Consider the following 56,706-nt stretch of genomic DNA (forward strand, 5'->3'; position numbering starts at 1 on the left):
GCGCAATCCTGATATTTTCCGTATCATTCGGGTTTACGGCGCGTTTCTCCTCTACATCCTTTCCTCCTGCACGCCAAGTCCTTTCTACTGAAATCGAACCAACATACGACAATATCCTCGGAAGCAGTCCCGATTTCATCGTTTCACTAGCCGCAACATAATAAATATTCAACTTTGGATTCCACAAATAGCCAACATTCTTAATATTATCCTGTCTTCCGGAAAGGCTGGCATTGAATACATGGAACATGGCAACAACGTCTGCAAAATAGGTTTGGTGATTGGAAATGAACAATACATTTTTGTCCGGAAGTGAAGCAATGATTTCAGAACCGTCAATCTGCAATTCATTAAAACCTCGGTAACGACGGTGTGTGATGGCACCAAAAATACGTATCAACCACTTTTTGATGAACAGTATATGACCAAAAGGATTTCTTTTAAATAATCCCATAATTTCAATTTTATTATTCCCAATGTTTCGGGTGGCAAATCTACAAAATCTTAACCTTTATAAAACCATTTTCAATGTTTCTTTCAACTCGCTCAGCATCATGGCTGTGGCACCCCAAATAAAATGCTCATTGACTTGAAAACCAGGAACATCAATAGTATCGGCATAAGAAGTCTTAATCGGATTTGTTTTCAGGATTCCATCATCCAAAAAATCGGCTAACGGAAATTCCAACATTCCGGCCACTTCATCTTCCTGCAGTACAAACTCCAATTCCTCGTGGCTATAACCCAAAAACGGATACACCATATAATTGCTTGGCGGAATATAGACTTCAGTAAACGCACGGATGACGTTTATGGAATTGGGATGAACCCCAATTTCTTCATGGGTTTCCCTAAGTGCCGTTTGTTTCAAATCAAAATCTTCCAATTCAACTTTTCCTCCCGGAAATGCAATCTGTGAAGAATGCACTCCATTATAGGAAGTCCGAAGGATTAAAGCCAAATGGGTTTGAAATTTCTTGGGATAAAAAAGCATCATGACTGCTGCTTTTTTTGGTGTTATTTTGGTAAAATCGGTATTACGAATCAATTCTTCCCTGTTGGGCGGAACCATTTTCGCATGGGCATGCGTTGCCGGTAGCTCAACATTTAGTATTTTTGGCGCATATTTTAAAAACTCATTAAAGTGCATAACGTAGGGTTTGAAATATAAAGTTACCTCAAAAAAACAACGCATTCAAATTTTTACCAAACTAAAATGTACAGCAAAAAGGAAGCATTATTTATAAAAAAAGAATTCTGGGTTGCATTTGCATCGGTTTACCCAAGGAAATGGCTGTTGTATGATACCAAAATAAAGGATGTCACCTTTAAGTTTTATGTCGACAATAAAAAGGCACAGGTCATGCTCGACATTGAGCCGAAAGACGAAGAGTTGCGTAAAATATATTTTGAAAAAATGGAATCACTGAAGAACATCTTACTCGAGGAGTTTCTTCCTGAAGCTATTTTTGAGCGTAATTTTTATCTTGAAAATGGCAAAGTAATTAGTAGGATTTGGGTCGAAAAATTAGGTGTCAGCCTGAATAATAAAAATACCTGGGGCGAAATTTTTTCTTTTTTCAATCAGGAAATGACGAAGTTTGAATTGTTCTTTTATGAATACGAAGACTATATTAAGGATTTGGAAACCAACACTTAACGTAGGATTACATCTTTTATCACTTCCTTTCCTAATTCTTCATTAATCATCTTGATGATTTTCTGTTTACCATAACTCAGCTCTTCGCGAAGTACTGCTGAAGTCAACGAAACATATAGTGTCGTTCCTTTCAATACGACTTCTTTCGTATAACTGTTAACGCCGTTACCCATAAGCGATTTCCAGGCTTCCTGAACATCAATTTTATCCATGCCGGATTGGAGATTATTTTTTTCGATAAACTCCTTTAAAACATCACTGATGGAACTTTCGTTGCTTGTTCGTTTTGCCATTACTTAAATGAAAAAGGTTTGAATTTTTTATAGGTATATTCTAAGTTTTCTTTGTTTTTTAAGACTAAAGCCGAGTCTTGAATTGAAATGACTTCCTCTTTCCATTTCCCATACATTGTATTGTATTCGATAAAAAAGGAGTTCTTATCCTCAATGACTTTTATGTTTTCCCTGATTCCATTTGTCCTAAATTTTCCATCGAACTGTGGCATTACTTTTTGACGGAACCCTGCATTATCCTTCAATTCAAAATAATCAACCGTTTCGTTTACCTTGTAATCTTTTTTCTCGCCATTTGCCAGTCTAACCTGCTGAATTTCCCAATAACCATTAAGCTTTTTGATATCTTCCTTTGAAACATTCGAGTGACAGGAAATCAGCGTCAGGACAAAAAATAAGATTCCGATTTTTTTCATTTTTGATTTTGAATTTACCTATCGCAAATTTAATTTTAAAATCTACAAAGCGCTAGAAAATGTAAATTAAAATTTAAGCGTTAAACTATTTTATATCTTTAAAGTCCAAAGGCAAATTCTATACTAATGAGAAAAATATACTTCCTCCCAATTCTTTTACTTTTCCTTTCTTCCTGTAGCTCTGATTCCTCTTCAAATCCTGAAGAAATGTATTTTCCGCCCAATGACGGAAGTGCAACCTGGGAAACAAAATCCATTTCAGATTTAGGCTGGAATCAAAATGCCGTTCAGCCATTGCTGGATTATTTGGCATTAAAGCATTCCAAATCATTCATCATTTTGGTAAACGGAAGGATTGTAATGGAAAATTATTTCAACGGACATTCAGTAACATCGCCTTGGTATTGGGCAAGTGCCGGAAAAACACTGACTTCTACTGTAACCGGAATTGCGCAGCAGGAAGGTTTGGTAAACATCAACAATAAGGTTTCAGATTATATCGGAACCGGCTGGACGAATGAAACCCTGGCTCAGGAAAATTTGATTAACTGCAAACACCTGCTTTCGATGACATCGGGAATTGATGATTATGTAAATGGGGTTTACAGCGATGATGTTACGCCGTCAAGCCTGAATTACAAAGCTGATGCAGGAACACGCTGGGCTTACAGCAATGTATATGTAAAACTGCAGGATGTTGTAGCTTCTGCTTCGGGGCAAAGTTGGAGCAGTTATTTTAATGCAAAGCTGAGAGATCCATTAGGCATGACCGGAAGCTGGATTCAATCGGGGAACAATGTTGTTTATTGGAGCACAACCCGAAGCATGGCGCGTTTTGGATTGATGGCATTGAACAAAGGAAAATGGAATGGGAATGTTATTGTAAACGAAACTTATTTTAATGCGGCTTCTACGACTTCTCAAAATATCAATCTCGCTTATGGCTACCTTTGGTGGTTGAATGGAAAGGCTAGTTACCACATGCCTCAGGTGCAATTGGAATTTCCGGGAAGCATTATACCAACAGGTCCAAATGACATGTTTATGGCATTGGGCAAAAATGACCAGAAAATTTATGTGGTGCCCAGTAAAAAAATGGTGGTCATCAGAATGGGCGATGCTGCTGACAGTGAAAATTTAGCCCTTTCGGATTTTGACGAATCGCTTTGGGAAAAAATTTCAGCTTTGTATCAGTAATTATTTCTTCTTATCGGTATTAAGCAGTCTGATCAATCCGTAAACAAATAACAAAAAGGCAATCAATCGCAATCCCATAAAGATATTCGGGAGTGGTTTTTGGATGAAGTAGCTCAGTACCGCAATACCAAAACTTATGAGTATTAATTTTAGTGGTGATGATTCTTTAAAGAAAGAAGTAATTTTGTTCATGCTGTATCTTATTTAAAAAACGAATCTACGAATTCAAACTTATTAAAAACCTGCAAATCTTCAATGCCTTCTCCTACTCCGATATATTTCACCGGAATCTGGAATTGATCCGAAATACCAATTACAACACCACCTTTTGCTGTTCCGTCCAATTTAGTCACTGCAAGGCATGTAACTTCTGTTGCTGCAGTGAATTGTTTAGCCTGCTCAAAAGCATTCTGTCCTGTAGAACCATCCAAAACCAGCATTACATCGTGTGGTGCGTCTTCAAGCACTTTCTGCATTACCCTTTTTACTTTGGTTAATTCGTTCATCAGGTTTACTTTATTGTGCAGACGACCAGCTGTATCGATAATTACAACATCGGCATTTTGGGTAACCGCACTCTGCAAGGTATCAAATGCTACCGAAGCGGGATCGCTTCCCATTTGTTGTTTTACCAAAGGAACTCCAACCCTGTCAGCCCAAATCTGAAGTTGGTCAATCGCTGCTGCACGAAACGTATCTGCAGCACCAAGCACCACTTTATAGCCTGACTTTTTGAATTGGTTTGCCAGTTTACCAATGGTAGTTGTCTTTCCAACTCCGTTGACACCAACAACCATGATTACATAAGGTTTCTTATTGGCCGGAATTACGAATTCGGTTTCTTCTCCCGATTTTGTTTCCGAAAGCAAACCTGCGATTTCCTCACGAAGGATTTTGTTGAGTTCTTCGGTTCCCATATACTTGTCGTTGGCAACTCGCTCTTCGATTCGCTCGATAATTTTAAGGGTCGTATTTACGCCAACATCTGAAGAAACCAAAACTTCTTCCAGGTTATCTAAAACCTCGTCATCGACTTTAGATTTTCCGGCAACGGCTTTGGTTAGTTTGGATAAAAAGGAAGTACTTGATTTTTCAAGGCCTTTATCTAGGGTCTCTTTCTTTTCAGAAGAGAATATTCTTTTAAAAAAACTCATTGTTTAGTGAAAAAAGTTGAGCAAATATAAAAATAAAAAAGCTACTTCCGAATGAAAGTAGCTTAGATATATAGAGTTTGTTTGAATTATTTCTTTTTCAAGAAAGTATCTACTTCTTCTGGAGTCATAATGCTTTCAACGAAAGTATATGCACCTGTTTTTGGAGACTTAACCATTTTAATAGCTTTGGTTAATCTTTTTGAAGCTGTTTGTAACGTTGCAACGGTTTTCTTTGCCATGATTTATATCTTTAAACCCTTTCGGAATTATTTAATCTCTTTGTGAACAGTCATTCTCTTCAAGATTGGATTAAATTTTTTAATCTCTAATCTGTCTGGAGTATTTTTTTTGTTTTTGTTTGTAATGTAACGAGAAGTTCCTGGAAGTCCAGTTCCTTTGTGCTCTGTACACTCTAAAATAACCTGTATTCTATTACCTTTCTTTGCCATCTGACTTTATTTTTTTATGGTTTGGGATTATCCAATAAATCCTTTAGCTTTTGCATCTTTCAATACGGCAGCCAAACCTTTTTTATTGATTGTTTTAATTGTAGAAGCAGCTACTCTTAAAGTAACCCATCTGTCTTCTTCAGCAAGATAGAAACGTTTTTTAACTAAGTTAACAGAAAATTTTCTCTTAGTTTTGTTCATAGCGTGGGAAACGTTATTTCCTACCATCGCTTTTTTTCCTGTAAGGTCACAAACTCTTGACATTATGCTTATCTTTTATCGTTATTCAATTCGAGGGTGCAAACTTAGGAAAAATAAATCATTGAGCAAAAAAAATATTGCAGTTTTTTTTCTTTTTTTTTATTTGCTTTTTTCCGATAGTGAAGATTGCTTTTTTTGAACAAGTTTATCAACACCTTTCAGCTTAGGGCATTTTTTAAAATTTCCTTCTGCAGCATTTCCAATGCTTTATTTGCCGTTCTGTCAATCACTTTTTCACGCGGTTGTCCAAAATTAAACTCTTCCACTATAACTTCTTTTGGCGTAATCAATGCGATAAAAACGGTTCCGACTTCAGCATCAGTGTCTCCTTTGTTAGGTCCGGCATTTCCAGTTGTGGCAATTGCGTAATCGGTTTTCATTAATTTTTGTATTCCCAACGCCATTGCTTCCGCCACTTCTGCACTAACAACCGAATGCTTTTTAATAACCTCAGCATCAATGCCAAGCACCGAAATTTTGGTATCGGTAGCATAACTCACTACACTTCCCCTAAAATAATTTGAAGCTCCAGCAACCGAAGTCAGCATTTGCGCAATTTTACCTCCGGTACAGCTTTCGGCTGTGGAAATGGTTTTGCCTTGTTGCTGCAATAATTTCCCAATAACCACCTCAATCGTTTCCTCTTCATCAAAACCTACAATGATATCGCCAATGATTTTGCTCAGTGACAGCACATTTTCGGCAATCGCTTTTTTGAGCATTTCCTCATTTTCACCTCGGGCTGTTAAACGCAGGCGCACTCTTCCAGGATTGGGCAGATAAGCCAATTTGATGAATTCAGGTAAATTGTTTTCCCAGGTTTCAATTCGTTCTGCGACCATGCTTTCGCCCTGGCCATAAGTTAAAATGGTTTTGTGGACAATGTAGGGACGCTTGTATTCCTTTACAACTTTGGGAATGATTACATTGTCAACAATATATTTCATTTCAAAGGGAACTCCGGGCAATGAAATGTAAACGGTATTTTCTTTTTTCATCCACATACCTGGTGCGGTTCCAACTTTGTTGAAAAGCACTTCGCATTTGGATGGAACCAAAGCCTGGTCTTTATTCAGTTGCGTGATAGGACGTTTGTAAAAACCCTCAATCATTTCGGTTACGTGAGACAAAACATCCTGATTCACAACCAAAACGTCGTCAAAGTAATCGCAAAAGGTTTTCTTGGTGATATCATCTTTTGTTGGTCCGAGTCCGCCTGTAATGATGACCAGATCGATCTTGTTTTGTAATGATGAAAATGTATTTAGAATGTGTTGCTTGTCGTCTGAAATGGAAAGCATTTCGAGGGTTTGGACTCCAATCCTGTCCAAGGCTTTTGCGATATAACCCGAATTGGTATCCACAATTTGCCCGATTAGGATTTCGTCTCCGATTGTGACTATTGTCGCCTTCATTAAGTAGAATTTATTGTTTACAAGAAGAATATGGCTAACTAATTAGCCCCGGTTGAAGCGGTACCTTGTAAAGCGGAAAACGGGAATTACCATTACTGATAATTCCCGAACCTATCGCTTCTTATTTTATAAATCGAAATCTTTTTTGATTTCCTTTATTGCTTTGTCAACCTGGCTTTGAATGCTTTCAAAAGTGGCGTTGATTTCCTTGCGTTTTCCTTCTCTTTTTGTCCAGGCTTCCACTTCAAGTATTTCCTGATGTGCAACCGTCATTCCCAATAAATCCAATGTTGGTTTGATTTTGTGGGCATAAGCATAGGCTCTTTTATGATCCTTTTCTTTGATTCCTTCATCAATTTCCTTCATGTCGTCCGGGACTTCGGTTACAAACAAGTTGATGATTTGCATTACGAACTCTTCATCGTTGTCTGAAAGCGCGTAAACTTTTGCTAAGTTGTAGTTTATTGCCATTATTTTATGTGTAATCTTAATAGTTGTTTATTTTCTATAAATCCTTCCAGAACATCATTTGGGCTGACTTTTGCAACACCTTCGGGCGTTCCTGTAAAGATTATATCTCCTTTTTTGAGGGTGAAATATTGCGAAACATAGGAGACAATTTCGTCTATCTTCCACAACATATGGCTTGTATTTCCTTTTTGGGCAGTTGTTCCGTTTTTTTGCAATTCAAAAGTAATATTTTCAACTGAAATAAAATCTTTTTTTGGCAGAAATTCGCTAATGACTGCCGAGCCGTCAAATGCCTTGGCTTTTTCCCAAGGAAGCCCTTTTTCTTTCAGTTTGGCTTGAACATCCCTTGCCGTAAAATCGATTCCCAATCCTACTTCATCGTAGTATTTATGGGCAAATTTGGTGTCAATATATTTTCCGACCTTGCAGATTTTAACCAAAACCTCAATTTCATGATGCACGTCATTACTGAATTCGGGAATGGTAAAAGGCGTTTTCTTTGGCAGGATTGCCGTATCGGGTTTCATGAAAATCACAGGTTCGTCAGGACGCTCATTATTGAGTTCTTCAATATGATTGACATAATTTCTTCCGATGCAGATTATTTTCATAATTAAGAGAATAGAAGCAAGAAGCAAGAAGCAAGACATTCTTCAGAAATTATCTTTACTCTTTCTTCTTTGCTCTTTGTTCTAATTAAATTTATTGTTCAGTTTCCTCAATTTGATTCCGGTTAAGACTTTTTTGGTATACAAAGGAAAATCGGCGTTTTGGATCCATCCAAAATAACCCGGTTCCTTTTCAAGGACTTCATCAACCAAAGCTCCTTTGTGTTTCCCGAAAGTAAAAATCTCCTGTCCTTCCGGATTCAAGGCAATGAAACCTGCAAAGTCAACCGATTTTTTCCGTGTTGTGAATTCGGAAAGCGTTTTCATATCGTTTTCCAAATCGGTGTAGCGGTCTAATTGCGCTTTAAGGATTTCATAGGTTGCCATGGTATCTGCTTCGGCGCTGTGGGCGTTTTCCAGGCTTTCGTTACAATAGAATTTATAAGCTGCGCTTAAGGTCCTTTCCTCCTTTTTATGGAAAATCGTCTGCACATCAACCGAAACCCTGTTCTTCATGTCAAAGTCAACCTCAGCACGCAATAATTCTTCGGCCAAAAGCGGAATGTCAAAGCGATCCGAATTAAATCCGGCCAAATCAGAATCCTTAATCATTGTATGGATTTGTGAAGCCAAATCCTTAAACGTTGGTTCGTTGGCCACTTTTTCATTGGTAATGCCATGGACTGCTGTAGCAAATGCCGGAATCGGAATTGTTGGATTCACCAGCCAGGTTTTGCTTTCCTTATTGCCGTTGGGAAATACCTTGAAAATAGCAATTTCCACGATTCTGTCTTTAGCAACATCGATACCGGTGGTTTCCAAATCGAAAAAGCAAATAGGACGTGTGAGTTTTAATTCCATTTTAAAAAATTGAGTTGACAAATATAAAATATTGAAATTACCTTTAATCGATTACATTGTTTTTTTTATCTAAAAAATCCCGATTTTCGAAATCGGGATTGAATTGCAATACTATAGCTATAAATCTATTTTACATTTCCAAAACGGTTGATGATAAAATCCATTTTTTTGTTTAAATCATCAAACAAATGATTGGGCGCTTTGATGATGATTTCAAAATCATTCCCAGCAGTCTGCTTATCCGAAATTGCCTGCACATTTGAGTTTTGTACCTCTTCCAGTAAAAAATCCGTAGAAACCTCAAGTGCCATGGCCAGTTTCCGTATAAATTCGTGCTTGATGCTTTTGCCCTGTTCCCAATTTCCGATGGTCACCTGGCTTACTCCTACTAAGTGTGCCAATTCTTCCTGGGATAATTTCTTTTTCTCTCTGAAATAACGAATTTTAGTTCCGGTTGTCATTTGATTAGATTATTAAAAGATGAGTTAGTGGTTTTGTATACTAATAACGTGATAATCAAATTTTTATTGTGTAAAAAGTCTTGTTATTTTAACATTTGGCATTTATTGTTAACAGACGAGCTAAAGCCAGTACCCAACGTGCACTGGACGTTCTCCTCTTAATGTCAAATGTGTAAAAACTCTTGTTATTTTTTGGATTCAAAACAAAGTTTTTGAAGATTAGAAGAAATGTGATTAAGATTAAAAGATTGCTTGTTGGATTAACCTAATTTGAGTGGCAACTTTACTCTATAATTTTAAACAGGCTCCTCTATGCAAAGCTCTACGTAACCTTAACATTTTTCATCATGGAATCAATTTCAAAAAGTAGAGCAAAAACAAAACTCAAATCGGCATTTATTGCATTGCTGTTATGCCCAATGATGGCATTTCCGCAATCGGACGCAGTGAACATCATCAGAGGAGGCGAATTATTATTTGGAGGTTTAATTACCATTTTTAGTGCATCCAAACAGAAAAATTCGAACAGCATTTATATCGAAACGGTCTGCATCAAAAACAAACTGGAAGAAAAAATCACGTTTATCATTTCACGCCAAACCGAAGATGGTGACGAAATCAGGAAAGAGCTGGTAATTCCAAAAGACGGAAAGGAATATTTCTATGAACTGCCAAAAGGTGTTTACATCTATGAAGTACGTTTAGCAAACGATGAGATTTTTAAGAAGGGCGAATACCGTTTTGCAGAAAAGTCGACGCTCATTGTAGAAGGAGAAATAATAAAAACTCCGGTAGCTGTAGAAGCAGAAAATTAATCTCCAACCCAATAAAAAAACCCTGACGATTAGCCAGGGTTTTCTATTTTAATATTCTCTATTTGCATCAAATGCTTCCAGATAATCTGCGACGCGTTTTACAAAGCTTCCACCCAAAGCTCCATCTACAACTCTATGGTCATAAGAGTGTGAAAGGAACATCTTCTGACGGATTCCGATAAAATCACCTTCAGGAGTTTCAATCACAGCCGGCACTTTTCTGATGGCACCAAGTGCCAGGATTCCCACCTGTGGCTGATTGATGATTGGCGTTCCAAACACCGAACCGAAAGTTCCAACATTTGTCACTGTATACGTTCCGCCTTGTGTATCGTCTGGTTTTAGTTTTCCTGCCTTAGCACGGTTTCCTAAATCGTTAACGGCTTTTGCCATTCCAACCAAATTCAGTTGATCGGCATTTTTTATTACCGGAACAATAAGGTTTCCGTTTGGCAGGGCTGCTGCCATTCCAAGATTGATGTTTTTACGTTTGATGATAAACTCACCATCAACAGATATGTTCATCCCAGGGAAATCCTTCAACGCTTTGGCTACAGCTTCCATAAAGATTGGCGTAAACGTTAGTTTTTCACCTTCGCGTTTTTCGAATGCATTCTTAACGCGGTCTCTCCATTTTACGATATTCGTTACATCCACTTCAATGAAAGACTGTACGTGAGCCGAAGTCTGTACCGAAGCGACCATATAACCTGAAATCAGTTTACGCATACGGTCCATTTCTACAATCTCGTCTCCGCCATTTACTGAAACCGGAACAGCCTGAGCTGATGGAGTAGCAGGAGCTGGTGCAGCTTGAGTTGCAACCGGAGCAGCAACTTCAGGTTGGCTTCCTCTATTTTTGATATAATTTAAAATGTCTTCTTTGGTAACCCTACCATCTTTTCCAGAACCTGCAATGGTTTCCAATTCGGCTACAGAAATTCCTTCTGCAGTTGCGATGTTTTTAACTAAAGGAGAATAAAATTTGTCTGATGATTTGAAATCTGCCGGAGCAACAGCTTCTTTTGCGGCTTCAACCGTTTTTGTTACTTCAGAAACAGCAAATGGTGCAGCAGCCGTTTGCTTCGCCTGTTCGCTATCGCTCGAGTCCGCAACCGGGCTTGGTGCAGCGCTTCCGCCTTCGGTTTCAATAATAGCAATGGTCTGCCCTACTTTTACCACATCGTTTACCTGGAATAAAATTTCGGTTAAGGTTCCTGAAACTTCGCTTGGAACTTCGCTGTCTACCTTATCGGTAGCGATTTCCAGAACGGCTTCATCGGCATCAATTTTTTCGCCTACGCTTTTTAACCAATTTGTAATCGTTGCTTCCGCAACGCTTTCACCCATTTTAGGTAATTTCAATTCAAACTTTGCCATATCTGTAAACTAAAGTTGTGTTTTTCAATTTGACTGCAAAATTAATAAAAGAAAAAGCGATTATCCTGTTTTTCTATAAATTAATTACTTCGCCTCTATCGTTACTACTGTTGCTTCCAATAATAAAATTGCTTTGCATTGGTAACAGTTTAAAAGTAAACGACTTGTTTTTATGGGTTTCGAAAAAGGATATTGCTTCCTTAAGGTCTAGATAGTTGGCATCTAAAATTATCTCGGCATTTTTCCTGTTCGAAAACGTTTGCGAAAATACTATTTTTCCGTTTTCCGAAATCGTTCTTTCGACGTTTTTTTGAAGTTTGGCTTCCAATTTTTCCCTTGTCGTTTCATTATCAGAAACTAAGATATACTGAGATGGTGGTGTTTTTGCTTTTGGCTTGCCCTGAAAAAGCTTGACAACCGAAAAATAAAAAGCACCCAATCGCGCCATTAGGTTAAAAAACAACGACTGCTTAAAATGCTTGCTGTAGAAAAAGTTCAGGAAATCCCTGAAATGCTTCATGTACGTGGCATCTTTCACGGTGCTTTCTCCTTTATAATGAATGACTGTAGTTTCGGGGAAATAATAATTTTGCTTTTGCAACAATAACGTACGATAGGACAAATCTATATCATCGGCGTACATAAAGCAGTTTTCATCAAAACCTTCCAACTGATTGTACAATTCGCGTTTCATAACCATAAAGGCACCCACGAGAATATCAACTTTTCCGGTTTGATTTTCACCCAGATGCTGGGCGTAATATTTATTGAACAGTGCCGATTTCGGGAAGAATTTGTACAAACCAAAAATCTTGGTAAAGGCAACCCAAGGTGTTGGGATTCCGCGTTTGCTTTCGGGTAAAAAGTTTCCGGTTCCATCGATTAATTTACAACCAACAATCCCTAAATCGCTTTTACTTTTGGCGAAAGCCAGAACCTTTTCAAAGGTATCTTCGGCAACTACCGTATCGGGGTTTAAAATGCAGATATATTCTCCTTTGGCTTCCCTTACCGCAATGTTATTCCCTTTTGGGAAACCCGAGTTTTCGGTATTTTCAATCAGTTTGATATGAGGAAAACGCTGTTTCATCATCGCGCAGCTGTCATCAGAAGAATTGTTATCGATGACAATGATTTCGGCTTCGATATTCTGAATGGCTTTTTGTGCACTCAAAACACAGAGCTCCAAAAAGTAGCGCACATTATAATTAAGGATGATAACCGATAGTTGCATTTGACAAATATAATCTACTTTTGCAAAAAATTGTTACCCGTGAATTACCTTTCAGTAGAAAACATATCGAAGTCGTTTGGCGAAAGAACCTTATTTAAGGACATTTCCTTTGGAATCAACAAAGATCAGAAAATTGCCTTCATTGCCAAAAACGGTTCGGGAAAAACCCAAATCATGAGAATGATAAATGGCGATGACGAACCGGATACGGGTCAGATTGTAATCCGCAAAGGTTTGAAAATGGCCTTTCTTTCCCAAAACAACCAGCTTCAGGATGAATTGACGATTGAAGAAAGTATTTTTGCTTCGGATAATGAGATTCTGCATATCATTGAGCGTTATGAAAAGGCATTGGAAAATCCCGAAGACGAGGAAAAATACCAATTGGCTTTTGACGAAATGGACAGCCACAACGCTTGGGATTTTGAAACGCAGTTCAAGCAAATCTTATCCAAACTGAAATTAGATGATTTAAAACTAAAAGTAAAATCGCTTTCCGGAGGACAGAAAAAACGTTTGTCTTTGGCTATAATCCTAATCAATCGTCCTGATTTACTGATATTGGATGAGCCTACGAATCACTTGGATCTGGAGATGATTGAATGGCTGGAAAGTTATTTTGCAAAGGAAAACATCACGTTGTTTATGGTAACGCACGACCGGTTTTTCCTGGAACGCGTTTGCAATGAAATCATCGAATTGGACAACGGGAAAATGTATTCGTATAAAGGAAACTACTCCTATTACCTTCAAAAGAAAGAAGAACGCATTGCGATGGAAAATGCTACGGTTGATAAGGCTCAGAACCTTTTTGTAAAGGAATTGGCCTGGATGCGACGCCAGCCTAAGGCACGAACCACCAAATCGAAATCGCGACAGGATGACTTTTATAAAATCAAGGCAGTTGCCGAAAGCCGTAGAAAGGAAAATGTGGTAGAGCTCGAAATCAATATGGAGCGCATGGGCAGCAAGATCATTGAGCTTCACAAACTGTATAAAAAATTTAAGGACCGTGTAATCCTTGAGAATTTCAGTTACGATTTCCAACGAGGCGAACGCATTGGAATCATTGGAAAAAACGGAACCGGAAAATCAACATTCCTGAATATCCTAACCAAAACGATGGTTCCCGATGCAGGGAAGGTCGTTATTGGTGATACGATAAAAGTGGGTTATTACACCCAAAGCGGTATCAATCCGAAACCCGGACAGAAAGTCATCGATATCATTAAGGAATATGGAGAATACATTCCGCTTACAAAAGGGAAGATTATTTCGGCTTCGCAGTTATTGGAACGTTTCTTATTTGATGCGAAAAAGCAATATGATTTTGTTGAAAAACTGAGTGGTGGCGAGTTGAAACGACTGTATTTGTGTACGGTTTTGATTCAGAATCCGAATTTTTTGATTCTCGATGAGCCTACGAATGATTTGGATATTGTGACTTTGAATGTTTTGGAAAGTTTCCTTTTGGATTATCCCGGATGTTTGTTGGTGGTTTCGCACGACCGATATTTTATGGATAAGATTGTAGACCATTTGTTCATTTTCAGAGGTGAAGGGCAGATTGAGGATTTCCCTGGGAATTATTCCGATTTCCGTGCTTATGAAGATTCGGCTGAGCCAAAAAACCTTAACAATGTTTCTACAGAAAAAACCAACTGGAAACAAAACAGCACGACTTCTACTGGTTTGAATTTCAATGAACAAAAGGAATTCAACAAGATTGAGCGCGAAATAAAGGATTTGGAATACGAGAAAAAGCAAATCGAAAACCAATTTGCAGAAGGAAAGGTTGCCGATGCCGATATTACCCCGAAAGCAAAGGAATTGGAATCCATCATTAAAAAACTCGAAGAAAAGGAAGAGCGTTGGTTTGAGCTTTCTTCAAAAATGGAATAATGTTTTTCATCATAAAATCATATCTGAAATTCCTTTGGAACTCCAAAAACGAACACGGAGTGCATTCGCCATTCGTATTTTCATTAGTGACCAAATGTTTTTATGACAAGAAGAAATATCCCGAATATTCAATCCTGAAAAAGTACAGGAATTCACTTTTATCTAACAAAAAAAAAATTGAAGTAACCGATTTTGGAGCTGGTTCCAGGGTTTTTAAAAGCAACAAAAGAGCTATAAACCAGATTGCATGTAATGCTGGAATCTCAGAGAAACGAGCGCAATTATTATATAGGATTACGAATTATTTCCAACCGGAAAATATCCTGGAAATAGGTACATCTTTAGGCTTGGCAACATCTGCCCTATCTTTAGGAAACAAAAACGCTAAAATCACAACATTGGAAGGCTGCGCTGAAACAAGTTCAGTTGCTAAAAATCAGTTTGAAGAATTCAATTTAAATAACATTCGAACCGAGGTAACCGAATTTTCCGCCTATTTAAAAGAATTTAATCGTATATCGTCCATCGTAAATCTTATATATTTTGATGGTAATCATTCCAAAAAAGCAACATTGGATTATTTCGAATTATTATTACCAACAATTACTAACGATAGTGTTTGGATTTTTGATGACATCCATTGGTCAAAAGACATGGAAGGAGCTTGGGAAATAATCAAAGGGCATTCAAAAGTTACGGCCACAATTGATACGTTTCAATGGGGAATTGTTTTCTTCAGGCACGAGCAGCCTAAAGAGCATTTTTTGATTAGAATATAAAGAAAGAAATGGCGGCCATCCCTGCCCGCCATTTCTCATTAAAAACCAACTTTATCTTTATTTCAACTTTATATCCTTATTTTGCTTCCTCTTTGGCTTCAGTATTTTCTCTTGCTTTAGCACCAATCCTGTTTACCTTGAACATAGGGGCAAATCTGAATTTTATAGAGGCAATCTTGTTGTTGTCTTCAGAAGACAAACCTTCTTTTTCAACTGTGTTTTTTCTGGCATCCAATGCTTCATAAAGCAATTTCACTTCATCATAATCTTCTCTTGAGAATTCTCCTTTATGTTTTTCATAAGAATCTAAAAAGTTTTGATACGTCTGCAAAATGTTATCTTTGTTAACCCATGAGAAATCCATGTCTTCACCTACTTTATCTGCACCAAAGAAAATATCTCTTACTTTTTGATTTGGTGTTTTAGGTTTTGCTTCTGCAGCGGCCGCAGCTGCTTCTGCTTCGTATTTGGCTTTTAAGGCTTCATACTTTGCTTTACTCGCTGCCATTTTTTCTCTCCAGGCTTCATTGTCGGCTGCAGATGCTTCGGCTGCAGAAACTCTTGCCTGGTATTCGGCATCAATTGCTGTCCAATTGGCTTTGGCATCATCAGCCGCTACATTTCCAACCGAGTCTACATAGACTACATAATTATTAACTGATTTTTCGGCTTGTTCAGCTTTTTCATCTTTGCAGGATGTGAATGATAAAACTGCTGTCAGCGTTCCGAGGATTCCAAGGGTAAATAGATTCTTTTTCATGATATTGTTATTAGTTAATATTTGTTTGGTTATTTGTATGATGTAAAATTATAGGGTTTAGAAGGGCGGGTTGTTACACCATTTCACAAAGGTTTTACAGAATTGCAACATCTTGATTATAAAAACCCGCTTTAAGCCTTGCCAATTGTAACAATTCCCGTAACAAACCTACTTATGGCTATAACTTAAAATTTATGTTATGGAAACTCAGGGCTTCTTAAAATCGAAAGCATACAAGATTTTGTTGGGAATGGTTGTCGTATTCAGTGCAATTATGCTGGCAAAATTCGGATACCTATTTGGTCAGTGGCTGCATCAGCTTATAAATTAATTTTCTTTTCTTACTTTTACGCACCAAGACCTTTAAGGTTTATTATCAAAGTAAAAAAATCATCATCAAAAAATGGCTAAACCATTAATAAACATCAAAAAATTAAAGCGCGATTTCCAACTTGGAAATGAAATCATCAACGTTTTAAAAGGCATTGATTTAAATATAGATAAAGGAGAGTATGTTGCTTTAATGGGACCATCAGGTTCAGGAAAGTCAACCCTAATGAATCTTTTAGGCTGTTTGGATACGCCAACATCGGGTACTTATATATTAAACGGAAACGATGTAAGTCAGATGCATGATGACGATTTGGCCGAAATCCGAAACAAGGAGATTGGTTTTGTTTTCCAGACTTTTAATCTTTTGCCACGAACTACGGCACTTGACAATGTGGCATTACCGATGATTTATGCCGGATATTCCAAAGCAGAAAGAAACGAACGCGCCACTGAAGTACTGACTCAGGTAAACCTTTCTGACAGAATGGACCATCAGCCCAACCAGCTTTCGGGCGGACAACGCCAGCGTGTTGCCATTGCAAGGGCTTTGGTCAACAAACCTTCAATCATTTTGGCTGACGAACCAACAGGAAACCTTGACAGTAAAACTTCGGTTGAAATCATGAATCTTTTTAACGACATCCACAAAAATGGCAATACGGTAATCCTGGTAACCCATGAAGAAGACATTGCCAAATATGCGCACCGTATCATACGTTTACGCGACGGAATGATTGAAAGCGATAACCCAAATCCGGATCACTTATAGGATTGGATGTTTGCGATATTTGTCTGGAATTTGTCCGACAAGGATTCGGCAAAACCTCTATTTTTGATTCGACAAAACCTGAACAAAATACCGCTATGAAAATTGCATTGTTAACCTGTGAAGCGCTTCCAGGACTTTACCAAACCGACCAATTGTTAATCCCAGAACTGGCCGAGCATAATATCGATGCCCGAGCAGCCATTTGGGATGACAAGACTATTGACTGGAACGAATTTGATTATCTGGTTTTTAGGAATACCTGGGACTATTTTGAAAAAGAAGTCCGATTCAATGCGTGGCTTGATTATATTCAGCAATCGGGAATCAAAACCCTGAACGCCATTGAAATCATTCAAAGGAACAAGCACAAATTCTATCTTCGGGATTTAGAGCAGCAGGGAATTAAAATACTGCCCACTGTTTTTATAGATAAAACCCCTGAATTGGATTTGGCTCAGTTAATTCCGAATCATTGGGAAAAGGCTGTGATAAAACCTGCCTATTCCGGAGGTTCCTATCTTACTGAAGTTTTTGAAATCAACCAGCAGCAGCAAATCAATCTGCAATACCGGCATATAGCTGCCCAAAAAGAGCTTTTGCTGCAGGAATTCAGGCCTGAAATTGTTTCAGAAGGTGAAACTTCCTTTATCTTTTTCAACAAAAGGTTTTCGCATTGCGTCAATAAAAAACCTGCTCAAGGCGATTTTAGGGTTCAGATTCAATTTGGCGGAAACTATACTCCTATTCAACCAAGCCAGGATTTAATAAACCAGGCGCAGAAAGTTGTCGATACATTCAAGGAAAAATTATTGTATGCCAGAGTTGACGGAATCATAATGGACAATCAGCTCTACCTGATGGAAATAGAATGCATAGAACCCGATTTATATTTTAGCCAATCGGCAGATGCACAAAGTAAATTTGTAAATGCTTTATTAGAATTAATACATTAATTTTGATGAAAATATTTTAAGATGAAAGTCTATACTAAAACCGGCGACAAAGGAACCACAGCTCTTTTTGGTGGAACCCGTGTCCCAAAACACCATATCCGCATTGAAAGCTACGGAACCGTTGACGAACTCAATTCGCATATAGGTCTAATCCGCGACCAGGAAATCAATACTTTGTATAAGAATGTGCTGATTGAGGTACAGGACCGATTATTCACCGTAGGTGCAATCCTCGCAACACCGCCAGAAAAGGAAACACTTAAAAATGGTCAGCCTCGACTACAAAATTTGGGAATCGTTGAAACCGATATCGAATTTTTGGAAAAGGAAATCGACTCAATGGAAGATTCTTTGCCACAAATGACACACTTTGTTTTGCCTGGTGGACATACTACGGTGTCATATTGTCATATAGCACGCTGTGTGTGCCGTAGAGCCGAGCGTTTAGCCGTACATTTACACGAATTGGAACCAACAGATGAGCTTGTTATTAAGTACCTGAACCGACTTTCTGACTACCTTTTCGTGTTGGCACGGAAGTTGTCATTTGACCTGCACGCCGATGAAGTGCAATGGATACCACGAAAGTAGCATCTGTAAAATTTAGTAAGGAATTTTTTGTTTAAGAATCATTTGAATACTAAAAAACAAAGCACTGAACACGCGCTAAACCACGTTCTTAAACATATTTAAAAATAAATCAAAAAAAACTTGACTTTTTCAGTATAAAATTTATTTTTGCATAATATTAAAAATCATAGAAGATGTATTGGACATTAGAATTAGCCTCGTATTTAAGCGATGCGCCTTGGCCAGCAACCAAAGATGAACTTATTGATTATGCTATAAGAACTGGTGCTCCACTAGAAGTAGTAGAGAATTTACAATCTATAGAAGACGAAGGAGAAATCTACGAATCTATGGAAGAAATTTGGCCAGATTATCCAACTGACGAAGATTATCTTTGGAACGAGGATGAATATTAAAAAATATTACAATTACACCAAGAGAAAAGTCCATTGAGGGCTTTTTTTTTGTTTAAATTTGCACACCTTAAAAAATTATAATACCAACTTAAATTATGAGTTTCATAAATACCATCATTAAAGCTTTTGTAGGCGATAAATCCCAAAAGGATGTCAAAGCCACTCAACCCTATATCAACAAAATAAAATCCTTAGAACCAGTTTTGGCAGCTCTTTCACACGATGAGCTAAGAGCTAAGACTGCTGAATTCAAGCAAAAAATAAAACAAGCCCGCGCGAAGCAGGATGCAGATATTGAGGCCAAAAAACTGGAAGCTGAAAATACAGCCGATATCGATTTAAGGGAAGACATCTACAATGCTATTGATGCGCTTGAAAAAGAAGCTTATGATATTTCCGAAAAAGTATTGTTGGAAATCCTTCCGGAAGCTTTTGCCGTAATCAAGGAAACCGCAAGACGTTTTAAGGAAAACGCAACAATTACAGTTACTTCAACTGAAAAAGACAGAGAACTTTCTGCTACAAAACCCTATATTACTTTAGTTGGCGATCAAACCAATTGGGCAAACCAATGGAATGCTGCCGGTAAGGAAATCACGTGGGACATGATTCACTACGATGTTCAATTGATTGGTGGTATCGTGCTTCACGAAGGTAAAATTGCCGAGATGCAGACAGGTGAAGGAAAAACCCTTGTGGCTACACTTCCACTCTACTTAAATGCATTGACTGGAAACGGGGTTCACCTGGTAACAGTAAACGACTATCTTGCAAAACGTGACAGTACCTGGAAAGCGCCTTTGTTCGAGTTCCACGGAATTACTGTTGACTGTATTGATAATCACTCGCCAAACTCCGATGCGCGTAGAAAAGCTTATGAAGCGGATATCACTTACGGAACCAATAACGAATTTGGTTTCGACTACTTACGTGATAATATGGCGCATTCGCCGGAAGATTTGGTTCAAAGAAAACACAACTATGCGATTGTCGACGAGGTGGATTCGGTATTGATTGATGATGCCAGAACACCATTGATTATTTCAGGACCAGTTCCAGATGGCGACCGTCATGAGTTTAATGAACTGAAGCCAAAAATCGAAAACCTATACAATTTACAACGCCAGTTGGCAAACGGATTCTTAACCGAAGCCAAACGTTTGTTCAAAGAAGGAAACAATAAGGATGCAGGTTTCCAATTGTTGAGAGCTTATAGAGCACTGCCTAAAAATAAAGCCCTAATCAAATTCTTAAGTGAAGAAGGTGTAAAAGCACTTTTACAAAAAACAGAAAACGAATACATGGAGAACAACAACCGCAAAATGCCGGAAGTTGATGAAGCCTTGTATTTCGTAATCGAAGAGAAAAACAATCAGGTTGAACTATCAGATAACGGAATCAAATTCCTTTCACAGGATACAGATGAGAATTTCTTCGTTTTACCAGATATCGGAACTGAAATTGCCAATATCGAGAAACAAAACCTTGAAAAAGATAAGGAAGCAGAAGCCAAGGAAAAATTATTCCAGGATTTCGGTGTGAAATCGGAACGAATCCATACGCTTACACAATTATTGAAAGCTTACACGCTGTTCGAAAAGGATGTAGAATATGTAATCATGGACAACAAGATTTTGATTGTCGATGAGCAGACAGGACGTATCATGGATGGCCGTCGTTATTCAGACGGACTGCACCAGGCAATTGAAGCCAAAGAGCAGGTTACGATTGAAGCAGCAACTCAAACATTTGCTACGATTACGTTACAAAACTATTTCCGTATGTACAGCAAGCTCGCTGGTATGACCGGAACCGCTGTAACTGAAGCAGGAGAACTTTGGGAAATCTATAAACTGGATGTTGTTGAAATCCCAACCAATCGTGGAATTTCAAGACAGGATAAGGAAGATTTGATCTACCGTTCGGTTCGTGAAAAATTCAACGCGGTTATTGAAGATGTAACCCAATTGTCTCAGGCTGGAAGACCGGTTCTTATCGGAACAACTTCTGTAGAGATTTCAGAATTATTAAGCCGAATGCTGAAAATACGCGGTGTAAACCACAACGTACTGAACGCAAAAATGCACAAAAAAGAAGCAGAAATTGTTGCTGAAGCAGGTAAACCCGGAGTAGTAACCATCGCAACCAATATGGCTGGTCGTGGAACCGATATCAAGCTTACGCCAGAAGTTAAAGCTGCCGGTGGATTGGCAATCATTGGTACAGAGCGTCACGATTCGCGTCGTGTTGACCGTCAGTTGAGAGGTCGTGCCGGTCGTCAGGGAGATCCGGGAAGTTCACAGTTTTATGTGTCTTTGGAAGATAACCTGATGCGTTTATTCGGTTCTGACCGTGTGGCGAAAATCATGGACCGAATGGGATTGAAGGAAGGTGAGGTAATCCAGCATTCAATGATGACCAAGTCAATTGAAAGAGCTCAGAAAAAAGTAGAGGAAAACAACTTCGGAACCCGTAAACGTTTATTGGAATACGATGATGTAATGAATGCGCAACGTGAAGTCGTTTACAAACGTCGTCGCCATGCATTGCACGGAGAACGTTTGAAACTCGACATCGCCAATATGATGTATGATACCTGTGAATTAATTGTAAGCGAAAATAAAGGAACGAACGATTTCAAGAACTTTGAGTTTGAATTGATTCGTTATTTCTCGATAACTTCTCCGATTTCGTCAACGGAATTTGAGAAATTATCCGAAATGGAAATCACCGGTAAGGTATACAAAGCTGCAATGGCTTATTATACTGAAAAAACCGAAAGAAGTGCACGTGAAGCCCTGCCTATCATTACTGATGTTTACAAAAAGGAAGGCAATACATTTGAAAGGATCATCGTTCCGTTCTCGGATGGAATCAAAAGCTTGAATGTCGTAACCGATTTGAAAAAAGCATACGATACACAAGGAGCACAATTGGTAGCTGATTTCGAAAAAAACATCACGCTTGCAATTGTTGATGAAGCCTGGAAAAAGCACTTACGCAAAATGGACGAATTGAAACAATCGGTTCAATTGGCAGTTCATGAGCAAAAAGACCCATTGCTAATCTACAAACTCGAAGCTTTTAACCTGTTTAGAAGCATGCTGGATGGGGTTAACAAAGAAGTAATCTCTTTCTTGTTCAAAGGTGATTTGCCGCAACAGCAAAATATACAGGAAGCAAGACAAGTTCGTGAAAAACAGAATTATACTGAAAGCAAAGACGAAATCGAAAGTAGCGAAAGTGCAAACCGTCAGGCTGGAGAAGCTGCTTCCCAACGTCCTCAGGTTACTGAAACCATCGTTCGTGAGCAGCCAAAAATCAACCGTAATGACAATGTTACCATTAAACACGTTATGAGTGGCAAAACGGAATCCATGAAATACAAAAAAGCTGAAAGCATGATTGCTTCCGGTGAATGGGTTATCGTCCACGAATAAAAGAACATAACCTTTTTTTAAAATATAATCCTCAATGGCTTAAACTATTGGGGATTTTTTTATGACATATTTATCTTATCTTTGAAGCAGATTACCCCACAATCTAATAAACTAATTACAACTTTATCTTATGAAGCAAAAATTACATTACCTGATTTTATTATTCTTACCTACATTCTTTTATTCGCAAAACGTTATTTATAATGGAAGTTTTGAAACCAATATGATATTACCATATGCCGAAGGACAATATTATTGGTGCAATGGATGGGACAATTGCGATGGCGGAGGTTCACCAGATTATTTTCACATGAATGGAACAGGGTATGGTAAAATGCCTGACACTTATGCTTCAACGGTACATCCTCAACATGGTAATGCTGTGATGGGCATTTCCATTTATGAGTCAACCCATCCAAATTTCAGGGAATACCTAACTGCAGGATGGGACAATCCATTGGTGGTTGGTCAAACGTATCAGCTCTCATTTTATATCTCAAACGGAAACGCGCCTATAAAGTATGGAGGTTTAGGAACCGATCATTTCAGTGTTGCCCTAACCACAACACCACTACAGCAGGGAGGCGTTTTTAATTCCGATCCTATAACCACTGTAATACCGCAATACACCTATAATGGGATTTTATACAGCAATAGCTGGCAGTTGTTAAGCTATCAGTTCGTTGCAGATCAACCCTATCAGTATATTACTTTTGGAAGCTTTGTTAACGATACCAGCATGCAAATACAACAGTTTTCTACAGCAATTACTAACGCATGTGCTTACTATTACATCGACAATGTCAATCTAAGCATACCGTTATCGATTGAGGAACAGGAAAATGCTGCCGCAATCCAACTTTACCAAAACACAACAACAGGCAACTTAACCATCGAATCCAATAATGATATTATTTCCGAACTTATGATTTATGACCTGAATGGGCGGTTATTAATCCAAAAGTCATATAGCCGCAGCACTACAATCAGTACGGACTCGCTTAGTAAGGGAATTTATATTTACAGCATAAAACAGGAAAACGGAAACCGCAAACAGGGTAAAATCCTGATTCAATAAATAATTACAATTACATATAATCCCCAATGGCTTAAACTATTGGGGATTTTTTATATCTTAGACAGAAAATCAGTGGCTTATGAAAAAAATTACGCTCTTTTTCGTCTTCATATTTCTAGTGCAATTCACCAAAGCACAGCCACCCACGATTGGTTTATTATATCAGGATACCAATGCTACTGATGGATATACCCTATTTACTCCTTTAAAAAATAATGAGGTTTTCCTAATCGATAATTGTGGTGAAAACGTACACCAGTGGACTTTTACAGAAATTCCCGGAGCAACCTGTTACCTGCTTGCCAATGGCAATCTCCTCAGAGCCGGACAAAACAATTTGGAAATCAGGGATTGGAATAACAATGTGGTTTGGACATATGCCACAACCGCAAACGGAATCATGCAGCATCACGATATTGAGCCATTACCCAATGGAAATATCATCTGCATTGCCGCTGACAGATATACGCAAGCCCAAATGACGGCACAAGGAAGGAATCCTGCAATTACCGGAGCCAATTTAAAATTGGAGAAAATAGTCGAACTGCATCCTGTTGGAACCAATAGTGCTACCATTGTTTGGGAATGGAAATTTAAAGACCATCTGATACAGGATTTTGATGCGACCAAACTTAATTATGGCGTTGTGGATCAGCATGCCGAATTGTTGGATGTTAATTATGATAATGGCAATACGACCGAGTTCATCCATGCTAATGGAATCGATTATAATGCGGCTTTAGATCAAATCCTGATTTCTGGCAGGCATTTAAATGAAATTTACATTATTGACCATAGCACTACAACAGCTCAGGCTGCAAGCCATAGTGGCGGGAATTCTGGTCATGGAGGTGATTTTTTATGGCGATGGGGAAATCCTGAAGTATATAGGCAGGGAACTATAGCCGATAAAAAGCTGTTTCTGCAACACGACCCAAAATGGGTAGAAACCGGCTATCTGGACGAAGGGAAAATTACCGTATTCAATAATGGTGCTCCAGCAAGTGCTCAAACATTTACTTCCATCGTCATGATACAGCCTGAAATTATAGGCGGTGCTTACACAAAATTTAATAACAGATTTAATCCCGCAACTTATGACTGGTCGTGGAGTGGCTCCATTTTAGGCGTAACTGTCAATGAAGATAAGCAAAGTGGTACGCATAGTTTACCCAATGGCAATATGATGATTGGCGAAACCTCATTGGGAAGGGTTTCGGAAATCACAAAATCGGGGACGCTTTTATGGTCTTATATCAATCCAACCGGGCCAATTGTAAACTCAAATCCTACAGTTTATGCTCAATTCAGCACACCACCTTTGGGTGACAACGGTTTTTTTAGAGCAGAAAAATATCCAGCGAATTATATCGGTTTTTCGGGGCACGATTTAACGCATCCGATTGGTATTATTGAAAGTTCGAATTCGCTTTCAGCAGCATGCATCTCGGCTTTAGGAAATACCGATTTTGAAGTTCAAAATCTATTCGTTTTAAATCCGATAAGACATAATACAATTCAATTCAATAAAGCAGTTGAAGCAGATTTGATTTCCATTTTTGATACCAATGGCAGGAAAGTTTACAGCAAAAATGCATTTTCTGGTGACCGCATTGCAATTGAACTGAGTCCGGCTGTTTATTTTATGCAGGTTCAACAAGGAAATTTTATCCGGAAAATAAAAGTTATCGTATCTCAATAATTTAATCATTAATCAGTTTAAAATGAAATTCAAATTCTTATATGCCTTTTTATTATTGAGTGCCTTAAGCTTTGCGCAGACTACTAAATTTGCTATCGAAGCAGCTTATCCGTTGCCTATTGATAATAATTTCTTAGGAGATCACTTTAAGGGTGTTGCCGATTTGGGCATCAAATACCGAATCAAAAATCTTCAGGTAATCAATATTGGAGTTTCGGTAAATGGTTCGATGTTTACATATAGTGACAGCTATTTTTTTGCTGAATTGCCAGAAATGAATTTTAAGACAACGCTTTATATGATTCAGCCAAGAGCTTATGTCGAAATCAATCTGAAGAAAATTATAAAAATACATCCTTATGCTGGTATTGGCTATTCATTTTTAAGGGCAAAACAGGATTTTGACAACGATGTGTATGATAAAAATACGTCACAAAGCGGTATGAATGTTACGTTTGGGCTTTCTTATGACATCATAAGCAAGTTGTATATTTTTGCTAATTATGATTACATCAGTTTAACCGAATTAGATTCCGATGTGCCTAAAACTTCCTATAATACTAATGCAAGTTTGGTCAAAGTAGGGCTCGGACTTAGATTATAAAATATTTTTTTATCTTTACTACTCTATTACTAACTAAACAAAAAAATCATGGCAAAAGGAAAAGACGTTCAGAAAGCCGTAAAGAAAGAACCCCTAAAGACGGCAAAGGAAAAAAAAGCTGAAAAACGCGAGAAAAAAAATAATCCGAAAAGAGATTAAAAATAAAAAACCATCCGCCAAAACGGATGGTTTTTCGTTTACTAAAAACTAACCAACTCGAGCCTGCAATGCAAACCGAGCAAAGTTAAACCTAGAATCTGTAACCGGCACCAACAAAAATACCGCTAACGGCTACATCTCCAAAACCTAAGGAATACTTAGCATTAACATCAATGTTTTCTGTAATGTCATACGTAGCACCTAAGTCAACGTTCACTTTGAACTTGTCCTCATCGAAATCTGAGTAGTAGTTAAAGCTTGGCCCAACCAAAGCGCTGAATTTTTCAGCAAAAGTGTATTTCGCCAAAACTGGTACCTGGAACGAATTTGCATCAGAAATAGCAACATACAATACCTCAGGCTGAATCGCGAACTTCTCAGAAATTCCAAGAGTTACGAAACCTCCAACGAAGAAACCTGTTTCAGAAGAAGTAACAGTGGTTCCCAAAACAGTAGTTTTTGCTGAAGCAAAATCAACTCCCGCCTTTATACCAAATTTTGTCTCTTTTTGTGCATTTGCTGAGAACGCACCGGCAACTAATACCGCAATGAATAGTAATTTTTTCATCATTTTTATTGTTTAGATTATTAATGGTGTAAAAATACCTGCACAGGGTAAAAGCGGCAATACGGCATATAGCGTATTTTTAAAGTTCGTCTGGGAAAATCTTTCCGGGATTCAAGATGTTATTGTGGTCGAAAACACGTTTGATGCTTTCCATCAGTTCCAAATGCGTTTTGGAAAAGGCAACATCCATATAATTTTTTTGTACAAAGCCAATGCCATGTTCGCCCGACAAAGTTCCTTTCAACGAAACCGTGAGTTCGAAAATCTCACGTATTCCGATGGGAACCTGCGTCAACCAGTTGTCATCCGTCATATCGCCTTTGATAATGTTTACATGCAGATTTCCATCGCCTGCATGCCCGTAGCAAACCGATTTAAATCCATGCTTTGCTCCTATCCTTTTGATTCCGGATAATAACTCGGGCAGCATGTACCTTGGGACAACAGTATCTTCTTCTTTATAAATTGAGTTTGATTTTACTGCTTCCGCTACCGAGCGACGCATTTTCCACAAGGCATTTTTCTGTTCTTCGCTATCGGCAAACAAGATTTCATCAATTTCAAACTGCTCGACAACAGTCATGATTTTCTCCGCTTCGAGCATTAAAATTTCCGGGTAATTTCCATCCACTTCAATCAGCAGATGTGCCTGATGCTCGGGTTTGATTGTTACGCTGATCCCTTCAACAAACATTAACGTCCAGTCAATGGCGTCGCGTTCCATAAACTCCAAAGCACTTGGAACAATCCCGGCACGGAAAATAGCCGAAACCGCTTCGCAGGCTTCATTCGCCTTATAAAAAGGAACCAGCATCAAAAGGTTATGCGAATTCTTTGGAAGCAGTTTCAAAACTGCTTTGGTAATGACTCCCAAAGTCCCTTCGCTTCCAACCATCAATTGGGTAAGGTTATAACCCGTCGAATTTTTTAACGTATTCGCTCCAGTCCAAATGATATCGCCATTAGGCAGAACCACTTCAAGATTGAGCACATAATCTTTGGTAACACCATATTTCACGGCTCTTGCGCCACCTGCATTTTCGGCAATGTTACCGCCAATCCAACAGCTTCCCATACTGCTTGGGTCTACAGGATAAAATAAGCCTTTTTCGGCAACAGCTTCACGCAGGATTTGATTGATGACGGCAGGCTCAACAGTTACCTGGAGGTTTTGCTCGTCTATTTCTATGATCTTGTCCAAACGTTCCATAGATAATCCGATGCCTTCATAGATAGACAGGGCACCACCGCTCAAACCTGTTCGTGCTCCTATGGGTGTAGTTGGGATTTTATATTCGTTGGCAACTTTTAATATTTCCGAAATTTCCTGAGGGTTTGCCGGTTTTACAACCACGTGTGGCGGAAAAACATAATCTTCGGTTTCGTCATGACCATAATGATTTCGGGTTTCTTCATCAGTGAAAACATAAGCATCACCAACTATTTTAGATAATTTTTGAAGTATTTCGGGACTGAGCATTTTGTATTTCGCTTTCTTTTTTAATGTTTTCTAAAACTCGGTTGTGGACTTTATGTATAACTGCATTTACCCATGGCTGCCAATAAAATTGGGGGTAAATATCAACTTTATACCAATTGGTTCCTTCGAGCAAAGTTACATTATTTCCAACTCTTTTCAATTTAAATTGCCCTTTATACGATTTGAAATAACCATCGAGATGTGGCGGATGCATAATACAATACGGATTCCATTCCTTCATTCCCGGTGGATTGGTTTCAAATGAAAACTGCAATAAAGAAGGTTCCTGCCATTTGGTTATCCGTTGGACAAAAGTACCTGTTGTAAAGGTAGCATACCGTATTGCTCCAACTCCACTTCCCTTAGTTGTTGCACTTATAGGATAAGGAAATCCTTGCTTAAATTCTTTGGATTCTGCAATCGTATCAAAGTTTATCATGTTCTTCCAGACTTGCCCTATCGGTGCGTTAACCACAATAGAAGTTGAAACAGGAATCAGTTCGTCGGGTTCATTTATATAATCGAAACTCAGAAAGCTTAAGGAATAAAAAGCCAAAATAATTACCGTGTTGAAATTGCTTAATGGTGATTTTCCATTCTTTATTACATAACCAATATACGCTCCAAACCATACAATCACAATCCAAAGTGGTACAGCCATTGAAACGCATATCAATCCGTCAATGGCACCTATCAAAAGAATAAGTACCGAAACTAACAAGGTGGTAAAGCTCAAGGAATAGCATTGCCTTTTTGTCATCACCAGTTTGTTGCTGGCAAAATAGGCAGGTAAAAATCCAACCAGAAAAGGAAGGAATATAAAAACCGTCCAGCCATAATCCCCAAAAAAGTAAATAGATGCATACCCTAGTGCAAAAACTATTGCAATCGTAAACAGCACAATTGTTAATTTTGACTTCATATTTTGGGAAAAGGAAGTTAAAATTAACTAAAACTTTATTTTTTCTTCAAATTTGGCAGGAAATAGCAAATAATTCCGATTAAAGGCAGAAATGAGCAAACATGATACACAAATTGTATCGAAGTGTAGTCTGCCAACTTTCCTAATAAGGCCGAACCCAATGCTCCCATTCCGAAAGCAAAACCATAAAACAATCCCGAAATCATTCCGAGTTTTTTAGGGACTAATTCCTGGGCATATACCAATATTGCCGGGAAAGCCGAAGACATAATGATTCCGATGATGATCATTAAAACATCCGTCCAGAACAAATTGACATAAGGCAGCATTAAGGCAAATGGCGTTGCTCCAAATACCGAAAGCCAAATCACATGCTTCCTCCCTATTTTGTCTCCCAAAGGCCCACCAAGAATTGTCCCAAGCGCATAGGCAATCAAGTAAATAAACATGTGGAGTTGCGCCTGTTTTATCGAAAGATGGAACTTGTCCATAATGTAAAAAGTATAATAGGTCGAAAGGCAGGCTGTATAAAAGAATTTTGAAAAAATGACAATCAACAAAATCCCAATCGCCCATTTTACCTTGCTTTTGGAAAGATTATGGAAATCAAGGAATACAGCCGGTTTATTTTTTTTGAATACCAAATGATCGCGGTACCAAAATGCAATTTTGGTGATAATCCCAAGTGCAATCGTAGCCGCAATGACAAACCATAAAATATATCTTTGGGAATTGGGAACCACAATCAAAGCAACCAATAATGGTGCTAATGCTGTCCCGAAATTACCGCCAACCTGAAAGATGGACTGCGCCAAACCACGCTTTCCACCCGAAGCCATATTCGAAATCCGTGCGGATTCAGGATGAAAAATAGAGGAACCTATTCCGATTAAAACCACTGAAAGCAATATCCAATAGAAATTATTCGCAAAAGATAAGGTCACAATTCCCATAAGAGAAAACAACATTCCGTAAACCTGCGAAAATGGTTTTGGGTATTTGTCGGTATAATAACCCACAAAAGGTTGCAAGAGTGAAGCCGAAAGTTGAAAAGCAAAGGTTATCAATCCGATTTGGGAAAATGAAAGCTGGTAATTCTCTTTTAAGATTGGATAAACCGATGGAATTACCGCTTGTATCAAATCGTTCAATAAATGGGCAAAACTTATCGAAAACAGTATCGGATATATTGTTTTGTGCAAAACATTTTTTTCGGAAGTATCGACTGAGGTTTCCATTTAAAAATTGTTTAAGATAAAATACCAAAACGCCAAAGTGGCAAATGATAACGGAATTCCAATTCCAACCATCATGCTGCTGAGTTTTGGTTTCAAACCATAATTGGAAGCCAGGATTGCTCCGGTAATCATTGGTGCCATTGCCGATTCGAGGATGGAAGCATCAACTGTCAATCCTTTTCCGCCTAAAATAATTCGGTACAACAAAAAGAAAACTGCAGGTGTTATAATCAATTTGAAAAGCAAACCAAGCCTTAGGAATTTCCAGTGCTGGCTGTCTTTATCCACCTTTAACTGCAATCCGACTGAAACCAAGGCAACCGGAGTTACAGTTCCGCCCAGTTTTTGAAAAACATTTTGCAGGTGTTCGCTAAAATCAACTTTGAAAACATTCATAAAGCAGGCAACCACAAAAGCGACAAAAGGTGGAAACAATAAAATTTTAGCTGCAATCTGTTTTGGATTGGCATCACCTTTCGAAAAAATTGTCGCAGTAATTAATCCGAGTGTTGCCATTACCACAAAGGTTCCCGGCTGATCTACCATAATGGCTGTTTTCAAACCTTCAGCGCCATACAGAGCTTCAATTATCGGAAAGCCAAGAAAGGAAGTATTGCCCAAACCGGCAGTAATAATCAAACAACCTATAAGCCTGTTCGGCCAGCCCAAGCGTTTTCCAATAGTGTAAAAAAACAAAAAAGACAGGCCAAAGCCAATCCATGCAACAGCCAATGGATACAATAAATTGCTTGAAATGGAAATCTTAGGAATATAATACAATGCCAAAGCAGGCAATGCTACAAAGATGACAAATTGGTTGAGTGCTAAGTGACCATTTTTAGGGAAGGCTTTTAGTCGCTGCATTCCCAAACCCATGATTAGGCAAATAAAAATCAGTAGAATGTTATCCATTCGAAGTAGTGCATTTATTTTGCAAAGGAACGGCAAAAAATTGGAAAAGAACAGTAAAGGTTTCTTAAAAAATGAATGGTTTCGAATTATCGTCAGACAATATTTTACTAAATTTACCCAAACGATTTTCCCTTGGACGAAAAGCAAAATAAAAAATCAGCGCTTCATGAAAAAGACGGCATTCCGCAACCGGAAAGTTTTAGTGCCGCCTCTTTGCAGAAAATTGTGAAGAGCAGGAAACTCCAACCTTCTGCATCGGAGTTGATTTCGGGAATTTTAGAACATGACAAAGTAGCTTTGAGCCGTGCGATAACTTTGGTGGAAAGTACCAATGTTTCCCATTTGGCGAAAGCCAATGAAATCATTAATGCCTGCCTGCCTTATGCCAACAAATCGGTTCGTATTGGAATTACAGGTGTTCCCGGAGTTGGAAAATCGACTTTTATTGAAGCTTTCGGAAAGCATCTAACCTCACTTGGGAAAAAGGTAGCTGTTTTGGCTGTTGACCCAAGCAGTACCATTTCACATGGAAGCATTTTGGGAGATAAAACACGAATGGAAGAATTGGTAAAGGATGAAAATGCCTATATCAGGCCATCGGCTTCGGGAGAAACTTTGGGCGGTGTAGCCCGGAAAACCCGTGAAACCATCATGCTTTGCGAAGCTGCCGGATTTGATACAATTATCATAGAGACAGTTGGTGTTGGCCAAAGCGAAACTGCCGTTCACAGCATGGTTGACTTTTTTTTACTGCTTAAAATTTCCGGTGCCGGTGACGAATTGCAGGGAATCAAGAGAGGCATCATGGAAATGGCCGACGCTGTTGTGATTAATAAGGCTGACGGTGATAATGTCAATAAAGCGAAGCTTACCAAAACCGAATTCAACCGTGCGCTGCATTTATTCCCGGCAAAAAAATCGGGCTGGATTCCGACTGTTGCGACCTGCAGTGCGATTACCAAAGACGGAATTGACCAGGTTTGGAATACCATTTCAGAGTATTTTGAATTGGTAAAGGCGAATCATTATTTTGAGGAAAAACGCCAGGAGCAAAATCAGTATTGGATGCTTGAAACCATCAACGAACAGTTGAAAAATAACTTTTACACCCACCCTGAAATCACCGATTTGTTGGAAGCCAATAAGAAAGCTGTGGCAGCCAATACAATTTCCCCTTTTGCAGCTGCTCAGGTTTTGCTTAAGAAATATTTTAAATAGCTTAGTAAAGGTACCCTTTTACAAAAGTTAAAAAAGTAGTAGGGGTCATTGGTGCCGAAATGGTAGTAATGCATCGATCTACCGCAAAAGCTATCCGCATCCTTGGATAATCGGGAAACTCATCGGCTATAAGTTTGATCAGCACTTTTCGCTCAGTGGAATCGTTGCCATTAATGAACTGATATTCATATAATGCCCTGCATTTGCGTTCTACGTTATTCCAATTCATTGCTTTTTGTTTTGCCTGATTCTATCCATCATGCAGCCTATTCTGAATCTTTACAGTTTTTGTAAAATGTATAATTCACAAGCCACAATAATGACGCTGCATGCTAAAAGGGTTTTAACAACAATCTCAGCCGTCCTGTCAGATTTAATCAACATATATTGCTCAATTAAGTATTTCATATTCTATTGATTGTTTGGGGTTTAAAAACCTGCCCTTAAATCAAATACCACGATGACTTTTAGGGCAGGATTTAGTTAACTCTCTCGCTTTCCTGGTTTGAAAGAACTCATATGTTCCCGAAAGCTACTTGTTAGTTTAGAAGAGTTAGATATCTAACACATCAAAGATGCAAATAGAATACGGCAAAACACTTAGGGTTTTTACGGTATTTGACACCGTGTTTTTACTATTTTTCACTGGTGTTTTTTACTGTGAAAAATTAGTAGAAAAACCTTATGCTGTTTTAAAAAAAATCACGTGATTTGTTATGGATAATGCACTTTTGCATTATTTGATTGCCGAAAAACCAAACCCTAAAAATTAACTAAAAAACACAAATGACATGGGAACACAAACTATGAATATAGACTTGGTTCAAGAAATGGTTACCAATTACAAAACGAAACAGTATTTGTCGATTGTTACCAACACTATTAACCCGATGACTTTTGATGCGCAATCAGTGCGATTTGACCTCACTGCCTTAAAAGCATTTATCGATACCATTGAGCAGGAAGTGGCTTTACATCCTGAATATAATTTACAAGATCTTGGTGTCCGATTTTATTATTCTGCCTATCCTAACAGCAATGATTGGGACAAAACAGAAAACCAGGATTTAGCTCCAGTACCAAGTCAATACGCAAAATTACACACTTTAATAGGGATTCCTACGGCTATGATAAATGGTGTCGATTCGGATTTTAATCCTTTGGATACAAAAACATATACGGGTATCAAACCAACAGGCGTAGGATGCGCCATCATGGCCGAAAACCATGGTGATTTGAATCCTCCGGGTTCACCTTCGGGATTGTGGTTTTAACATTAATTAAATTTACTAGCTTATATTTGATTATTAGTATCCTAAATTATGCTGGTAAAATAGTATGAATGAATATTATATATTATTAAAATACCTGCTGCTACTCGTTGAAGTGGCAGCAGCTATTATAGGGATTATTAAGTTTAAGAAATTTAAGGATAGCTACTGGAAATGGTTTATCTATTATCTTGTGTTTATAGCCTGTTCTGAATTATTATGCAAATTTGTTTTGCGTTTTCACGATAGTTTCCTCTCCAATTATTATGCTTTTTTTATTATTCCCCTGGAATTTTTGACAGTGTTTTGGCTCTATGCCTATAAATCCCTGAACAGTAAAAAATTATTTTGGATCAGTTTTGGGATATTCCTGCTTTCGCTTATTCCGTATTGCCTTTTTGAAGAAAAGAAAGCCGTCAATTCTTTTAATTATATGGTTGGTGCATTTTTGATGAGCATCATGATTATATTAGAATATAACAAGCAGATGAAATCTGATGACATCTTACGGTTTAAAGAAAACATGATGTTTTATGTCAATACGGGAGTTGGTTTTTTTTATGTCGGAACGCTTCCGTTTTATGCTTTCAATAGCTTGCTTTTACAGGATAAAACTATTTTTTATAATTATTATTTGTTTTTTCTAATTACAAATATTTTAATGTACACATTATTTTCAATCGCATTTATATGGGGAAAACCGAATACTTACTAATAACAATCGTCTTCAACTTTTTATTCATACTGTTTATTGTTGCAATCATCTCTTATGTATGGCAATACAAACGAAAAAAAAGAGAGCATCTTTTTGCCATTCAAAACCAACAGGATGTGCATCAAAAGGAGCTTTTGGCCATACAGCTGGAAATACAGGAAAAGACCATGCAGGAAATTGGAAGGGAAATCCACGACAACATCGGGCAAAAACTCACATTGGCAAGTTTGTACATCCAAAACCTGCTTTTTGAAAGCAAAAAACCCGAAAACAATGAAAGCATTGCCAATATCAATACCATCATTAATGATTCCCTGGCCGATTTGAGGCAGCTTTCCAAAACACTCACCGATGATGCCATAGCTTCCAAATCGCTGGTATCACTTTTACAGTCGGAGTGCCAGAAAATAGAAAAGCTAAAGAAATGTTCGTTTACCTATGACAACGAAATACAGGCAGAAGAAGTTACTTATTACTCCAAAAGCATGTTCCTGAGGATAGCCCAGGAATTTATACAAAATAGTTTAAAGCATGCGCAATGCAAGACCATAACCATAAACCTCAGCCATAATCCTGGATTTATTGTTCTGGAACTTTCGGATGATGGTCAAGGATTTGATGTAAAACAGACAAATTCTCTCGGGATTGGCCTTCAGAACATGAAAAAAAGAACCGAAACCATTGGTGGTCAGTTCCTTTTGGAAAGTAGTAGTTCGGGTACAAATCTCACCATCAAATTACCTTTGTCCGTTTGATGAAATGTTAAAATAATGAGTATATTAGCTTCACCATAATTAATCAAAATGAAGCATTCCATTGTCATCGTTGACGACCATATTTTAATTGCCAAAGCTTTGCGTAGCATTATGGCAAATTTTAACGACTTCGAAGTTCTTTACGAATGCGAGAATGGCAAGGAGCTTCAGGATAAATTTACTTCCAAAAAAAATATTCCTACCGTTGTCTTATTAGATATCAGCATGCCTATTATGGATGGCTTTGAAACAGCAAAGTGGCTGCGCGAAAATCATCCCGATGTTTTGGTACTGGCGTTAAGCATGCAGGACAATGAGCAAAGCCTTATCAAAATGATTAAAAATGGAGCTCGTGGTTATCTGCTCAAAAACGTTGCGCCTTCTGAATTGGAAACGGCCCTAAAAACAATAATCAACAACGGCTTCTATTATCCTGAGTGGGCTTCAAATATTGTATTTTCCAATATGATGGGAAATGTGCCCAATAATCACACTTCTGCCATGACTTCCGATTTATCCGAAAGGGAAAAAGAGTTTTTAAAATTGTGCATAACGGAAATGAGCTACAAGGAAATCTCCGAAAAGATGTTCTGCAGCCCACGAACCATTGAAAGCTATAGGAATAGCCTGTGTGAAAAACTAAATATTAAAACCCGCGTAGGTTTGGCTGTTTTTGCCATTAAAAGCGGGTTGGGATAGCAACTACTCTTCGTAGCGTTCCATTTCCCTGTCGTAAAATTCTCCCGCCAAAGTGATCAGGTGTTCCATTTCACTTTCCAATTCGGTTTCGTCTTCTCCTTCCAAATCTTCCAGGAATTCTACTTCATCATCTTTTAGATTAATGAGGAAACGTGGAAAATCAAGGTGAATGACAAATATATCTTCAGGGAAATCAGAGTTATCAGCCAGTAAAAATTTTGGTAATTCCATATCTTTTGAATTATGTTATGAATTTTGAGTTATCAATTTTTTAGTTAAAAAGTGGAATCGGATAAACAGGAAAACTGCAGCAGCTGTTAATCCTGCCAATAATCCAATCCAGACACCAACCGCTTTTAATTCGGTATGAATCCCTAAATAATAGGATGTTGGAAAACCAACAACCCAATACGCCACAAAGGTAATGTACATCGGAATCTTAACGTCCTGCAATCCGCGCAAAGCTCCCAAAACCACAACCTGTATTCCGTCAGAAATCTGAAAAACAGCTGCAACCAAAAGCAGTTTGGCCGCAATGGCAATTACTTCCTGATTGTCTAAAAGCTGGGATTGGTTTTCCATATTCAAAAACAAATACGGCAAAATCTGATGCAGTGAAACAAACATTACAGCAAACAGGATTTCAATCAGTATTGCCAGCAAAAAGATCGAACGAGCAACGATAACGAGCTGTTTGTAATCATTGAGCCCTTTTTGGTTACTGATCCGAATCATCGAAACGACGCTCAAGCCCATTGCAAACATAAAGGTCATTGAAGCAAGGCTCAATGCAATCTGGTTGGCAGCCTGGCTCGTTTTGCCAATGTTCCCACAAAGCCAGATTCCGGCAGTGAACAACACCACTTCAAAAAGCATCTGCATCGCCGAAGGCAATCCGAGATTGACAATTTTCCGAATCATTTCTTTCTTGATTTCATCAAAACTAAAATCATGGAAATATTGTTTTAATTTATCTTTCCGGGACAAAATAATGTGCATAAACGCCACCATTGCAATCCGGGAAATGCAGGTTCCCAATCCGGCGCCAAGGATTCCCATTTTTGGAAAAAACCAAACGCCATAAATCAGGCAGTAATTGATGATTACGTGAAGTACATTGGCCATGATAATCGCATACATCGACACTTTGGTCATCGACATTCCGTCGGCAAACTGTTTGTAACCCTGATACATAATAAGCGGAACCAATGAAAAGGCAACCCAGTCTACAAAAGGTTTTGCCAGTGTAATCACTTCTTTGGGCTGATGCAGCAATTCCATAAACGGCTTGGCAAGAACTACCAATCCAAAAAGTGAAATTCCTAAAATTGTGCACAAAAACAAACCATGATGAAACGCAGAACGGATTTTGGAAGTATCCTGTTCCGCATCGGCTTCGGCAACAATCGGCGTAATGGCTGTAGAAAAGCCAATACCAAGTGACATTGCGACAAAAATCATACTGTTGCCCAAAGAAACAGCGGCCAATTCGGTGCTGCCCAATTTCCCAACCATGATATTATCGACAATACCAATAAGCGTATGCCCCAACATTCCTATGATTACAGGATATGCCAGCTGCATGTTGCTTTTAAATTCTTTTGTGTATTGGGATAAATTCATCTTTTGCAATTTCAGGTGCAAAGATATATCGTTTTATCCTTTCAATTGTTCTTTATACAAATCAATATTTGCCTTAATTTTTGGATCCAATTCGGGTTCCCTGATATCCGTAAGTTTCTGCATTTCCTCCCAAATGATTTTGGCAACAATGACGCGGGCCAATTCCTTATCATCAGCCGGAATTACAAACCACGGCGCATAATCCTTTGACGTTTTATTGATGGCTTCTTCGTAATATTTCATATAATCATCCCAGCGTTCGCGCTCTTTTAAATCGCCTGCCGAAAACTTCCAGTTGTCTTCTGGGTTTTCCAATCGTTTCAGTAATCGTTTGCGCTGTTCTTCCTTACTCATGTGGAAATAAAATTTCAAAACCACAGTGCCGTTTTGGGTAATGTGCCTTTCAAAATTGTTGATCTGCTCCATGCGGTTTTCCCAGAATTTCGGAGTAATGTCTTCTACTTTTTCGATTCCGGGAATATTCTCTGCCATAATGTATTCGGGATGCACACGCGTAACCAGGACATTTTCGTAATGCGTCCTGTTGAAAACAGCAAATTTTCCCTTTTCAGGCAGCGCCAGATAATGACGCCATAAATAATCATGTTCAAGTTCGGTTGAATTCGGAGTCTTAAAACTATGCACCACTACCCCACGCATATTAAACTCTTTGAAAACCTCACGAATCAGGCTGTCCTTTCCGCAGGTATCCATTCCCTGAAGGCAGATTAACACACCATATCGGTTGTGCGCATACATGGCATCCTGGCGCTTACTCAATTTTTTCTGGATTTTCAATAACTCCGCTTCTTTTTCATCTTCATCGGTATCATAGCTTGACTCTGTTGGAGTCTGCGAAAGCGAAATATTTTTTACAACCTTAAAATCATCGGGATTTATGCTTTTCATATCGTAAGTATTTATATTTGTAAATATAATAATTTTTAGGAGCTAATTCCCGCTTTCCGCGCTACATGGTAGCTTGCTTCAATCGGGGCTAATTTCAATAAACTTTTTTAAACAAACTATGGAAAAATTTCAACTCAGCATCCTTTTTAAAATCATTGGCTTAGGTTCAGCATCAGGATTATTCTATCAGGACGATTTGCTTTATGTCATTTCAGACAACAGTACTTACCTGTATGAATACAACATTCCCAATGAAAAACTTAACAAAATCCCATTAGTGGAAAATGCGCAGGAAAATATTCCTAAAAACGAAAAACCCGATTTTGAATCGATCATGTTCAACGGAAGCCATATCAGCATCATAGGCTCAGGCTCTGCAGAAAACAGGAATGCGATTGCATTATATCATCTGGAATTAAAAAAGCCCATCATTAAAAGCATGTCATCGGTTTATACGCAGATCAAAATCCAAAACCATATCAACGATGATGATCTCAATATTGAAGGAATGGTGACTACCGGCCGATTCGTTTACTTTTTTCAACGCGGCAATGGGGTTTCTGGCAAAAACGGAATCTTTTACAGTGAAACAAATGAGGAAAAGAAAATTCCGGATTATGGCTTTATTCCGTTCGATTTACCAAAAATAAAAAATGTCCCGGCTACTTTTACCGACGCTATTTTGGTTGATGATAAAATTTATTTCCTGGCTTCCGCAGAAGATACCACTTCTACTTATCTTGATGGTGAAGTGCTGGGAAGCCTCATCGGAACAATTGATTTAAATACCATGACCCTCGAAAAAACCTTGCAGATTAGCGACAAACACAAATTTGAAGGTTTGACATTGTATAAAAATTCGGCAGCGCAAATCGAGTTTTTGCTTTGTGAAGACACCGATTCTGAAATTTCGGAATCCAATATTTACAAATTGGTCATTGATAAAACCCAGTAAAATTAGGCCCTTGCAAAAAAATTGCATTTTTTTTCATTCCTCACCCAACCTTTTTATAGAATAAAGCCTCTTTAGTTATAAAGACACCAACTGTGATAAACGAAATACTAATATCAGCCTGTAAAAAAATGCAACGTGATGCCCAACATCAGCTGTATGAGTATATGGCGCCTAAATTGTATCGCACGTGCAAACGGTATTTGAAAAAAGAAGAGGAAATTGAGGAAGTATTGGCTGATGCATTTTATATCATTTTTACTAAAATTGATCAGCTGAAGGAATATGGTGCATTTGAAGCCTGGGCCCGAAAGATTACCGTTAACAATTGCCTGCTTCAGCTAAAAAGGAATGTGAATTTCAATTTGTACCTCGAAGATGTGACTTTAAAGATACAACCCGAAAGTGTAGCTGAAACGCCATTAGAAGAAGAAGATTTATTGAAACTGTTGGAACACATACCGGAAGGCTGCAAAACAATTTTCAACCTGTTTGTAATTGAAGGTTATGGGCATAAGGAAATAGCCGTGATGCTCAACATTTCAGAAGGTACCTCAAAATCACAATTGAATGTTGCTAAAACCAAACTGAAAGACTTAGTCAATCAGTTGTATTATCAAAAAGCAAAATAATCATGGAAGAGAATAAATTGTTTAACGAAATTAAATCGGCTGCTGAAAACGCTGAGACCAAAGAATTTCCCGGAATGGAAAAAGTCTGGCAGCGCATTGAAGGAAAACTCGATCATAAGGAAGATAAAAAAGCAGTCTGGCGTTGGAAAAAAATTGCTATAGCGGCCTCGATTCTGTTAGTGGCAACATTAGGATACCAATTTTTCAAAAAAGATCCAACAACAATCAAACCAAGTACAGCTGTAACCCAAAACGATTCCATAAAAGAACCAATAACAAAACCAAATGAAATAGTCACTGAAGTACCCTTGAATCCAGCTATCAAAAAAGATGCTGAGCAGATTTTGCTAAAACAAATCAAACCGGCAGCGCAGGTAGCAATGGAATCGGTCGTAGCACCAAAAGAAAGTTATAGTATCAATGCAGACAGCATTCCAACAGGACAGCTTTATTTTACAGCTCCGGCTGCAACACAAAACAGCCTCAAATGGAAAGATGCCGTAACCGAATCCAAAAAAGAGGATACACGCCAGGTGGAAATGATGATGAATGCAAGAAGCAAAATCTCGAATGCCAAAAAAGAAGAACCGCTGGTTATTATTGATGATAAGGTATCTACAAAAAACATCAAGGATTTGGAATTTACCGACGGCGATTCGCTGATTGTATTAAAAGAACCTCTTTATATCATCAATGGTGTTGACTATACAGAACAGGAAGTATTTGGCCCTAATCCAACAAGCCCTTATACTCCGCTAAACAAACAGGAAATCGAAAGCATTTCAGTACTGCAGGATGAAAAAGCAATCGAGATTTATGGTAAAAAAGGTAAAAAAGGCGTCGTCATTATTACCACCAAGAACGGAAAACCCGTAAACGCTTCGAAGAAAGCAAAATAACATTGTCCAACTTTTAAATTTTAAAGCCATGAAAAGTGTAAAACTTATTTCATTAGCCATTGCTATGCTCTTTTGTGTCGTAACTGTGGCCCAGCAAAAAACCATTACAGGAGTAGTTTCGGAAAAATCCGGACCGTTGCCTGGCGTAAATGTAGTTGTAAAAGGAACTACCCGAAATGCACAAACCAATCTTGACGGTAAATACACCCTCCAGGCCAGTAAAGGAGAAACCCTGGTTTTCAATTTTATCGGATTTCAAACTACCGAGGTAAAAGTTGGCGATTCTAATGTCATCAACGTCAAAATGAAAGAATATAGCATGAAACTCGAAGAAGTTGTCGTTGAGGGTTACCGAAGCACTACAAAACGAAAATCAGCTGTTGCGTGCAGTACCGTAACACAAACTGAAAGCAGAGCCTATTTTGCAAACGTCAACGGAATTAAGGTTGGCAAAAAAGACAAAATGGTTGGCGTTACCATACAAGGGCAGGATTTTACGATTGATGATGTCAAAACAAAACCAAATGTCGTTGATTCCATTAAATCTGGTTTATATAATGTGAACGATGAAGATTATGGAATGCTGATAGAAAATGCTTTTGAAAGCCCAAAAACAGCTCCGCTTTCCACCTTTTCAATTGATGTTGACAATGCTTCGTATACCAACATCCGCCGATTTATCAATGCGGGGCAAAAGGTTCCTAAAGATGCTGTGCGTGTTGAGGAAATGGTGAATTTTTTCAAATACCAATATCCACAACCAAAGGACGAACACCCATTTTCCATCAATACTGAATATAGTGACTGCCCATGGAATAAGGATACAAAGTTGGTTCGTATTGGCCTGCAGGGAAAAATCCTTCCAACAGAAAATTTACCTGCTTCCAATTTGGTCTTCCTGATTGATGTTTCGGGTTCGATGGGCCAGCCAAACAAATTGCCACTGGTAGTAGAATCTTTGAAAGTATTGGTAAACCAATTGCGTGACGAAGACAAAATCTCAATTGTAGTTTATGCAGGTGCAGCCGGTTTAGTATTGCCGTCAACTCCTGGAAGCCAAAAGCAAACCATCATTGATGCATTGGAAAGGCTGCAATCTGGCGGAAGCACTGCTGGTGGCGCCGGAATCCAATTGGCATACAAAACTGCAACCGACAACTTTATCAAAGGCGGAAACAACCGCGTAATCCTTGCAACCGATGGTGATTTTAACGTTGGAGCTTCATCCGACAGCGACATGCAGACTTTGATTGAAGATAAAAGAAAATCGGGTGTGTTTTTGACTTGTCTGGGTTATGGAATGGGGAATTACAAAGACAGTAAAATGGAAACCCTTGCCGACAAAGGCAATGGTAACTATGCTTATATTGACAACATTCAGGAAGCAAACCGCTTTTTGGGTAAGGAATTCAAAGGTTCTATGTTTGCGATTGCCAAAGATGTAAAAATCCAAATCGAATTCAATCCGGCTCACGTAGCTTCTTATAGATTGATTGGCTATGAAAACCGCAAACTGAATCCTGAGGACTTCCAGAATGATGCGATTGATGCAGGTGAATTAGGAAGCGGACATACCGTAACAGCCTTATATGAAATCATTCCTGTGGGTGTAAAAAGCAAATTCTATAACGAGCCAACCAATTTGAAATATACTGAAACCAAACCAACAGCAACCAAATTCAATGACGAACTGGCTACGGTAAAATTCCGTTATAAAAAACCTGATGGAGATAACAGCATCGAAATGGTGCGGGTAATTGAAGACAACGCAAATGCAATTGCAGACAGTTCCAATGATTTGAAATTCAGTTCAGCCGTAGCTTGGTTTGGTTTGAAATTAAGGGATTCCAAATTTGTTTCAAACAAATCAATGTCGGACATCAAAAAACTGGCAAAAGAAGGTTTGGCCTACGATGACCAAGGCTACAGAGCCGAGTTTATCCGATTGATGGAAGCCGTAAATTAAACAAGATGAAATACATTATCATAGCATTGCTCCTTGCTGCCGGTCAAAGTTTTGCTCAGACCATTATCTTCAAAAAAAATGTTCCCGAACAGCTTAAAAAAGATTCAGTTGCAGCTAATTCTTCAACAGAAAATAGAATCATTTTCAGAGATAATTCAGTTAAAGAGCCTTTATATATTTTGGACGGGAAGCCTATCAGCTACACTGATATGAAAAATCTTAATCCTGAAACAATAGAATCGTTTACCATCCTAAAAGATGCAGGTGCAACAGCAATTTACGGCAGCAATGGAATTAACGGAGTAATAATTATCAAAACCAAAAAACTCTCTAAAAAAGAGCTCAGGAAAATGAAAAAGAAAAATCATAGTTAAGTTGGGTGTTGATTGAAGGAAGAAACCCTGTCTGGTGCACAACAGACAGGGTTTCTGATTTTATTACTTTTCGATTTCCTTTAAGCTGTCCATCTTTTTATGGGCAAGGAAACCTTTTAAATCTTCAAAGTGTTCTTTCACGCGTTTGTTCCCAAATTCGAAAACTTTTTCTGCCAATCCGTCAAGGAAATCCCTGTCGTGGGAAACCAAAATCAAGGTTCCGTCAAAGTCTTTTAAAGCTTCCTTGATAATATCTTTAGTCTTCATATCCAAATGGTTGGAAGGCTCATCCAGGATTAATAAGTTAACCGGTTCCAACAATAATTTAATCATTGCCAGACGCGTTTTTTCTCCACCAGAAAGTACCTTTACCTTCTTTTGGATATCATCGCCCTGGAACATAAAAGCACCCAATATGTTTTTGATTTGCGTTCGGACATCGCCAACCGCAATATTATCTATTGTTTCGAAAATCGTTGCATTTTCATCCAATAACGAAGCCTGGTTTTGGGCAAAATAACCAATCTGTGAATTATGCCCAATCTCAACATTTCCTCCATTGATTTCGATTTCCTTCATGATGGCTTTAATCATGGTCGACTTTCCTTCGCCGTTTTTTCCGACGAAAGCAACTTTCTGTCCACGCTCAATAACCAAATTAGCATCCTTAAAAATCAAATGATCTCCATAGGATTTCTCCAAATCGCGTACGATTACAGGATATTGACCTGAACGAACTGACGGTGGGAATTTTAATTTCAATGCTGAAGTATCAAGCTCATCGATTTCAACAGGAACCAATTTTTCCAACATCCGTACACGCGATTGCACTTGTTCCGTTTTTGAAAAAGTCCCGCGGAAACGCTCAATAAAAGCCTGATTGTCGGCAATGAATTTCTGTTGCTCATCATAGGCTTTCTGTTGATGCACTCTCCTATCCTTTCTCAATTCAAGGTAATGGGAGTATTTGGCTTTGTAATCGTAAATCCTACCCATGGTCACCTCAATGGTACGATTGGTAATATTGTCAACAAACGCACGGTCGTGGGAAATTACCATTACCGCTTTCGCCTGGTTGACAAGGAAATCCTCCAGCCACTGGATACTATCCATATCCAAATGGTTTGTTGGCTCATCAAGCAAAATCAAATCTGGTTGTTTCAAAAGGATTTTAGCCAATTCGATACGCATTCTCCATCCACCGGAAAATTCAGAAGTTGGACGGTTAAAATCTTCACGGACAAATCCCAAACCTTTTAACACCTTTTCCACTTCGGCTTCGTAATTGACTTCTTCAATCGAATAATACTTCTCACTCAATTCCGAAACACGCTCAATCAACTTCATGTATTCATCACTTTCATAATCGGTACGAATGGTCAACTGTTCATTGATTTCATCAATTTCATCCCTCATTTTAAAAACCTCAGCGAAGGCTTTTGACGTTTCTTCCATCACGGTGCAATTGTCCGCAGCCAATAAATGCTGAGGCAGATAGGCAATGACTGCTTCTTTCGGAGCAGAAATATTTCCGCGCGTAGGCTTGTTTTCTCCGGCAACAATTTTTAAAAGTGTCGATTTTCCGGCGCCGTTTTTACCCATAAGGGCAATTTTATCGGTTTCGTTGATTGCGAAAGTTACTTCGCTAAAAAGTGTGGTGCCGCCAAATTCTACGGCTATGTCATTGACAGTAATCATGAGCTGTTTTTTTGAAGGTGCAAAGATAATACAGAAACAAGAATGGGCAATGTTTTATTTGATAATGAGAATCAACTTAAATCCTTATCTTAGTCGTATCTAAAAATTTTAGTATGAAAAAAAATCTACTTATGCTTTTTTGCTTTCTTTCGATGCTGAATCTAAATGCTCAGGAACTATGGCAAAAAGTCTCCGAAAGAGAAGCTGGATTATCTGGAAAAAAAGAAAGGGTTTCCATTCCTAAAACACAGCATTATTACAGGCTTAACCTTGATGCCCTTAAACAGGCTCTTCAAAATGCACCAATGCGGGGCCATGCCTCCACTATTATTTTACCTTTTCCTGATGGCAATGGAAATATGGGACATTTCAAGATATATGAGGCGCCAGTAATGCATCCAGATTTGGCAGCGCGGTTTCCGGATAACAAATCCTATGTCGGACAGGGAATTGAAAACCCTTCCTCGATTATTCGTTTCAGTGTAACTTTATTTGGACTCCACACCATGACATTGGCTGCCGATAATAAGACTTCATACATCGACCCTTATTCAAATCAAGGCAACTATTATGTAAGCTATTTAAAGGAAGGATTAACTACTAATCATACATTCCAATGTCATACAAATGATGTAAAACCCGAATTGAAAATAAACGAAATATACGCTCAGCCACAGGATAACGGCAATTACAGAACCTATCGTACAGGAATTGTAACTACTGTTGAATATTCGGCATTCCATATAGCAGAAGCCGGGCTCGAATTGGGTACTTTGGCCCAAAAGAAAGCAGCGGTTTTAGCAGCTGTGGCAGTCACCATTACCCGCGTTAATTCGATGTTTGAACGTGATCTTTCGGTTTTCCTTCAATTGATTCCCAATGAGGATGAAGTGATTTTTATAGATTCGGATAATTTGACCAACGACGATGTTGGTGCGCTTATTGGCGAAACCCAGGAAACACTCGATGCTGTGATTGGTACGGAAAACTATGACTTCGGGCACGGCGTTGGTACATCCGGTGGTGGACTCGGTGGCGGACAACCCTGCTCTGAAGGCGGAAAGGCATTTGGCGCAACCGGAACGGGATCACCAGTGGGAGACCCTTTCGACATTGATTATGTAGCGCACGAAATGGGACATCAATTTGGCGCAGCGCATACTTTTAACAACAGCTGCGGTGGAAATCGGGACAGCAATTGGTCCTACGAACCCGGAAGCGGTAGCTCTATTATGGCTTATGCGGGAATATGTGATCCTAACATCCAGGGGAATTCAAATGCACAGTTTTTTGCGGGCAGCATAGCGCAAATCCGAAATACCATAAACGGAGCCGGAGGCAGTTGTGCTGCTACAACTTCAAATATGAATACGCCACCTATAATTAGTGCCGGGATTGATTATAAAATACCTAAAGGGACTGCTTTTATCCTGACAGGAACTGCAACCGATGCAGACAACGATGCCTTAACCTATATGTGGGAACAATATGACCGCCAGATTTCAACACAACCACCCTTAGCGACAGCTACTGAAGGTCCGAATTTCAAGCCACAGCCCATTACAACTGTTCCTGTTCGTTATCTGCCACAGCTTTCAGATGTTTTGGCTAATAATCTTACGCCAACCTGGGAAGTGATTTCCAATGTAGGACGTGATTATAATTTTGCATTTACCGTAAGGGACAATAATATCAACGGTGGTGAATCTGTTACCGATTTTATGAAAGTTACGGTGTCCAATGTTGCCGGTCCATTTGTAATTACAGCGCCAAACTCAGCTGTCAATTGGACCGTGGCTTCAAATCAGACCATCACCTGGAATGTTGCCGGAACTACAGCAAACGGAATCAATGCCGCGAATGTAGATATTCTTCTGTCAACCAATGGTGGGCTGAATTTTTCAATTCCATTGGCTACAAATGTCCCTAATGATGGAAGCGAAATAATTACTATTCCTAATTCACCAGGAAGCACAAACCGGATTATGGTAAGGGCTCATGACAATATTTTTTATGATGTATCGAACCAAAATTTTACCATATCACCATCTGCAGCAACATTCCTGCTGGAAACCAATAGCACACAAACAGTAAGTGCCTGTTTGGGAACTGATGCAAATTATACTTTTAATTACACAACCATTTCAGGGTTTACAGGAACAACCAGTTTCTCTGTATCCGGAATTCCAGCCGGAATTACGACGTCATTTACACCAGCTTCAATCAGTACAAACGGAACTGTAACATTGGCTTTGAACAATACACAGAACGGAGCAGTTGGTTTTTATCCGCTGACCATTACCGCAACTTCGGGTGCTATTGTTAAAACGGCAAACGTTTATCTTAATTTACTCAGTAATTCTTTTCAATCTTTGGCTTTGAATTCTCCGGCAGACAATGCGACGGGAATTGGGTTTTCACCCAATTTCAACTGGTCTTCAGACAGCAATGCTTCTCAATATACTATCGAAATTGCAACCGATTCGGGATTTACCAATATTGTCAATACTGGCCTGGCTTCAACCAATTCCTATATTTTTTCCGGATTGAGCGAAGCAACTTTGTATTATTGGAGAGTGCGCGCTGAAAATGCGGCGTGTAGTGGCGATTTCAGTAACGTGTCCCAATTTACAACAGGGCAGCTTACTTGTTCCGATTTTAATTCAACGGATGTTCCCGTTGCTATATCTGATGGTGCTCCTGCCACAGTACAGTCCGGTTTAACAATTGCTGACGATTTCAATATTCAGAGCGCCACAGTTTCATTAAACATTTCCCATACGTGGATGACTGATTTGATTGTTAGATTAATCAGTCCTACAGGAACTATCATCACGCTTTTTGCCGACCAATGTGGCGATGCAGATGATGCTTCCGCAACGTTCAGTGATAGCGGCATTACTTTAACCTGTGGAGGAACACCTGTAATTTCAGGAACAGTCAAACCTACTACACCACTAAGCACCCTAATTGGTGAATCCAGCTTAGGCAATTGGCAATTAGAGGTTGAAGATCAGGCTAATCAGGATGGTGGTTTTATCAATTCATGGAGTTTGAATCTTTGCCGAATCACTCCTGCCCTTTCTGTACCAAGTTTTTCTAATGCAGATTTTACTATCTATCCAAATCCAAACAACGGAACATTCTCCGTGCAGGCAAATAATCTGTTCGGGCAATACGAATTGAAGATTTACGATATGTGTGGACGCAAAATTTACCAACGGCAACCAATTTTAAATGGCGGGAATTGGATAGACAACATCCAGCTTCAGGCTCAGGACGGAATCTATCTTGTCGAATTATCCGGTAACGGAACAAAAACCGTCAAAAAATTCATAAAGAAATAACCTCAACAAACTTAGTAAAAGGCTGCCCAAGGCAGCCTTTTATCATTTTAAAACTATTTAATAACAATAACGTTGTAATTGGTTCATAACCTTTTCAAGACTTTTTTGTCAGAAAAGAAATGGCTACCTTTAAGGTTCAATTCCGCAATATGCCATTAATAGATTATAGTTTTCTCGAACGGATTTTACCCAAAGCCAAGATTAAGAAAAGCTTCAGAAAGGCAAAGCAATCCTATCTGGTTAGGGTTCGGTTGGCAACTTCACTGTTTTTCTTCGGGATGGGATTTTGTTTTTCGACCTGGGCAAGCCGAATTCCCGACATCAAATCGATGCTGCATCTTGGCGAAGCCGAATTGGGAACCATGCTTTTTGCCCTGCCTATCGGACAGCTGTTTGCGATGCCGATTTCGGGGAAAGTCGTTACCAAATACGGAAGCAGGAATATCTCGATCTTAGGATTACTGTCATATGGAATATGCCTGACCTTATTGGGATTTGCAAAAGCCGACTGGCAGTTGGCAGCAGGATTGTTCCTCTTTGGTTTTTTTGGAAACTTCTGCAACATTGCCGTGAATACTCAAGGTGTTTATACACAGCAGTTGTTTGACAAACCCATTATTGGTTCGTTTCACGGCTCGTGGAGTCTGGCCGGATTTTGCGGCGCATTGGTCGGCTTATTGATGCTGGCATTCAAATTAAGTCCGTTGCAGCATTTTGCTGTTGCCTTAAGTTTTGTCATCATTATAGTTGCAACAAATTATAAGTTTATGATCAAAGCCAAATCCAAACAGGAAGAAGAAAAATCAAGTGCTTCCTTTTGGAAAAATCCTGATAAAACCCTGCTTTGGCTTGGAGTAATCTGTTTCTGCGGAATGGCGAGCGAAGGAATCATGTTTGACTGGAGCGGTGTTTATTTTAAGGAAATCATCAAAGCTCCGGGAGCATTGGTTGTTTTGGGCTATACAACCTTCATGATCAGCATGGCTTCGGGAAGGTTTTTGAGCGATTTTTTGGTTCATAAATTTGGCCCAAAAAAAGTATTGATCATCAGCGGATTGGTAATTTCGTCTGGCTTGTACATGGCGGTTTTATTGCCGTATTTGATTCCGTGTATGATTGCCTTTATGCTGGTTGGTTTTGGAGTTTCGAATGTAGTGCCGATTATTTTTAACGTTGCCGGAAACAATGAAAATGTTCCGCCCGGAATTGCCTTAACGATAGTAACCAGCATCAGTTTCCTTGGATTTTTGATTGGCCCGCCTTTGATTGGATTTATTGCCCAACTAACGAGCTTGAAATATTCCTTTGCTATTATTGGGGTTTTTGGAATATTTATTTCGATGTTGGTCAGTTGGCTGAAGATATTCACCCGAGCCGAAGGGCGAATTGATTGAAGATAAATAATTTTATATTTGTAACAAACACTTACAAAATGAAACAGTTATCAGCCTTATTACTTTTTTGCCTAATACTTACTTCCTGCCAAAAAAATACTCCCTATTCCGAAGCCATGAAAGCCGATTTACAGGCAATGTATGACAAGGACCAAAAAGCGCAGGAATACGATATGGCCAAGGTACAGCGAAAATCATATGGCGATTCGATGGAAGTTGAATTTAATAAGTTGTGTGTAAAGAATACCATCATCCTTAAAAAGTACTTCGCAGAAAATGGTTATCCCGGAATCAAGGAAAACGGCGAAAAGGCATCTTTGAATTTTTGGCTTTTGGCCCAACACAGCGACCACGATGTAGCCTTTCAGGAAGAGGTTTTAAAAGCTATGGAAAAAGAGCTCAAAAACAAAAATGCAAATCCATCCAATTATGCGTATTTGTACGACAGGGTTCAAAAGAATCAAAACAAACCGCAACGCTACGGAACGCAGATGGTTTGGGATTCGCACGGCGTCCACAGTCCGTACAACCTGGAATCTCCCAAAAAAGTTGATGAGCGAAGAGCTTCGATGGGATTGGGAACTTTGGCGGAATACCTGAAAGAGTTTGAAAACTAGGCTTACTCAGTTGACAGGAAATTGCTTTCTTTCAATTCAATATATCTCGTGTACTGCAATGTATATGTATCGAGTAGGAATAGATTTCCAAAATAGCATCCGAGCAGGTAACAGGAATGTAATTTCCCGGATTTACTGATCTGTATTTCAAAATTATTAAGGATTACAATGTCGTCATAGGTAATTGGGTCACCCATAAAAACTCCATTGTCGTATTGCCAGATACCATCCATTCTTCCGGGCAGGAACATAAACCTGTCTATAAGAAGCAGGAATAGCAGCAATGGCAATATCCTGAAGGTTTTTTTCATCTAAATGCTCATTCTAAATGCTTCTATCACAGGATGTGCCTTACCAAAATCAACTTCCTGGATAAACAGTTCCACTGCTTTTGAAGTTTGGATGCTGGGCAGTACATTCGCCTGATTGTTATCCCTAATCACTACGTTGATATCGGCTTCTTCCAATCTTTCCTTTAAGGTAACTGCCAGGATTTCTTCTCCTGAAAATATTTTTATCAATCCCATTTTATTTGTTATTTGTTATTCTTCATCCATCTCGAAGAAGAGCGGTTCAATCATTATTTTATCGGCAAGTGATTCGACCCTTTCGGTTATTTGCGAGCAAAAAAACAGGCGCTGTGTTTTCTCTATGCTTTGTGACAAACGAAGGACAACCGCATCCATTCGGCTCCTGAACAATATATCGGCATCATCAACAATCATCATGCGTATCGTATTGCTGTTGAATCCAGCCGAAGAAAACATAGCGTTGATTTTATTGGGCGTTCCAATCAGGATATCCAATCCCATCGACACTACATTTTTATCATAGTCGATATCGCCTTTGTCATGGACTCCTAAAATGCTCAAATCTGTGTAAGCTCCATATTTCAGGAACAACTCTTCCATTTCCAATACTTTTTCCTTGTCTTCAACAATGATCAGGCAGCGTGTACTTTCCCCTATGGTTTTTTCCAGTTTTTGGATTACGTTCAACACAATGGTTGTTGTTTTACCGGTTCCTCCAGGCGATTGGATTACAGCATCTGCGCCACTTTTGATGGTAGAAAAAGTTTCCTGCTGCATCTCATTGGCTTCGGCCAGACCGTTTTCAATGAGTGCCTTTTGAAGATTTGGGTTTATTTTTTTTAGATTCATTTTCTTGATTTTTTGGGCGTTGCCTTTGGCCGCGCTTTCCGCTCTAGTCCTCACTTCGTTCCGGGCTGCCGCTGTAATCGCTAACGCATTTATTTGCTTGCAAAAAGTTTTACATCCATTTCCGAAATTTCACTTCCTCCAAGGATTATTAAACGCTCCACTACATTTCGAAGTTCACGGATATTCCCTGTCCAATCGTATTCCTGCAATAACTTAATGGCTTCTTTTGAAAATAATTTAGCGGTATTTCCCTGCTCTTCCGCAATTTTAGAAGCAAAATGCTCAATCAACAACGGAATATCATCCCTTCTTTCATTCAAGGCCGGAACCTTAATCAAAATTACAGCGAGCCTGTGGTACAAGTCCTCACGGAAGCGGCCTTCGGCTATTTCCTTTTTCAAATCCTTATTCGTTGCAGCCACAACCCTAACATTAATCTTAATGTCTTTATCCGCGCCCACACGCTGAATCAGGCTTTCCTGCAAAGCGCGCAATACCTTGGCCTGCGCCGAAAGGCTCATGTCACCAATTTCATCAAGGAAAATAGTTCCGCCATCAGCAGCTTCAAATTTACCGGCTCTGTCTTTTACAGCTGAAGTAAAGGCTCCTTTGACGTGTCCAAACAATTCGCTTTCAATAAGTTCCGATGGTATTGCAGCGCAATTTACTTCAATCATTGGAGCTTCTGCCCTTTCGCTTTTTTCGTGCAATTGATGGGCAACCAGTTCCTTTCCGGTTCCATTTGGCCCCGTAATCAAAACCCTGGCATCGGTAAGCGCTACTTTTTCAATCATTAATTTGATTTGGTTTATGGCATCGCTTTCGCCTATGATTTCATAATTTTTGGAAACCTTTTTCTTTAAGATCTTATTTTCAACAACCAATTGCTTTTTGTCTAAGGCATTTCTAACCGTATTGAGCAATCGGTTCAAATCGGGTGGCTTTGAGATATAATCAAATGCTCCGAGACGCATGGTATTGACAGCTGTTTCCAAATCGCCGTGTCCTGAAATCATTACCATCGGAATCTCGGGCTTGATTTTCTTAACGGCTTCGAGCAATTCCTCACCGTTCATTTTTGGCATTTTGATGTCACAAAGTACCAAGTCGTAGTCTTCATTTTTGATTTTTTCAAAACCAAGTTTTCCGTCTTCAGCTTCTTCAACGGTGTAGGTGCTGCTTTCCTCAGAAAGTATTTTCACTAATACTCTTCGGATAGATAATTCGTCTTCGATTACTAATATTTTGGGCATTTATGAAATTTTGAATTATAAATTTTGAATTCTGAATTACAAATAAATCGTTTGTTTTAGCCCTGATTGCAGCAACTACCATGTAGTGCGGAAAGCAGGATAATGGTTTATTCACAGCCCGAACGATTGGCTCCTAATCAGTTTTGACAAAAGTAATATAATTTCAGATTAAGCGCCTTACTTTGTTGCATCAAAAATAGATTTAATACTTTTGTAGTTCTAAACGAACAACTATGTCTACAGCAAAAAAGGATTACAAAAGGATAACCACAAAGTCATTATTTGACATGAAGGCGAATGGCGAAAAAATTTCGATGCTTACCGCATACGATTTTACCATGGCAAAAATTGTTGATACTGCAGGTGTTGATGTAATTTTGGTTGGAGATTCCGCGAGTAATGTAATGGCTGGCCACGAAACCACACTGCCAATTACGCTGGATCAAATGATTTATCATGCTTCTTCTGTTGTGAGAGCTGTTGACCGTGCTTTGGTTGTGGTTGACCTTCCTTTTGGAAGTTACCAATCCGACCCGAAAGAAGCTTTGCGTTCGTCTATCAGGATTATGAAGGAAAGTGGCGGACATGCTGTAAAGCTTGAAGGTGGAGGCGAAATCAAGGAAAGCATCAAACGCATCCTTGCAGCGGGAATTCCGGTTATGGGGCATTTGGGACTGACACCACAATCTATTTATAAATTCGGAACCTATACCGTTCGTGCCAAGGAAGAAGCTGAAGCAGCACAATTGCTGGAAGATGCACAATTGCTGGAAAAACTCGGATGTTTTGCATTGGTTTTGGAAAAAATTCCAGCCGCACTTGCCGAAAAAGTAGCAAAGACCATTTCCATTCCTGTAATCGGGATTGGCGCCGGTGGTGGCGTTGACGGACAGGTTTTGGTAATCCACGATATGTTGGGAATGAACAATGAATTCAGCCCAAGGTTTCTGCGCCGTTATTTAGATTTGTACGAGCAAATGACCAAAGCGATTGGAAATTTTGTAACCGATGTAAAGTCGAAGGATTTCCCAAATAAGAACGAACAATACTAGTCTGCATGGCAGAGAAAATCGTTTCCACAAAAGACAATTTACAAATCCTTCACGAAGACAATCACATCATTGTCGTTAATAAACGTGTGGGTGATATTGTACAGGGTGACAAAACCGGTGACAAACCTTTGTCTGAAGTGGTCAAGGAATACATCAAGGAAAAGTATAACAAACCCGGAGAAGTGTTTCTGGGTGTGGTCCACAGGCTCGATCGTCCTACAACCGGCATTGTAGTTTTTGCACGAACTTCGAAAGCATTGGAAAGACTGAATGCAATGTTCAGCAACCGCGAAACCCAGAAAACCTATTGGGCTGTTGTTAAAAACAAACCGCCAAAAGAACAGGATACCTTAGTTCATTATCTGAAACGGAATGAAAAAAACAATACCTCCAAGGCGCATTTAAAGGAAGTTCCTGAAAGCAAAAAAGCCAGCCTCGATTATAAGATCATTAAAACGCTGGACAATTATTTTGCTTTGGAAATCAATCTTCATACCGGACGACACCACCAAATCAGGGCGCAGCTATCTGCAATTGGCAGCCCTATAAAAGGCGATTTGAAATACGGCTTCGACCGCAGTAATCCTGACGGCGGCATCCATCTGCATGCAAGGAAACTATCCTTCATACACCCTGTATCCAAAGAGCCACTTGAAATCATTGCCAATACTCCAAATGAGGTAATTTGGAATCTGATTTAATGTTAAAATTATAGAACTTTTTCTGTTAAATTTGAAAACCTCTTTATCCTAAAAATTCTATATTTACCTTTAGTTTCTAACCCTATAAATGATACCTGCTATGAAAAAATTAATTTTAACCTTCGGCCTGCTGATTGGTTTGAGCGCAACCGCGCAAGAACATTTCTCGGGAATAAGTACTTCGAACCGCGTCGGAATACTTAATGGTTCGCTAAATCCCGCAGAATTTGCAAATCTTTCTAAAAAATTTGAAATCAATTTTATCGGAGTCAGCCTTGATGTAGCCAATAATAAAGTTGGTTTCAGCGATTTGGTTTCGGGAGATGATCTTGAAACCTTAATTTTTACCGGAAACGATCCTGTCAACATGCGTTTTGACGGACAAATAATGGGTCCTGGTTTTGCCACTAAATGGTTTGGCTGGGGTTTTGCAATTACCACCAAAGCCAATGCAAAATTTGATGTTGTGGATGTTGACCCAACTATCGGACAGGCTATAGTAAACGATAATCTGATATTAAATACCACTTTATTGGACAATCCTGGTAACCAAAGGGTAAGTGGAACATCGTATGGCGAAATTGGCTTGTCTGTGGCAAAACAGCTTGTAAATACTGAAAACCATAGCTTTAACGCTGGTATTACCTTAAAGATATTATTCCCAGGTTCCTATTCGAATGCCGGTTTGAAAGATTTAAATGGTACGATTACCCAAAATGCCACCGGCGCTTATTTGACAACCAATGCTCCGGCTACCCTTAACATAGCCTATTCCGGAAACCTTGCCGACAGTTTTACCAACTTCAATGATTACAGCAAATCCATTTTTGGCGGACTCAACGGTTTTGCAGGTGACATTGGTGTAACCTACGAATGGAAGGATGGCAATAACGGTTACAAACTAAAAGCTGGTGCTTCCATCAGGAATATCGGAAGCATGACTTTTAAGGATGATAACAATTACAACACCAATTACACTTTGAATATCCCAACCACCAATCCATTGGATTTAAGCCAGTTTTCGGATGTTGATAATTTAAGTGAAGTCGAACAGATTTTATTGGACGGAGGTTATCTGACTGAAACCCGTAATAAAACCGATTTCAAGGTAAACCTGCCAACAACCTTTTCGCTATATGCCGATTTAAAGATTATCCCAAAATTTTATGTGACGGGTTATTTGCAGCAAAGAATGAAAAAAGATGACAGCGATAACCAAATCACTGCTAAGAATATCGTGTCTTTGACTCCAAGGTTTAACATAGGGATTTTTGAGGCCTATGTTCCGTTTTCACATGATGATGTTTCGGGAACGAATGTGGGTGCAGGTTTTAGATGGTTCGGATTTTATTTAGGTTCAAATTCCATCTTTACTTCGTTGGCTGATGGTAAACAAGCCGATGCTTACATCGGATACCGACTTGGTTTTTTATAAAATAATAAAGTTGAATTTTAAATGTTAAAAACGTAACTTGCTGAACCAATTCAGCCAAGTTATGACTTTTAAGACCGATGTAAATTACCGAAAACAGACTTTAATAAAATTACTGAATTGTGTTCAGGCACACGAAAAGGAAATCACAAACGCGCTTTATGCCGATTTCAAGAAACCTGAATTTGAAGCTGTTTTAAGCGAAACCGCTTATATCGTTTCAGAACTTACCCACACCATTAAAAATATCAATAAATGGGCAAAACCAAGAATGGTTTTGCCTTCTCTTTTAAATTTCCCTTCAACAGATTATATTTATAAGGAACCCTATGGAAAAGTGCTGATTATAGCACCGTGGAATTATCCGTATCAATTGGCATTATGCCCTTTGATTGCAGCTGTGGCTGCAGGAAACCAGGTTGTGGTAAAACCTTCAGAACTGACTCCAAACACTTCAAAAATTGTTGCCAAAATAATAAATGAAGTATTTGCCAAAAGCCATGTCGAGTGCATTGAAGGCGATCATAATGTAGCTCAGGAACTATTATCGCAACGTTGGGATTATATTTTTTTTACAGGAAGTGTGGCTGTCGGGAAAATTGTAGCCAAAGCTGCAGCCGAAAACCTGACTCCGGTTACACTCGAGCTCGGTGGAAAAAACCCATGCATCATCGATGAAACAGCCAATCTGAAAGTTGCAGCCAAAAGAATCGTATGGGGCAAATTCCTGAATGCCGGCCAAACCTGCATTGCTCCTGATTATCTATTGGTTTCCCAAA

General features: G+C 38.9%; 62 protein-coding genes (2 of these 62 cut by a window edge). 31 read left to right on the forward strand and 31 right to left on the reverse strand.

All coding sequences use genetic code 11. The features are described from left to right. Positions 1-454, reverse strand: partial view of a lysophospholipid acyltransferase family protein gene (locus tag L1S31_RS08700; protein ID WP_236464340.1) — the 5' portion only. It extends 377 nt beyond the left edge of the window; 454 of the gene's 831 nt are visible here — the first part of the coding sequence; its start codon is at positions 452-454; its stop codon lies beyond the left edge, outside the window. A gap of 57 nt (positions 455-511) precedes the next feature. Then, positions 512-1,150 carry an NUDIX hydrolase gene (locus tag L1S31_RS08705; RefSeq protein ID WP_236464341.1) on the reverse strand — a complete coding sequence of 213 codons (639 nt, stop codon included), beginning with the start codon at positions 1,148-1,150 and terminating at the stop codon, positions 512-514. A gap of 66 nt (positions 1,151-1,216) precedes the next feature. Here L1S31_RS08705 and L1S31_RS08710 point away from each other — a divergent pair, with 66 nt between their 5' ends. Further along, positions 1,217-1,660 carry a DUF4268 domain-containing protein gene (locus L1S31_RS08710; protein WP_236464342.1) on the forward strand — a complete coding sequence of 148 codons (444 nt, stop codon included), beginning with the start codon at positions 1,217-1,219 and terminating at the stop codon, positions 1,658-1,660. Here the strand turns inward: L1S31_RS08710 and L1S31_RS08715 are convergent. Together L1S31_RS08715 and L1S31_RS08720 are read right to left on the reverse strand one after the other, a co-directional pair. Next, positions 1,657-1,953, reverse strand: coding sequence for a DciA family protein (locus L1S31_RS08715; RefSeq protein ID WP_236464343.1), 297 nt, complete (start codon positions 1,951-1,953; stop codon positions 1,657-1,659). The genes L1S31_RS08710 and L1S31_RS08715 overlap by 4 nt on opposite strands. Continuing rightward, on the reverse strand, positions 1,953-2,369 hold the full coding sequence (locus L1S31_RS08720; RefSeq protein WP_236464344.1) for a hypothetical protein: 417 nt from the start codon (positions 2,367-2,369) through the stop codon (positions 1,953-1,955). Before L1S31_RS08720 ends, L1S31_RS08715 begins: the two co-directional genes overlap by 1 nt. A gap of 126 nt (positions 2,370-2,495) precedes the next feature. On the opposite strand from L1S31_RS08720, the gene L1S31_RS08725 reads away from it, so the two are divergent. After that, on the forward strand, positions 2,496-3,566 hold the full coding sequence (locus tag L1S31_RS08725) for a serine hydrolase domain-containing protein (protein ID WP_236464345.1): 1,071 nt from the start codon (positions 2,496-2,498) through the stop codon (positions 3,564-3,566). Here the strand turns inward: L1S31_RS08725 and L1S31_RS08730 are convergent, their stop codons facing one another. From L1S31_RS08730 to L1S31_RS08775, 10 genes are all read right to left on the reverse strand, one after another. Further along, on the reverse strand, positions 3,567-3,758 hold the full coding sequence (locus tag L1S31_RS08730; RefSeq protein WP_236464346.1) for a hypothetical protein: 192 nt from the start codon (positions 3,756-3,758) through the stop codon (positions 3,567-3,569). An 8-nt stretch (positions 3,759-3,766) separates the two neighbouring features. Continuing rightward, the gene (gene ftsY, locus L1S31_RS08735) at positions 3,767-4,720 is read right to left on the reverse strand and encodes a signal recognition particle-docking protein FtsY (protein WP_236464347.1); all 954 of its coding nucleotides are present in this window, start codon (positions 4,718-4,720) and stop codon (positions 3,767-3,769) included. 86 nt (positions 4,721-4,806) lie between these two features. Further along, positions 4,807-4,959 (reverse strand): DUF4295 domain-containing protein, encoded by a 153-nt coding sequence (locus L1S31_RS08740; protein ID WP_236464348.1) that lies wholly within the window; start codon positions 4,957-4,959, stop codon positions 4,807-4,809. 27 nt (positions 4,960-4,986) lie between these two features. Continuing rightward, positions 4,987-5,169, reverse strand: a complete 183-nt coding sequence (gene rpmG / locus L1S31_RS08745) for a 50S ribosomal protein L33 (protein WP_035126304.1) — start codon at positions 5,167-5,169, stop codon at positions 4,987-4,989. A 27-nt stretch (positions 5,170-5,196) separates the two neighbouring features. Then, complete coding sequence (gene rpmB, locus L1S31_RS08750) at positions 5,197-5,433, reverse strand: 50S ribosomal protein L28 (RefSeq protein ID WP_236464349.1); 237 nt, start codon at positions 5,431-5,433, stop codon at positions 5,197-5,199. A 155-nt stretch (positions 5,434-5,588) separates the two neighbouring features. Next, positions 5,589-6,845 carry a CinA family nicotinamide mononucleotide deamidase-related protein gene (locus L1S31_RS08755; protein WP_236464350.1) on the reverse strand — a complete coding sequence of 419 codons (1,257 nt, stop codon included), beginning with the start codon at positions 6,843-6,845 and terminating at the stop codon, positions 5,589-5,591. A 126-nt stretch (positions 6,846-6,971) separates the two neighbouring features. Further along, positions 6,972-7,316 (reverse strand): Hpt domain-containing protein, encoded by a 345-nt coding sequence (locus L1S31_RS08760; RefSeq protein WP_236464351.1) that lies wholly within the window; start codon positions 7,314-7,316, stop codon positions 6,972-6,974. After that, the gene (locus L1S31_RS08765; RefSeq protein ID WP_236464352.1) at positions 7,316-7,927 is read right to left on the reverse strand and encodes a fumarylacetoacetate hydrolase family protein; all 612 of its coding nucleotides are present in this window, start codon (positions 7,925-7,927) and stop codon (positions 7,316-7,318) included. Before L1S31_RS08765 ends, L1S31_RS08760 begins: the two co-directional genes overlap by 1 nt. An 81-nt stretch (positions 7,928-8,008) precedes the next feature. Continuing rightward, positions 8,009-8,785, reverse strand: coding sequence for a 3'-5' exonuclease (locus tag L1S31_RS08770; RefSeq protein ID WP_236464353.1), 777 nt, complete (start codon positions 8,783-8,785; stop codon positions 8,009-8,011). A 125-nt stretch (positions 8,786-8,910) separates the two neighbouring features. Further along, positions 8,911-9,246, reverse strand: a complete 336-nt coding sequence (locus L1S31_RS08775; RefSeq protein WP_236464354.1) for a helix-turn-helix domain-containing protein — start codon at positions 9,244-9,246, stop codon at positions 8,911-8,913. Between the two features lie 347 nt (positions 9,247-9,593). Between L1S31_RS08775 and L1S31_RS08780 the strand changes: the two genes are divergently transcribed. Then, entirely contained in the window at positions 9,594-10,061 is a 468-nt protein-coding gene (locus tag L1S31_RS08780; protein WP_236464355.1) for a hypothetical protein, read from the forward strand. A 48-nt stretch (positions 10,062-10,109) separates the two neighbouring features. Here L1S31_RS08780 and L1S31_RS08785 read toward each other — a convergent pair whose 3' ends face one another. Together L1S31_RS08785 and L1S31_RS08790 are read right to left on the reverse strand one after the other, a co-directional pair. Further along, complete coding sequence (locus L1S31_RS08785) at positions 10,110-11,441, reverse strand: dihydrolipoamide acetyltransferase family protein (RefSeq protein WP_236464356.1); 1,332 nt, start codon at positions 11,439-11,441, stop codon at positions 10,110-10,112. Between the two features lie 73 nt (positions 11,442-11,514). Further along, positions 11,515-12,675, reverse strand: a complete 1,161-nt coding sequence (locus tag L1S31_RS08790) for a glycosyltransferase family 2 protein (RefSeq protein ID WP_236464357.1) — start codon at positions 12,673-12,675, stop codon at positions 11,515-11,517. Positions 12,676-12,714: 39 nt separating this feature from the next. On the opposite strand from L1S31_RS08790, the gene L1S31_RS08795 reads away from it, so the two are divergent. Together L1S31_RS08795 and L1S31_RS08800 are read left to right on the forward strand one after the other, a co-directional pair. Continuing rightward, complete coding sequence (locus L1S31_RS08795; RefSeq protein ID WP_236464358.1) at positions 12,715-14,577, forward strand: ABC-F family ATP-binding cassette domain-containing protein; 1,863 nt, start codon at positions 12,715-12,717, stop codon at positions 14,575-14,577. Further along, positions 14,577-15,356: an O-methyltransferase gene (locus tag L1S31_RS08800; protein ID WP_236464359.1), complete on the forward strand. Its 780-nt coding sequence runs from the start codon at positions 14,577-14,579 to the stop codon at positions 15,354-15,356. Before L1S31_RS08795 ends, L1S31_RS08800 begins: the two co-directional genes overlap by 1 nt. Before the next feature lie 76 nt (positions 15,357-15,432). Here L1S31_RS08800 and L1S31_RS08805 read toward each other — a convergent pair whose 3' ends face one another. Next, entirely contained in the window at positions 15,433-16,116 is a 684-nt protein-coding gene (locus tag L1S31_RS08805; protein ID WP_236464360.1) for a hypothetical protein, read from the reverse strand. 199 nt (positions 16,117-16,315) lie between these two features. Between L1S31_RS08805 and L1S31_RS14895 the strand changes: the two genes are divergently transcribed. From L1S31_RS14895 to L1S31_RS08845, 9 genes are all read left to right on the forward strand, one after another. Continuing rightward, the gene (locus tag L1S31_RS14895; RefSeq protein ID WP_255702228.1) at positions 16,316-16,447 is read left to right on the forward strand and encodes a hypothetical protein; all 132 of its coding nucleotides are present in this window, start codon (positions 16,316-16,318) and stop codon (positions 16,445-16,447) included. 72 nt (positions 16,448-16,519) lie between these two features. Continuing rightward, entirely contained in the window at positions 16,520-17,218 is a 699-nt protein-coding gene (locus L1S31_RS08810; RefSeq protein ID WP_236464361.1) for an ABC transporter ATP-binding protein, read from the forward strand. 95 nt (positions 17,219-17,313) lie between these two features. After that, a complete protein-coding gene (locus L1S31_RS08815; RefSeq protein ID WP_236464362.1) occupies positions 17,314-18,171 on the forward strand; it encodes an ATP-grasp domain-containing protein in 858 nt (285 codons plus the stop codon). Between the two features lie 21 nt (positions 18,172-18,192). Then, on the forward strand, positions 18,193-18,762 hold the full coding sequence (locus L1S31_RS08820) for a cob(I)yrinic acid a,c-diamide adenosyltransferase (protein ID WP_236464363.1): 570 nt from the start codon (positions 18,193-18,195) through the stop codon (positions 18,760-18,762). Between the two features lie 173 nt (positions 18,763-18,935). Continuing rightward, positions 18,936-19,157, forward strand: a complete 222-nt coding sequence (locus L1S31_RS08825; protein ID WP_002986941.1) for a DUF2795 domain-containing protein — start codon at positions 18,936-18,938, stop codon at positions 19,155-19,157. Positions 19,158-19,252: 95 nt separating this feature from the next. Continuing rightward, a complete protein-coding gene (gene secA, locus L1S31_RS08830; protein WP_236464364.1) occupies positions 19,253-22,597 on the forward strand; it encodes a preprotein translocase subunit SecA in 3,345 nt (1,114 codons plus the stop codon). Positions 22,598-22,727: 130 nt separating this feature from the next. Then, complete coding sequence (locus L1S31_RS08835) at positions 22,728-23,675, forward strand: T9SS type A sorting domain-containing protein (protein WP_236464365.1); 948 nt, start codon at positions 22,728-22,730, stop codon at positions 23,673-23,675. Between the two features lie 79 nt (positions 23,676-23,754). After that, positions 23,755-25,377: an aryl-sulfate sulfotransferase gene (locus tag L1S31_RS08840; RefSeq protein ID WP_236464366.1), complete on the forward strand. Its 1,623-nt coding sequence runs from the start codon at positions 23,755-23,757 to the stop codon at positions 25,375-25,377. 22 nt (positions 25,378-25,399) lie between these two features. Beyond that, positions 25,400-25,981, forward strand: coding sequence for an outer membrane beta-barrel protein (locus tag L1S31_RS08845; RefSeq protein WP_236464367.1), 582 nt, complete (start codon positions 25,400-25,402; stop codon positions 25,979-25,981). A gap of 250 nt (positions 25,982-26,231) precedes the next feature. On the opposite strand, the gene L1S31_RS08850 is transcribed toward L1S31_RS08845, so the two are convergent. From L1S31_RS08850 to L1S31_RS08870, 5 genes are all read right to left on the reverse strand, one after another. Further along, positions 26,232-26,708, reverse strand: coding sequence for a porin family protein (locus L1S31_RS08850; protein WP_236464368.1), 477 nt, complete (start codon positions 26,706-26,708; stop codon positions 26,232-26,234). 79 nt (positions 26,709-26,787) lie between these two features. Then, positions 26,788-28,188: an FAD-binding oxidoreductase gene (locus L1S31_RS08855; protein ID WP_236464369.1), complete on the reverse strand. Its 1,401-nt coding sequence runs from the start codon at positions 28,186-28,188 to the stop codon at positions 26,788-26,790. Beyond that, a complete protein-coding gene (locus L1S31_RS08860; RefSeq protein ID WP_236464370.1) occupies positions 28,154-29,110 on the reverse strand; it encodes an SRPBCC family protein in 957 nt (318 codons plus the stop codon). Before L1S31_RS08860 ends, L1S31_RS08855 begins: the two co-directional genes overlap by 35 nt. Positions 29,111-29,145: 35 nt before the next feature. Continuing rightward, on the reverse strand, positions 29,146-30,348 hold the full coding sequence (locus L1S31_RS08865; protein ID WP_236464371.1) for an MFS transporter: 1,203 nt from the start codon (positions 30,346-30,348) through the stop codon (positions 29,146-29,148). Beyond that, positions 30,349-31,260 (reverse strand): AEC family transporter, encoded by a 912-nt coding sequence (locus tag L1S31_RS08870; protein WP_236464372.1) that lies wholly within the window; start codon positions 31,258-31,260, stop codon positions 30,349-30,351. It lies immediately after the preceding gene. 132 nt (positions 31,261-31,392) lie between these two features. Between L1S31_RS08870 and meaB the strand changes: the two genes are divergently transcribed. After that, positions 31,393-32,478 carry a methylmalonyl Co-A mutase-associated GTPase MeaB gene (meaB, locus tag L1S31_RS08875; protein WP_236464373.1) on the forward strand — a complete coding sequence of 362 codons (1,086 nt, stop codon included), beginning with the start codon at positions 31,393-31,395 and terminating at the stop codon, positions 32,476-32,478. A gap of 1 nt (position 32,479) precedes the next feature. On the opposite strand, the gene L1S31_RS08880 is transcribed toward meaB, so the two are convergent. Then, positions 32,480-32,707 (reverse strand): hypothetical protein, encoded by a 228-nt coding sequence (locus L1S31_RS08880; RefSeq protein WP_236464374.1) that lies wholly within the window; start codon positions 32,705-32,707, stop codon positions 32,480-32,482. A gap of 562 nt (positions 32,708-33,269) precedes the next feature. Here L1S31_RS08880 and L1S31_RS08885 point away from each other — a divergent pair. The 4 genes from L1S31_RS08885 (at position 33,270) to L1S31_RS08900 (ending at position 35,918) form a co-directional block, all read left to right on the forward strand. Further along, the gene (locus tag L1S31_RS08885; protein WP_236464375.1) at positions 33,270-33,752 is read left to right on the forward strand and encodes a hypothetical protein; all 483 of its coding nucleotides are present in this window, start codon (positions 33,270-33,272) and stop codon (positions 33,750-33,752) included. A 64-nt stretch (positions 33,753-33,816) separates the two neighbouring features. Next, positions 33,817-34,464 carry a hypothetical protein gene (locus L1S31_RS08890; protein WP_236464376.1) on the forward strand — a complete coding sequence of 216 codons (648 nt, stop codon included), beginning with the start codon at positions 33,817-33,819 and terminating at the stop codon, positions 34,462-34,464. Further along, positions 34,440-35,219 carry a sensor histidine kinase gene (locus tag L1S31_RS08895; protein ID WP_236464377.1) on the forward strand — a complete coding sequence of 260 codons (780 nt, stop codon included), beginning with the start codon at positions 34,440-34,442 and terminating at the stop codon, positions 35,217-35,219. The genes L1S31_RS08890 and L1S31_RS08895 overlap by 25 nt, the downstream gene beginning before the upstream one ends. A 48-nt stretch (positions 35,220-35,267) precedes the next feature. Next, complete coding sequence (locus tag L1S31_RS08900) at positions 35,268-35,918, forward strand: response regulator transcription factor (RefSeq protein WP_236464378.1); 651 nt, start codon at positions 35,268-35,270, stop codon at positions 35,916-35,918. A 3-nt stretch (positions 35,919-35,921) separates the two neighbouring features. On the opposite strand, the gene L1S31_RS08905 is transcribed toward L1S31_RS08900, so the two are convergent. From L1S31_RS08905 to L1S31_RS08915, 3 genes are read right to left on the reverse strand one after another with little or no spacing between them, the layout of a single operon-like run. Continuing rightward, positions 35,922-36,149 (reverse strand): DUF8828 family protein, encoded by a 228-nt coding sequence (locus L1S31_RS08905; protein ID WP_236464379.1) that lies wholly within the window; start codon positions 36,147-36,149, stop codon positions 35,922-35,924. A gap of 15 nt (positions 36,150-36,164) precedes the next feature. Continuing rightward, complete coding sequence (locus L1S31_RS08910; protein WP_236464380.1) at positions 36,165-37,541, reverse strand: MATE family efflux transporter; 1,377 nt, start codon at positions 37,539-37,541, stop codon at positions 36,165-36,167. 33 nt (positions 37,542-37,574) lie between these two features. Then, a complete protein-coding gene (locus L1S31_RS08915; protein ID WP_236464381.1) occupies positions 37,575-38,450 on the reverse strand; it encodes a PPK2 family polyphosphate kinase in 876 nt (291 codons plus the stop codon). Between the two features lie 118 nt (positions 38,451-38,568). On the opposite strand from L1S31_RS08915, the gene L1S31_RS08920 reads away from it, so the two are divergent. From L1S31_RS08920 to L1S31_RS14900, 5 genes are all read left to right on the forward strand, one after another. Next, entirely contained in the window at positions 38,569-39,405 is an 837-nt protein-coding gene (locus tag L1S31_RS08920) for a DUF6929 family protein (protein ID WP_236464382.1), read from the forward strand. 128 nt (positions 39,406-39,533) lie between these two features. Continuing rightward, entirely contained in the window at positions 39,534-40,034 is a 501-nt protein-coding gene (locus L1S31_RS08925) for an RNA polymerase sigma factor (RefSeq protein ID WP_236464441.1), read from the forward strand. Positions 40,035-40,036: 2 nt separating this feature from the next. Further along, positions 40,037-40,933, forward strand: coding sequence for a hypothetical protein (locus tag L1S31_RS08930; RefSeq protein ID WP_236464383.1), 897 nt, complete (start codon positions 40,037-40,039; stop codon positions 40,931-40,933). Positions 40,934-40,961: 28 nt separating this feature from the next. After that, positions 40,962-42,899, forward strand: coding sequence for a vWA domain-containing protein (locus L1S31_RS08935; protein WP_236464384.1), 1,938 nt, complete (start codon positions 40,962-40,964; stop codon positions 42,897-42,899). Between the two features lie 5 nt (positions 42,900-42,904). Continuing rightward, entirely contained in the window at positions 42,905-43,273 is a 369-nt protein-coding gene (locus L1S31_RS14900) for a TonB-dependent receptor plug domain-containing protein (RefSeq protein WP_370637872.1), read from the forward strand. Between the two features lie 63 nt (positions 43,274-43,336). Here L1S31_RS14900 and L1S31_RS08945 read toward each other — a convergent pair whose 3' ends face one another. Beyond that, positions 43,337-44,971 carry an ABC-F family ATP-binding cassette domain-containing protein gene (locus L1S31_RS08945; protein WP_236464385.1) on the reverse strand — a complete coding sequence of 545 codons (1,635 nt, stop codon included), beginning with the start codon at positions 44,969-44,971 and terminating at the stop codon, positions 43,337-43,339. A 113-nt stretch (positions 44,972-45,084) separates the two neighbouring features. On the opposite strand from L1S31_RS08945, the gene L1S31_RS08950 reads away from it, so the two are divergent. From L1S31_RS08950 to L1S31_RS08960, 3 genes are all read left to right on the forward strand, one after another. Further along, on the forward strand, positions 45,085-48,318 hold the full coding sequence (locus L1S31_RS08950) for a reprolysin-like metallopeptidase (protein WP_236464386.1): 3,234 nt from the start codon (positions 45,085-45,087) through the stop codon (positions 48,316-48,318). A 149-nt stretch (positions 48,319-48,467) separates the two neighbouring features. Next, the gene (locus L1S31_RS08955; protein ID WP_236464387.1) at positions 48,468-49,712 is read left to right on the forward strand and encodes an MFS transporter; all 1,245 of its coding nucleotides are present in this window, start codon (positions 48,468-48,470) and stop codon (positions 49,710-49,712) included. 38 nt (positions 49,713-49,750) lie between these two features. Then, positions 49,751-50,329 (forward strand): DUF6624 domain-containing protein, encoded by a 579-nt coding sequence (locus L1S31_RS08960; RefSeq protein WP_236464388.1) that lies wholly within the window; start codon positions 49,751-49,753, stop codon positions 50,327-50,329. A gap of 2 nt (positions 50,330-50,331) precedes the next feature. Here L1S31_RS08960 and L1S31_RS08965 read toward each other — a convergent pair whose 3' ends face one another. From L1S31_RS08965 to L1S31_RS08980, 4 genes are all read right to left on the reverse strand, one after another. Continuing rightward, entirely contained in the window at positions 50,332-50,640 is a 309-nt protein-coding gene (locus L1S31_RS08965; protein WP_236464389.1) for a hypothetical protein, read from the reverse strand. After that, the gene (locus L1S31_RS08970) at positions 50,641-50,856 is read right to left on the reverse strand and encodes a putative signal transducing protein (RefSeq protein WP_236464390.1); all 216 of its coding nucleotides are present in this window, start codon (positions 50,854-50,856) and stop codon (positions 50,641-50,643) included. A gap of 15 nt (positions 50,857-50,871) precedes the next feature. Beyond that, entirely contained in the window at positions 50,872-51,489 is a 618-nt protein-coding gene (locus L1S31_RS08975; protein ID WP_236464391.1) for a DEAD/DEAH box helicase, read from the reverse strand. An 89-nt stretch (positions 51,490-51,578) separates the two neighbouring features. Continuing rightward, on the reverse strand, positions 51,579-52,742 hold the full coding sequence (locus L1S31_RS08980) for a sigma-54-dependent transcriptional regulator (protein ID WP_236464392.1): 1,164 nt from the start codon (positions 52,740-52,742) through the stop codon (positions 51,579-51,581). 233 nt (positions 52,743-52,975) lie between these two features. Here L1S31_RS08980 and panB point away from each other — a divergent pair, with 233 nt between their 5' ends. The 4 genes from panB to L1S31_RS09000 form a co-directional block, all read left to right on the forward strand. Then, positions 52,976-53,794: a 3-methyl-2-oxobutanoate hydroxymethyltransferase gene (panB, locus tag L1S31_RS08985; protein WP_236464393.1), complete on the forward strand. Its 819-nt coding sequence runs from the start codon at positions 52,976-52,978 to the stop codon at positions 53,792-53,794. Positions 53,795-53,799: 5 nt separating this feature from the next. Then, entirely contained in the window at positions 53,800-54,495 is a 696-nt protein-coding gene (locus tag L1S31_RS08990) for an RluA family pseudouridine synthase (protein WP_236464394.1), read from the forward strand. A gap of 100 nt (positions 54,496-54,595) precedes the next feature. Continuing rightward, positions 54,596-55,930, forward strand: coding sequence for a DUF5723 family protein (locus tag L1S31_RS08995; RefSeq protein ID WP_236464395.1), 1,335 nt, complete (start codon positions 54,596-54,598; stop codon positions 55,928-55,930). Between the two features lie 61 nt (positions 55,931-55,991). Continuing rightward, positions 55,992-56,706: the 5' portion of an aldehyde dehydrogenase gene (locus L1S31_RS09000; RefSeq protein WP_236464396.1), read on the forward strand. Its footprint extends 614 nt past the window's final position; 715 of the gene's 1,329 nt are visible here — the first part of the coding sequence; the start codon lies at positions 55,992-55,994; its stop codon lies beyond the right edge, outside the window.

The sequence above is a fragment of the Flavobacterium wongokense genome (assembly GCF_021608265.1).
GTDB classification, from domain to species: domain Bacteria; phylum Bacteroidota; class Bacteroidia; order Flavobacteriales; family Flavobacteriaceae; genus Flavobacterium; species Flavobacterium wongokense.

What these genes read in the sequence shown, in the direction of transcription:
- L1S31_RS08760 (WP_236464351.1), bottom strand. Translation starts at nt 7,316, where the DNA reads ATGGCAATAAACTACAACTTAGCAAAAGTTTACGCGCTTTCAGACAAC.
- L1S31_RS08860 (WP_236464370.1), bottom strand. Translation starts at nt 29,110, where the DNA reads ATGAAGTCAAAATTAACAATTGTGCTGTTTACGATTGCAATAGTTTTT.
- L1S31_RS08705 (WP_236464341.1), bottom strand. Translation starts at nt 1,150, where the DNA reads ATGCACTTTAATGAGTTTTTAAAATATGCGCCAAAAATACTAAATGTT.
- L1S31_RS08800 (WP_236464359.1), top strand. Translation starts at nt 14,577, where the DNA reads ATGTTTTTCATCATAAAATCATATCTGAAATTCCTTTGGAACTCCAAA.
- L1S31_RS08850 (WP_236464368.1), bottom strand. Translation starts at nt 26,708, where the DNA reads ATGAAAAAATTACTATTCATTGCGGTATTAGTTGCCGGTGCGTTCTCA.
- L1S31_RS08740 (WP_236464348.1), bottom strand. Translation starts at nt 4,959, where the DNA reads ATGGCAAAGAAAACCGTTGCAACGTTACAAACAGCTTCAAAAAGATTA.
- panB (WP_236464393.1), top strand. Translation starts at nt 52,976, where the DNA reads ATGTCTACAGCAAAAAAGGATTACAAAAGGATAACCACAAAGTCATTA.
- L1S31_RS08825 (WP_002986941.1), top strand. Translation starts at nt 18,936, where the DNA reads ATGTATTGGACATTAGAATTAGCCTCGTATTTAAGCGATGCGCCTTGG.
- L1S31_RS08720 (WP_236464344.1), bottom strand. Translation starts at nt 2,369, where the DNA reads ATGAAAAAAATCGGAATCTTATTTTTTGTCCTGACGCTGATTTCCTGT.
- L1S31_RS08935 (WP_236464384.1), top strand. Translation starts at nt 40,962, where the DNA reads ATGAAAAGTGTAAAACTTATTTCATTAGCCATTGCTATGCTCTTTTGT.
- L1S31_RS08730 (WP_236464346.1), bottom strand. Translation starts at nt 3,758, where the DNA reads ATGAACAAAATTACTTCTTTCTTTAAAGAATCATCACCACTAAAATTA.
- L1S31_RS14895 (WP_255702228.1), top strand. Translation starts at nt 16,316, where the DNA reads ATGGAAACTCAGGGCTTCTTAAAATCGAAAGCATACAAGATTTTGTTG.
- L1S31_RS08755 (WP_236464350.1), bottom strand. Translation starts at nt 6,845, where the DNA reads ATGAAGGCGACAATAGTCACAATCGGAGACGAAATCCTAATCGGGCAA.
- L1S31_RS08845 (WP_236464367.1), top strand. Translation starts at nt 25,400, where the DNA reads ATGAAATTCAAATTCTTATATGCCTTTTTATTATTGAGTGCCTTAAGC.
- L1S31_RS08840 (WP_236464366.1), top strand. Translation starts at nt 23,755, where the DNA reads ATGAAAAAAATTACGCTCTTTTTCGTCTTCATATTTCTAGTGCAATTC.
- L1S31_RS08880 (WP_236464374.1), bottom strand. Translation starts at nt 32,707, where the DNA reads ATGAATTGGAATAACGTAGAACGCAAATGCAGGGCATTATATGAATAT.
- ftsY (WP_236464347.1), bottom strand. Translation starts at nt 4,720, where the DNA reads ATGAGTTTTTTTAAAAGAATATTCTCTTCTGAAAAGAAAGAGACCCTA.
- L1S31_RS08855 (WP_236464369.1), bottom strand. Translation starts at nt 28,188, where the DNA reads ATGCTCAGTCCCGAAATACTTCAAAAATTATCTAAAATAGTTGGTGAT.
- secA (WP_236464364.1), top strand. Translation starts at nt 19,253, where the DNA reads ATGAGTTTCATAAATACCATCATTAAAGCTTTTGTAGGCGATAAATCC.
- L1S31_RS08805 (WP_236464360.1), bottom strand. Translation starts at nt 16,116, where the DNA reads ATGAAAAAGAATCTATTTACCCTTGGAATCCTCGGAACGCTGACAGCA.
- rpmG (WP_035126304.1), bottom strand. Translation starts at nt 5,169, where the DNA reads ATGGCAAAGAAAGGTAATAGAATACAGGTTATTTTAGAGTGTACAGAG.
- L1S31_RS08775 (WP_236464354.1), bottom strand. Translation starts at nt 9,246, where the DNA reads ATGACAACCGGAACTAAAATTCGTTATTTCAGAGAGAAAAAGAAATTA.
- L1S31_RS08890 (WP_236464376.1), top strand. Translation starts at nt 33,817, where the DNA reads ATGAATGAATATTATATATTATTAAAATACCTGCTGCTACTCGTTGAA.
- L1S31_RS08715 (WP_236464343.1), bottom strand. Translation starts at nt 1,953, where the DNA reads ATGGCAAAACGAACAAGCAACGAAAGTTCCATCAGTGATGTTTTAAAG.
- L1S31_RS08865 (WP_236464371.1), bottom strand. Translation starts at nt 30,348, where the DNA reads ATGGAAACCTCAGTCGATACTTCCGAAAAAAATGTTTTGCACAAAACA.
- L1S31_RS08810 (WP_236464361.1), top strand. Translation starts at nt 16,520, where the DNA reads ATGGCTAAACCATTAATAAACATCAAAAAATTAAAGCGCGATTTCCAA.
- rpmB (WP_236464349.1), bottom strand. Translation starts at nt 5,433, where the DNA reads ATGTCAAGAGTTTGTGACCTTACAGGAAAAAAAGCGATGGTAGGAAAT.
- L1S31_RS08885 (WP_236464375.1), top strand. Translation starts at nt 33,270, where the DNA reads ATGGGAACACAAACTATGAATATAGACTTGGTTCAAGAAATGGTTACC.
- L1S31_RS08710 (WP_236464342.1), top strand. Translation starts at nt 1,217, where the DNA reads ATGTACAGCAAAAAGGAAGCATTATTTATAAAAAAAGAATTCTGGGTT.
- L1S31_RS08895 (WP_236464377.1), top strand. Translation starts at nt 34,440, where the DNA reads ATGGGGAAAACCGAATACTTACTAATAACAATCGTCTTCAACTTTTTA.
- L1S31_RS08980 (WP_236464392.1), bottom strand. Translation starts at nt 52,742, where the DNA reads ATGCCCAAAATATTAGTAATCGAAGACGAATTATCTATCCGAAGAGTA.
- L1S31_RS08780 (WP_236464355.1), top strand. Translation starts at nt 9,594, where the DNA reads ATGGAATCAATTTCAAAAAGTAGAGCAAAAACAAAACTCAAATCGGCA.
- L1S31_RS08910 (WP_236464380.1), bottom strand. Translation starts at nt 37,541, where the DNA reads ATGAATTTATCCCAATACACAAAAGAATTTAAAAGCAACATGCAGCTG.
- L1S31_RS08790 (WP_236464357.1), bottom strand. Translation starts at nt 12,675, where the DNA reads ATGCAACTATCGGTTATCATCCTTAATTATAATGTGCGCTACTTTTTG.
- L1S31_RS08965 (WP_236464389.1), bottom strand. Translation starts at nt 50,640, where the DNA reads ATGAAAAAAACCTTCAGGATATTGCCATTGCTGCTATTCCTGCTTCTT.
- L1S31_RS08990 (WP_236464394.1), top strand. Translation starts at nt 53,800, where the DNA reads ATGGCAGAGAAAATCGTTTCCACAAAAGACAATTTACAAATCCTTCAC.
- L1S31_RS08820 (WP_236464363.1), top strand. Translation starts at nt 18,193, where the DNA reads ATGAAAGTCTATACTAAAACCGGCGACAAAGGAACCACAGCTCTTTTT.
- L1S31_RS08925 (WP_236464441.1), top strand. Translation starts at nt 39,534, where the DNA reads ATGCAACGTGATGCCCAACATCAGCTGTATGAGTATATGGCGCCTAAA.
- L1S31_RS08930 (WP_236464383.1), top strand. Translation starts at nt 40,037, where the DNA reads ATGGAAGAGAATAAATTGTTTAACGAAATTAAATCGGCTGCTGAAAAC.
- L1S31_RS08995 (WP_236464395.1), top strand. Translation starts at nt 54,596, where the DNA reads ATGAAAAAATTAATTTTAACCTTCGGCCTGCTGATTGGTTTGAGCGCA.
- L1S31_RS08920 (WP_236464382.1), top strand. Translation starts at nt 38,569, where the DNA reads ATGGAAAAATTTCAACTCAGCATCCTTTTTAAAATCATTGGCTTAGGT.
- L1S31_RS08945 (WP_236464385.1), bottom strand. Translation starts at nt 44,971, where the DNA reads ATGATTACTGTCAATGACATAGCCGTAGAATTTGGCGGCACCACACTT.
- L1S31_RS08785 (WP_236464356.1), bottom strand. Translation starts at nt 11,441, where the DNA reads ATGGCAAAGTTTGAATTGAAATTACCTAAAATGGGTGAAAGCGTTGCG.
- L1S31_RS08970 (WP_236464390.1), bottom strand. Translation starts at nt 50,856, where the DNA reads ATGGGATTGATAAAAATATTTTCAGGAGAAGAAATCCTGGCAGTTACC.
- L1S31_RS08975 (WP_236464391.1), bottom strand. Translation starts at nt 51,489, where the DNA reads ATGAATCTAAAAAAAATAAACCCAAATCTTCAAAAGGCACTCATTGAA.
- L1S31_RS08725 (WP_236464345.1), top strand. Translation starts at nt 2,496, where the DNA reads ATGAGAAAAATATACTTCCTCCCAATTCTTTTACTTTTCCTTTCTTCC.
- L1S31_RS08765 (WP_236464352.1), bottom strand. Translation starts at nt 7,927, where the DNA reads ATGAAAATAATCTGCATCGGAAGAAATTATGTCAATCATATTGAAGAA.
- L1S31_RS08835 (WP_236464365.1), top strand. Translation starts at nt 22,728, where the DNA reads ATGAAGCAAAAATTACATTACCTGATTTTATTATTCTTACCTACATTC.
- L1S31_RS08870 (WP_236464372.1), bottom strand. Translation starts at nt 31,260, where the DNA reads ATGGATAACATTCTACTGATTTTTATTTGCCTAATCATGGGTTTGGGA.
- L1S31_RS08770 (WP_236464353.1), bottom strand. Translation starts at nt 8,785, where the DNA reads ATGGAATTAAAACTCACACGTCCTATTTGCTTTTTCGATTTGGAAACC.
- L1S31_RS08950 (WP_236464386.1), top strand. Translation starts at nt 45,085, where the DNA reads ATGAAAAAAAATCTACTTATGCTTTTTTGCTTTCTTTCGATGCTGAAT.
- L1S31_RS08815 (WP_236464362.1), top strand. Translation starts at nt 17,314, where the DNA reads ATGAAAATTGCATTGTTAACCTGTGAAGCGCTTCCAGGACTTTACCAA.
- L1S31_RS14900 (WP_370637872.1), top strand. Translation starts at nt 42,905, where the DNA reads ATGAAATACATTATCATAGCATTGCTCCTTGCTGCCGGTCAAAGTTTT.
- L1S31_RS08900 (WP_236464378.1), top strand. Translation starts at nt 35,268, where the DNA reads ATGAAGCATTCCATTGTCATCGTTGACGACCATATTTTAATTGCCAAA.
- L1S31_RS08955 (WP_236464387.1), top strand. Translation starts at nt 48,468, where the DNA reads ATGCCATTAATAGATTATAGTTTTCTCGAACGGATTTTACCCAAAGCC.
- L1S31_RS08915 (WP_236464381.1), bottom strand. Translation starts at nt 38,450, where the DNA reads ATGAAAAGCATAAATCCCGATGATTTTAAGGTTGTAAAAAATATTTCG.
- L1S31_RS08960 (WP_236464388.1), top strand. Translation starts at nt 49,751, where the DNA reads ATGAAACAGTTATCAGCCTTATTACTTTTTTGCCTAATACTTACTTCC.
- L1S31_RS08905 (WP_236464379.1), bottom strand. Translation starts at nt 36,149, where the DNA reads ATGGAATTACCAAAATTTTTACTGGCTGATAACTCTGATTTCCCTGAA.